The 53,997-nt window shown below is 40.8% G+C and carries 67 protein-coding genes, 3 tRNA genes and 6 pseudogenes (1 of these 76 only partly in view); 24 read left to right on the forward strand and 52 right to left on the reverse strand.

What is annotated here, in order from left to right; genetic code table 11:
- Nucleotides 1-124: 124 nt before the first annotated feature.
- Nucleotides 125-292, reverse strand: a pseudogene (locus F972_RS07580) (metal-dependent hydrolase); the annotation flags it as partial.
- Between the two features lie 30 nt (nucleotides 293-322).
- On the reverse strand, nucleotides 323-1,096 hold the full coding sequence (yaaA, locus tag F972_RS07585; protein WP_004682256.1) for a peroxide stress protein YaaA: 774 nt from the start codon (nucleotides 1,094-1,096) through the stop codon (nucleotides 323-325).
- Nucleotides 1,097-1,220: 124 nt separating this feature from the next.
- Between yaaA and F972_RS07590 the strand changes: the two genes are divergently transcribed.
- A complete protein-coding gene (locus F972_RS07590) occupies nucleotides 1,221-1,856 on the forward strand; it encodes an alpha/beta hydrolase (RefSeq protein ID WP_004682258.1) in 636 nt (211 codons plus the stop codon).
- A 203-nt stretch (nucleotides 1,857-2,059) separates the two neighbouring features.
- Here the strand turns inward: F972_RS07590 and F972_RS07595 are convergent, their stop codons facing one another.
- Nucleotides 2,060-2,737, reverse strand: coding sequence for a type 1 glutamine amidotransferase domain-containing protein (locus tag F972_RS07595; RefSeq protein ID WP_004682259.1), 678 nt, complete (start codon nucleotides 2,735-2,737; stop codon nucleotides 2,060-2,062).
- A gap of 75 nt (nucleotides 2,738-2,812) precedes the next feature.
- Nucleotides 2,813-3,463 (reverse strand): annotated as a pseudogene (locus F972_RS07600) (iron-containing alcohol dehydrogenase); the annotation flags it as partial.
- 103 nt (nucleotides 3,464-3,566) lie between these two features.
- On the opposite strand from F972_RS07600, the pseudogene F972_RS16580 reads away from it, so the two are divergent.
- Nucleotides 3,567-3,896 (forward strand): annotated as a pseudogene (locus F972_RS16580) (IS3 family transposase); the annotation flags it as partial.
- Nucleotides 3,897-3,981: 85 nt separating this feature from the next.
- On the opposite strand, the gene F972_RS07605 reads toward F972_RS16580, so the two are convergent.
- The 4 genes from F972_RS07605 to F972_RS07620 form a co-directional block, all read right to left on the reverse strand.
- A complete protein-coding gene (locus F972_RS07605) occupies nucleotides 3,982-4,284 on the reverse strand; it encodes a putative quinol monooxygenase (protein WP_000920558.1) in 303 nt (100 codons plus the stop codon).
- A gap of 241 nt (nucleotides 4,285-4,525) precedes the next feature.
- Nucleotides 4,526-5,356 (reverse strand): S-formylglutathione hydrolase, encoded by an 831-nt coding sequence (fghA, locus tag F972_RS07610; protein ID WP_004757900.1) that lies wholly within the window; start codon nucleotides 5,354-5,356, stop codon nucleotides 4,526-4,528.
- A 228-nt stretch (nucleotides 5,357-5,584) separates the two neighbouring features.
- Nucleotides 5,585-6,697, reverse strand: coding sequence for an S-(hydroxymethyl)glutathione dehydrogenase/class III alcohol dehydrogenase (locus F972_RS07615; protein ID WP_004757899.1), 1,113 nt, complete (start codon nucleotides 6,695-6,697; stop codon nucleotides 5,585-5,587).
- A gap of 21 nt (nucleotides 6,698-6,718) precedes the next feature.
- Nucleotides 6,719-6,994: a metal/formaldehyde-sensitive transcriptional repressor gene (locus F972_RS07620; protein ID WP_001133624.1), complete on the reverse strand. Its 276-nt coding sequence runs from the start codon at nucleotides 6,992-6,994 to the stop codon at nucleotides 6,719-6,721.
- Nucleotides 6,995-7,462: 468 nt separating this feature from the next.
- Between F972_RS07620 and F972_RS07625 the strand changes: the two genes are divergently transcribed.
- Together F972_RS07625 and F972_RS07630 are read left to right on the forward strand one after the other, a co-directional pair.
- Nucleotides 7,463-8,458, forward strand: a complete 996-nt coding sequence (locus F972_RS07625) for a zinc-dependent alcohol dehydrogenase family protein (RefSeq protein WP_004769408.1) — start codon at nucleotides 7,463-7,465, stop codon at nucleotides 8,456-8,458.
- A complete protein-coding gene (locus tag F972_RS07630; RefSeq protein ID WP_004769409.1) occupies nucleotides 8,448-9,464 on the forward strand; it encodes a zinc-dependent alcohol dehydrogenase family protein in 1,017 nt (338 codons plus the stop codon). Before F972_RS07625 ends, F972_RS07630 begins: the two co-directional genes overlap by 11 nt.
- A 50-nt stretch (nucleotides 9,465-9,514) precedes the next feature.
- Here the strand turns inward: F972_RS07630 and F972_RS07635 are convergent, their stop codons facing one another.
- Nucleotides 9,515-10,414, reverse strand: a complete 900-nt coding sequence (locus F972_RS07635; RefSeq protein WP_004769411.1) for a LysR family transcriptional regulator — start codon at nucleotides 10,412-10,414, stop codon at nucleotides 9,515-9,517.
- Between the two features lie 135 nt (nucleotides 10,415-10,549).
- On the opposite strand from F972_RS07635, the gene F972_RS07640 reads away from it, so the two are divergent.
- The 3 genes from F972_RS07640 (at nucleotide 10,550) to F972_RS07650 (ending at nucleotide 12,665) form a co-directional block, all read left to right on the forward strand.
- Complete coding sequence (locus F972_RS07640; RefSeq protein WP_004769413.1) at nucleotides 10,550-11,290, forward strand: SDR family oxidoreductase; 741 nt, start codon at nucleotides 10,550-10,552, stop codon at nucleotides 11,288-11,290.
- Nucleotides 11,291-11,361: 71 nt separating this feature from the next.
- Nucleotides 11,362-12,360, forward strand: coding sequence for a zinc-binding alcohol dehydrogenase family protein (locus F972_RS07645; protein WP_004682270.1), 999 nt, complete (start codon nucleotides 11,362-11,364; stop codon nucleotides 12,358-12,360).
- Nucleotides 12,361-12,380: 20 nt separating this feature from the next.
- Nucleotides 12,381-12,665: a putative quinol monooxygenase gene (locus F972_RS07650; protein WP_004769414.1), complete on the forward strand. Its 285-nt coding sequence runs from the start codon at nucleotides 12,381-12,383 to the stop codon at nucleotides 12,663-12,665.
- 136 nt (nucleotides 12,666-12,801) lie between these two features.
- On the opposite strand, the gene F972_RS07655 is transcribed toward F972_RS07650, so the two are convergent.
- From F972_RS07655 to F972_RS15310, 3 genes and pseudogenes are all read right to left on the reverse strand, one after another.
- Nucleotides 12,802-13,020, reverse strand: coding sequence for a cold-shock protein (locus tag F972_RS07655; protein ID WP_004679548.1), 219 nt, complete (start codon nucleotides 13,018-13,020; stop codon nucleotides 12,802-12,804).
- Nucleotides 13,021-13,234: 214 nt separating this feature from the next.
- A tRNA-Met gene (locus tag F972_RS07660) sits at nucleotides 13,235-13,311 on the reverse strand.
- Nucleotides 13,312-13,460: 149 nt separating this feature from the next.
- Nucleotides 13,461-13,751: pseudogene (locus tag F972_RS15310) on the reverse strand (lipocalin family protein); the annotation flags it as partial.
- A gap of 583 nt (nucleotides 13,752-14,334) precedes the next feature.
- Between F972_RS15310 and F972_RS07665 the strand changes: the two are divergent.
- The 4 genes and pseudogenes from F972_RS07665 (at nucleotide 14,335) to F972_RS15320 (ending at nucleotide 15,492) form a co-directional block, all read left to right on the forward strand.
- The gene (locus F972_RS07665; RefSeq protein WP_004679551.1) at nucleotides 14,335-14,550 is read left to right on the forward strand and encodes a cold-shock protein; all 216 of its coding nucleotides are present in this window, start codon (nucleotides 14,335-14,337) and stop codon (nucleotides 14,548-14,550) included.
- A gap of 102 nt (nucleotides 14,551-14,652) precedes the next feature.
- Nucleotides 14,653-14,880 (forward strand): hypothetical protein, encoded by a 228-nt coding sequence (locus F972_RS07670; RefSeq protein WP_004682274.1) that lies wholly within the window; start codon nucleotides 14,653-14,655, stop codon nucleotides 14,878-14,880.
- Nucleotides 14,881-15,089: 209 nt separating this feature from the next.
- Nucleotides 15,090-15,326: pseudogene (locus F972_RS16475) on the forward strand (cryptochrome/photolyase family protein); the annotation flags it as partial.
- 58 nt (nucleotides 15,327-15,384) lie between these two features.
- Nucleotides 15,385-15,492 carry a DUF2256 domain-containing protein gene (locus F972_RS15320; RefSeq protein WP_249399895.1) on the forward strand — a complete coding sequence of 36 codons (108 nt, stop codon included), beginning with the start codon at nucleotides 15,385-15,387 and terminating at the stop codon, nucleotides 15,490-15,492.
- Between the two features lie 11 nt (nucleotides 15,493-15,503).
- On the opposite strand, the pseudogene F972_RS07675 reads toward F972_RS15320, so the two are convergent.
- A pseudogene (locus tag F972_RS07675) lies at nucleotides 15,504-15,704 on the reverse strand (TIGR03643 family protein); the annotation flags it as partial.
- A 181-nt stretch (nucleotides 15,705-15,885) separates the two neighbouring features.
- Nucleotides 15,886-15,962, reverse strand: a tRNA-Ile gene (locus tag F972_RS07680).
- A gap of 283 nt (nucleotides 15,963-16,245) precedes the next feature.
- Here F972_RS07680 and F972_RS07685 point away from each other — a divergent pair.
- Both F972_RS07685 and F972_RS07690 read left to right on the forward strand, forming a co-directional pair.
- A complete protein-coding gene (locus F972_RS07685; RefSeq protein ID WP_004682304.1) occupies nucleotides 16,246-16,791 on the forward strand; it encodes a 1-acyl-sn-glycerol-3-phosphate acyltransferase in 546 nt (181 codons plus the stop codon).
- A gap of 134 nt (nucleotides 16,792-16,925) precedes the next feature.
- Nucleotides 16,926-17,675 (forward strand): YebC/PmpR family DNA-binding transcriptional regulator, encoded by a 750-nt coding sequence (locus tag F972_RS07690; protein WP_004682305.1) that lies wholly within the window; start codon nucleotides 16,926-16,928, stop codon nucleotides 17,673-17,675.
- 44 nt (nucleotides 17,676-17,719) lie between these two features.
- Here F972_RS07690 and F972_RS07695 read toward each other — a convergent pair whose 3' ends face one another.
- Nucleotides 17,720-18,190, reverse strand: a complete 471-nt coding sequence (locus tag F972_RS07695) for an Lrp/AsnC family transcriptional regulator (RefSeq protein ID WP_004661600.1) — start codon at nucleotides 18,188-18,190, stop codon at nucleotides 17,720-17,722.
- Between the two features lie 470 nt (nucleotides 18,191-18,660).
- On the reverse strand, nucleotides 18,661-19,431 hold the full coding sequence (locus F972_RS07700) for a glutathione S-transferase family protein (protein ID WP_004682306.1): 771 nt from the start codon (nucleotides 19,429-19,431) through the stop codon (nucleotides 18,661-18,663).
- 208 nt (nucleotides 19,432-19,639) lie between these two features.
- Between F972_RS07700 and ychF the strand changes: the two genes are divergently transcribed.
- The 8 genes from ychF (at nucleotide 19,640) to F972_RS07740 (ending at nucleotide 25,285) form a co-directional block, all read left to right on the forward strand.
- Nucleotides 19,640-20,731, forward strand: coding sequence for a redox-regulated ATPase YchF (gene ychF / locus F972_RS07705; protein WP_004679664.1), 1,092 nt, complete (start codon nucleotides 19,640-19,642; stop codon nucleotides 20,729-20,731).
- Nucleotides 20,732-20,802: 71 nt separating this feature from the next.
- Nucleotides 20,803-21,096: a nucleotidyl cyclase domain-containing protein gene (locus tag F972_RS07710; protein WP_228127135.1), complete on the forward strand. Its 294-nt coding sequence runs from the start codon at nucleotides 20,803-20,805 to the stop codon at nucleotides 21,094-21,096.
- Between the two features lie 88 nt (nucleotides 21,097-21,184).
- A complete protein-coding gene (locus tag F972_RS07715; protein ID WP_004682309.1) occupies nucleotides 21,185-21,868 on the forward strand; it encodes a 3'-5' exonuclease in 684 nt (227 codons plus the stop codon).
- 148 nt (nucleotides 21,869-22,016) lie between these two features.
- Nucleotides 22,017-22,598, forward strand: coding sequence for a hypothetical protein (locus F972_RS07720; RefSeq protein ID WP_004679669.1), 582 nt, complete (start codon nucleotides 22,017-22,019; stop codon nucleotides 22,596-22,598).
- A gap of 116 nt (nucleotides 22,599-22,714) precedes the next feature.
- Nucleotides 22,715-22,790, forward strand: a tRNA-Arg gene (locus F972_RS07725).
- Nucleotides 22,791-22,954: 164 nt separating this feature from the next.
- Entirely contained in the window at nucleotides 22,955-24,178 is a 1,224-nt protein-coding gene (locus F972_RS07730) for a tyrosine-type recombinase/integrase (protein ID WP_004769418.1), read from the forward strand.
- 263 nt (nucleotides 24,179-24,441) lie between these two features.
- Complete coding sequence (locus F972_RS07735; RefSeq protein ID WP_004757557.1) at nucleotides 24,442-24,666, forward strand: hypothetical protein; 225 nt, start codon at nucleotides 24,442-24,444, stop codon at nucleotides 24,664-24,666.
- A gap of 43 nt (nucleotides 24,667-24,709) precedes the next feature.
- The gene (locus F972_RS07740) at nucleotides 24,710-25,285 is read left to right on the forward strand and encodes a hypothetical protein (RefSeq protein WP_228127132.1); all 576 of its coding nucleotides are present in this window, start codon (nucleotides 24,710-24,712) and stop codon (nucleotides 25,283-25,285) included.
- Nucleotides 25,286-25,320: 35 nt separating this feature from the next.
- On the opposite strand, the gene F972_RS07745 is transcribed toward F972_RS07740, so the two are convergent.
- The 6 genes from F972_RS07745 to F972_RS07770 form a co-directional block, all read right to left on the reverse strand.
- Nucleotides 25,321-25,905, reverse strand: a complete 585-nt coding sequence (locus F972_RS07745; protein WP_004769419.1) for a glycoside hydrolase family 19 protein — start codon at nucleotides 25,903-25,905, stop codon at nucleotides 25,321-25,323.
- On the reverse strand, nucleotides 25,905-26,282 hold the full coding sequence (locus F972_RS07750; RefSeq protein ID WP_004769420.1) for a hypothetical protein: 378 nt from the start codon (nucleotides 26,280-26,282) through the stop codon (nucleotides 25,905-25,907). Before F972_RS07750 ends, F972_RS07745 begins: the two co-directional genes overlap by 1 nt.
- Before the next feature lie 76 nt (nucleotides 26,283-26,358).
- Nucleotides 26,359-28,398, reverse strand: coding sequence for a tail fiber domain-containing protein (locus F972_RS07755; RefSeq protein ID WP_004769421.1), 2,040 nt, complete (start codon nucleotides 28,396-28,398; stop codon nucleotides 26,359-26,361).
- Between the two features lie 5 nt (nucleotides 28,399-28,403).
- Entirely contained in the window at nucleotides 28,404-30,956 is a 2,553-nt protein-coding gene (locus F972_RS07760; protein WP_004769422.1) for a phage tail tip lysozyme, read from the reverse strand.
- A gap of 114 nt (nucleotides 30,957-31,070) precedes the next feature.
- Complete coding sequence (locus F972_RS15860; protein ID WP_004769423.1) at nucleotides 31,071-32,048, reverse strand: KilA-N domain-containing protein; 978 nt, start codon at nucleotides 32,046-32,048, stop codon at nucleotides 31,071-31,073.
- Nucleotides 32,049-32,124: 76 nt separating this feature from the next.
- Nucleotides 32,125-32,286, reverse strand: coding sequence for a hypothetical protein (locus F972_RS07770; RefSeq protein WP_004769424.1), 162 nt, complete (start codon nucleotides 32,284-32,286; stop codon nucleotides 32,125-32,127).
- 111 nt (nucleotides 32,287-32,397) lie between these two features.
- On the opposite strand from F972_RS07770, the gene F972_RS07775 reads away from it, so the two are divergent.
- A complete protein-coding gene (locus F972_RS07775) occupies nucleotides 32,398-32,685 on the forward strand; it encodes an Arc family DNA-binding protein (RefSeq protein WP_004769425.1) in 288 nt (95 codons plus the stop codon).
- 199 nt (nucleotides 32,686-32,884) lie between these two features.
- Here the strand turns inward: F972_RS07775 and F972_RS07780 are convergent, their stop codons facing one another.
- Genes F972_RS07780 through F972_RS07860 form a run of 17 tightly spaced genes read right to left on the reverse strand, consistent with a single transcriptional unit; the run spans nucleotide 32,885 to nucleotide 46,191 of the window.
- Nucleotides 32,885-33,307: a surface-adhesin E family protein gene (locus tag F972_RS07780; RefSeq protein ID WP_004769427.1), complete on the reverse strand. Its 423-nt coding sequence runs from the start codon at nucleotides 33,305-33,307 to the stop codon at nucleotides 32,885-32,887.
- Nucleotides 33,308-33,350: 43 nt separating this feature from the next.
- Nucleotides 33,351-34,637, reverse strand: a complete 1,287-nt coding sequence (locus tag F972_RS07785; RefSeq protein ID WP_004769428.1) for a hypothetical protein — start codon at nucleotides 34,635-34,637, stop codon at nucleotides 33,351-33,353.
- A 2-nt stretch (nucleotides 34,638-34,639) separates the two neighbouring features.
- Nucleotides 34,640-35,284, reverse strand: coding sequence for a hypothetical protein (locus tag F972_RS07790; RefSeq protein WP_004769430.1), 645 nt, complete (start codon nucleotides 35,282-35,284; stop codon nucleotides 34,640-34,642).
- Nucleotides 35,272-36,099, reverse strand: coding sequence for an SET domain-containing protein-lysine N-methyltransferase (locus F972_RS07795; protein WP_004769433.1), 828 nt, complete (start codon nucleotides 36,097-36,099; stop codon nucleotides 35,272-35,274). Before F972_RS07795 ends, F972_RS07790 begins: the two co-directional genes overlap by 13 nt.
- A 1-nt stretch (nucleotide 36,100) precedes the next feature.
- The gene (locus tag F972_RS07800) at nucleotides 36,101-36,433 is read right to left on the reverse strand and encodes a hypothetical protein (protein ID WP_004769434.1); all 333 of its coding nucleotides are present in this window, start codon (nucleotides 36,431-36,433) and stop codon (nucleotides 36,101-36,103) included.
- The gene (locus F972_RS07805) at nucleotides 36,433-36,789 is read right to left on the reverse strand and encodes a hypothetical protein (RefSeq protein WP_004769436.1); all 357 of its coding nucleotides are present in this window, start codon (nucleotides 36,787-36,789) and stop codon (nucleotides 36,433-36,435) included. Before F972_RS07805 ends, F972_RS07800 begins: the two co-directional genes overlap by 1 nt.
- Nucleotides 36,790-38,175, reverse strand: coding sequence for a packaged DNA stabilization protein (locus F972_RS07810; protein ID WP_004769437.1), 1,386 nt, complete (start codon nucleotides 38,173-38,175; stop codon nucleotides 36,790-36,792).
- Between the two features lie 2 nt (nucleotides 38,176-38,177).
- Nucleotides 38,178-38,630, reverse strand: a complete 453-nt coding sequence (locus F972_RS07815; protein ID WP_004769439.1) for a hypothetical protein — start codon at nucleotides 38,628-38,630, stop codon at nucleotides 38,178-38,180.
- The gene (locus tag F972_RS07820) at nucleotides 38,623-39,105 is read right to left on the reverse strand and encodes a packaged DNA stabilization gp4 family protein (RefSeq protein ID WP_004769440.1); all 483 of its coding nucleotides are present in this window, start codon (nucleotides 39,103-39,105) and stop codon (nucleotides 38,623-38,625) included. The genes F972_RS07815 and F972_RS07820 overlap by 8 nt, the downstream gene beginning before the upstream one ends.
- Nucleotides 39,106-39,300 (reverse strand): hypothetical protein, encoded by a 195-nt coding sequence (locus F972_RS07825; protein ID WP_004769442.1) that lies wholly within the window; start codon nucleotides 39,298-39,300, stop codon nucleotides 39,106-39,108. It abuts the gene before it with no gap.
- The gene (locus F972_RS07830; protein WP_004769443.1) at nucleotides 39,281-39,673 is read right to left on the reverse strand and encodes a hypothetical protein; all 393 of its coding nucleotides are present in this window, start codon (nucleotides 39,671-39,673) and stop codon (nucleotides 39,281-39,283) included. The genes F972_RS07825 and F972_RS07830 overlap by 20 nt, the downstream gene beginning before the upstream one ends.
- Nucleotides 39,674-39,679: 6 nt before the next feature.
- Nucleotides 39,680-40,252 carry a DUF2829 domain-containing protein gene (locus tag F972_RS07835; protein ID WP_004769445.1) on the reverse strand — a complete coding sequence of 191 codons (573 nt, stop codon included), beginning with the start codon at nucleotides 40,250-40,252 and terminating at the stop codon, nucleotides 39,680-39,682.
- A gap of 17 nt (nucleotides 40,253-40,269) precedes the next feature.
- Complete coding sequence (locus F972_RS07840; RefSeq protein WP_004769447.1) at nucleotides 40,270-41,532, reverse strand: P22 phage gp5 family major capsid protein; 1,263 nt, start codon at nucleotides 41,530-41,532, stop codon at nucleotides 40,270-40,272.
- A gap of 11 nt (nucleotides 41,533-41,543) precedes the next feature.
- Complete coding sequence (locus F972_RS07845; protein WP_004769449.1) at nucleotides 41,544-42,434, reverse strand: hypothetical protein; 891 nt, start codon at nucleotides 42,432-42,434, stop codon at nucleotides 41,544-41,546.
- Entirely contained in the window at nucleotides 42,424-44,505 is a 2,082-nt protein-coding gene (locus F972_RS07850; RefSeq protein WP_004769451.1) for a portal protein, read from the reverse strand. The genes F972_RS07845 and F972_RS07850 overlap by 11 nt, the downstream gene beginning before the upstream one ends.
- A 17-nt stretch (nucleotides 44,506-44,522) precedes the next feature.
- Nucleotides 44,523-45,803, reverse strand: a complete 1,281-nt coding sequence (locus F972_RS07855) for a PBSX family phage terminase large subunit (protein ID WP_004769453.1) — start codon at nucleotides 45,801-45,803, stop codon at nucleotides 44,523-44,525.
- On the reverse strand, nucleotides 45,778-46,191 hold the full coding sequence (locus F972_RS07860) for a terminase small subunit (RefSeq protein ID WP_034428232.1): 414 nt from the start codon (nucleotides 46,189-46,191) through the stop codon (nucleotides 45,778-45,780). The genes F972_RS07855 and F972_RS07860 overlap by 26 nt, the downstream gene beginning before the upstream one ends.
- A 95-nt stretch (nucleotides 46,192-46,286) precedes the next feature.
- On the opposite strand from F972_RS07860, the gene F972_RS07865 reads away from it, so the two are divergent.
- The gene (locus F972_RS07865; protein ID WP_004769458.1) at nucleotides 46,287-46,709 is read left to right on the forward strand and encodes an AcrIF11 family anti-CRISPR ADP-ribosyltransferase; all 423 of its coding nucleotides are present in this window, start codon (nucleotides 46,287-46,289) and stop codon (nucleotides 46,707-46,709) included.
- A 2-nt stretch (nucleotides 46,710-46,711) separates the two neighbouring features.
- On the forward strand, nucleotides 46,712-46,894 hold the full coding sequence (locus F972_RS07870) for a hypothetical protein (protein ID WP_004769459.1): 183 nt from the start codon (nucleotides 46,712-46,714) through the stop codon (nucleotides 46,892-46,894).
- A 24-nt stretch (nucleotides 46,895-46,918) separates the two neighbouring features.
- On the opposite strand, the gene F972_RS07875 is transcribed toward F972_RS07870, so the two are convergent.
- From F972_RS07875 to F972_RS07935, 13 genes are all read right to left on the reverse strand, one after another.
- A complete protein-coding gene (locus F972_RS07875) occupies nucleotides 46,919-47,404 on the reverse strand; it encodes a NinB/YbcN family protein (RefSeq protein WP_004769461.1) in 486 nt (161 codons plus the stop codon).
- 16 nt (nucleotides 47,405-47,420) lie between these two features.
- Complete coding sequence (locus tag F972_RS07880; RefSeq protein ID WP_004769463.1) at nucleotides 47,421-47,645, reverse strand: Acb2/Tad1 domain-containing protein; 225 nt, start codon at nucleotides 47,643-47,645, stop codon at nucleotides 47,421-47,423.
- 34 nt (nucleotides 47,646-47,679) lie between these two features.
- Nucleotides 47,680-47,955 carry a DUF968 domain-containing protein gene (locus F972_RS07885; protein WP_004769468.1) on the reverse strand — a complete coding sequence of 92 codons (276 nt, stop codon included), beginning with the start codon at nucleotides 47,953-47,955 and terminating at the stop codon, nucleotides 47,680-47,682.
- Nucleotides 47,942-48,121, reverse strand: coding sequence for a hypothetical protein (locus F972_RS07890; RefSeq protein ID WP_034428145.1), 180 nt, complete (start codon nucleotides 48,119-48,121; stop codon nucleotides 47,942-47,944). The genes F972_RS07885 and F972_RS07890 overlap by 14 nt, the downstream gene beginning before the upstream one ends.
- A gap of 450 nt (nucleotides 48,122-48,571) precedes the next feature.
- Entirely contained in the window at nucleotides 48,572-48,982 is a 411-nt protein-coding gene (locus F972_RS07895; protein ID WP_004769471.1) for an antiterminator Q family protein, read from the reverse strand.
- Complete coding sequence (locus F972_RS07900) at nucleotides 48,982-49,419, reverse strand: VRR-NUC domain-containing protein (RefSeq protein WP_004769473.1); 438 nt, start codon at nucleotides 49,417-49,419, stop codon at nucleotides 48,982-48,984. The genes F972_RS07895 and F972_RS07900 overlap by 1 nt, the downstream gene beginning before the upstream one ends.
- A complete protein-coding gene (locus F972_RS07905; RefSeq protein WP_004769476.1) occupies nucleotides 49,416-49,952 on the reverse strand; it encodes an HNH endonuclease in 537 nt (178 codons plus the stop codon). Before F972_RS07905 ends, F972_RS07900 begins: the two co-directional genes overlap by 4 nt.
- Nucleotides 49,936-50,415, reverse strand: a complete 480-nt coding sequence (locus F972_RS07910; RefSeq protein WP_004769478.1) for a hypothetical protein — start codon at nucleotides 50,413-50,415, stop codon at nucleotides 49,936-49,938. The genes F972_RS07905 and F972_RS07910 overlap by 17 nt, the downstream gene beginning before the upstream one ends.
- Nucleotides 50,415-50,792: a hypothetical protein gene (locus F972_RS07915; protein ID WP_004769479.1), complete on the reverse strand. Its 378-nt coding sequence runs from the start codon at nucleotides 50,790-50,792 to the stop codon at nucleotides 50,415-50,417. Before F972_RS07915 ends, F972_RS07910 begins: the two co-directional genes overlap by 1 nt.
- Nucleotides 50,789-51,142: a hypothetical protein gene (locus F972_RS07920; protein ID WP_228127553.1), complete on the reverse strand. Its 354-nt coding sequence runs from the start codon at nucleotides 51,140-51,142 to the stop codon at nucleotides 50,789-50,791. The genes F972_RS07915 and F972_RS07920 overlap by 4 nt, the downstream gene beginning before the upstream one ends.
- A gap of 101 nt (nucleotides 51,143-51,243) precedes the next feature.
- Entirely contained in the window at nucleotides 51,244-51,843 is a 600-nt protein-coding gene (locus tag F972_RS07925; RefSeq protein ID WP_004769482.1) for a hypothetical protein, read from the reverse strand.
- A 225-nt stretch (nucleotides 51,844-52,068) separates the two neighbouring features.
- Entirely contained in the window at nucleotides 52,069-53,427 is a 1,359-nt protein-coding gene (locus tag F972_RS07930) for a replicative DNA helicase (protein WP_004769483.1), read from the reverse strand.
- A protein-coding gene (locus F972_RS07935) for a hypothetical protein (protein ID WP_004769484.1) crosses the window boundary here: on the reverse strand, nucleotides 53,424-53,997 show its 3' portion. Its footprint extends 278 nt past the window's final position; only the last 574 of its 852 coding nucleotides appear in the window; the start codon falls outside the window, past its right edge; its stop codon occupies nucleotides 53,424-53,426. The genes F972_RS07930 and F972_RS07935 overlap by 4 nt, the downstream gene beginning before the upstream one ends.

Below are 53,997 nucleotides of genomic sequence, written 5' to 3' on the forward strand. Positions count from 1 at the left end.
CTGTCATGAGAAAGCCCATATAAATGGGTAATGTACAAGTTGCTGTAGAAGCATGTTTAGTTCGTCTGATCACAGATACTTTATAAACTATTTTAATACTTTTTTGAATCCGTCAATGCGTAAGTCCTAGTAAAATAAGACATTCATATAAATGCTGAATGGTATGATAAGCCCGTTGTTTTTCGCTATAGGCAGCGATGAGTTTATTCAATATTTTCTGTGGTTCAGAAAAATGATAGTGTTGATGCAACTCAAACCATGATTTTTCTAGGGCTGGTATATATTGCTGCATCGATAACACCTTTAAAAATTATTGATTTACTTATTGCTCATCCCGCTTAAAGACCAACTCTTTGTCTGATGAACTTTCAGTATCAAAATAATAGCCATCACTATTAAATGCTTTGAGCTGCTCTACCTGACTCAGTTTGTTTTTAATGATATATCGTGCCATTAGACCTCTTGCTTTTTTCGCATAGAAACTAATGACTTTATATTTTCCATTCTTTTGATCCAGGAACACAGGCTTGATAATCTCCACCTGAATTTTCTTTTCATTTACAGATTTATAATATTCGTCAGAGGCTAAATTTATCAATACTTTTGCATCAATATTTACCAAGTCTTGATTGATCTGATCGGTAATAATATCACCCCAAAACTCATACAGGTTATGGCCGCGTGTATTGTTTAGTTTTGTGCCCATTTCCAGACGGTATGGCATCATCAAGTCCAAAGGACGCAATAAACCATAGAGACCTGACAACATCCGCAAATGCTGTTGGGCGAAGTCGATTTCCTGATCATCGAGATCATAAGCATCCAAACCTGTATAGACATCCCCCTTAAATGCAAACATGGCTTGACGGGCATTGGAAAAATCAAAATCTGCATTCCAGTCACGGAAACGCCCAACGTTTAAATTTGCAATTTTCTCACTAACTGTCATCAGAGAAGCAATTTCAGTTGCCGAAAGTTTGCGGCACACGTCAATCAATTGTTGAGACTGTTGTAACAAACGAGGTTGTGTATAAGTATCTGTTGGTAAAGCTGTTTCGTAATCTAAAGTTTTTGCTGGAGAAATTAAGGCAAGCATAATCAATCAAAGTGAATCTAAATTCCCTAAACTATAACAGTTGATAATTTTTAATGCCAATTCGTGTTCTCGCTAAGTTTTATCGGTAAAATAGTGGATTCTTCCATTACCCATACCATGTCTTATGTCTGAGCAAATATTCATTCAAGGTCCTGTTGGTCAAATCGAAATATTTGTCGATCAACCTAAAGGTGAAGTGACAGGTTTTGCGGTGGTGTGCCATCCTCATCCTTTACAAGGTGGTACACCGCATCATAAGGTTCCTGTGTTGCTGGCTCAGATTTTTAATGAAATGGGTTGTGTGGTCTATCGTCCAAGTTTTCGGGGTCTGGGTGGCAGCGAGGGTACACATGATCAAGGTCATGGTGAAACGGATGATATTCTGACTGTGATTGAATATGCCCGTGAAAAACATGCTGGCTTAACATTCTACGCAGGTGGCTTTAGTTTTGGTTCGCATGTACTGGCAAAATGTCAGGCGCAACTCAGCGAAGAACTACGTCCGAAACAACTGGTTTTATGTGGATTACCCACAGGTTCAGTGATCGAGTTGCGTCATTACACCACTCCAGCAATTGACGGGGATATTTTATTTGTTCATGGGGAACAGGACGATATTACCCTGCTTTCAGATATGATTGCCTGGGCAAAGCCACAAAAGCATCCGATTACCATCTTGCCTGGCGCAAACCACTTCTTTACGGGCTATTTAAAACAGCTCAAACAAGTGATTAGCCGTTTTTTAAACGTGTCGATTTAACAAGATATCGAGGACTTACGCATTTCCCAATCAGCTTCTGCAATTGATAATTGACATACTTCACCCACTTTCGAGTAGCTCGAATAAAAGCTATTAACTCAGGCCTGTCACCATTAAGTGAGGGTTATTTTGCTTATTGCGCCAGTTGCTCAGAGTCAGAAGTTTATTCACTGCTAAGCACCACAACAGACACTAGCTACTCTTTATTTCAACAATTGAAGTAATGCTGTAGCGGTTGCAGCAGAAGAGGCTGGATTTTGTCCAGTAACCAGCAAGCCATCTACTTGAACATATACTTGCCAATCATCCACTTTAGAATAATGACCACCGTTTTCTTTAAGCATGTCTTCGACCAAAAATGGTACAATTTCAGTCAAACCTACAGCAGCCTCCTCAGTATTGGTAAAACCAGTCACTAATTTACCGCTGACTAAAGGTGCTCCATTACTCGCTTTCACATGTCGAAGAACACCTGGGGCATGACAGACTGCTGCAACAGGTTTGCCAGATTGAATCGCCTGTTCAATCAGAGAAATTGAAATCGGATCTTCTGCTAAATCCCACAATGGGCCATGCCCGCCTGGATAAAACACTGCATCATAATCAGCTAAAGAAATTTCGCTAAGTTTATGCGTCTGTGCCAATGCTTGCATTGCAATTGAATCAGCTTCAAAACGATGAGTAGTTTCAGTTTGCGCATCGGCTAAATTACTTTTCGGATCTAGTGGTGGCTGCCCACCTTGAGGCGACGCCAGCGTAACTTCAGCACCAGAGTCAATAAAGGTGTAATACGGTGCAGCAAGTTCTTCTAGCCAGAAACCTGTTTTCTTACCAGTATTGCCAAGTTGATCATGTGAGGTTAAAACGATTAAAATTTTCATGTTATTTCTCCGATAATTTTCAGGATTGAGGAGCATTGTTACAGGGTCAGAGCATGCCAGATACGCGCATTTAGCTTAGATGCTCGTCTCGAGAATTTGGCGACTGATCTCTAATGAAACATTTTTATGTTCGCCTAGCTGTGTCAGATTGTGTGATTTAAGTTGCGTAATGATGATCTCAATATCTGTCTCCCCCAGTTCATAATCGCTAAGACGAGTCGGCAATCCAAGTTGCTCAAAGAAGGCTCGAGTACGAGCAATAGCAGTATCAATACGTTGTTCTTCATCACCTTCGACAATCTGCCAGACTCGAGCTGCATACTGTAGTAATTTTTCTCGCTTCTCTTGACGACACACTTGTAAATTGGCAGGCAACACAATGGCCAAGGTACGAGCATGATCAATACCATATAAAGCCGTAAGCTCATGTCCAATCAAATGGGTTGACCAATCTTGTGGTACACCAGCTCCAATCAGCCCATTCAGTGCCATGCTAGCAGCCCACATCAAATTCGCACGCGTGTCATAATCTGCTGAATCTTCCAAGATTTTCGGTCCAATCTCAATCAGAGTTTGCAATAAACATTCGGCAAAACGATCTTGTACTTGTGCATTGACAGGGTAAGTTAAGTACTGTTCCATGACATGAACAAATGCATCGACCACGCCATTTGCTAACTGGCGCGTCGGCAAGCTAAAGGTTTTATTCGGATCAAGCACGGAAAATAATGCGGCTTTTGACTGCACCATGTGCTAACTATACATAAAATAGACCAGTCGTCTATTTTTATAAAAATTATCTCAGCTTGGCGATTTTAGTGATGGTTAAACAAATTCAGGCTTGTTCTATACCACTTTTATTATTGACGTATTTTCACGAGCGATTGTTGGATCGAAAGAATCAACACGTATGACTATTGACATGGTCGTGAACGCATTGGCTAAAACAGTGAATGGCTCATACAAAATAGCGATGATTAAATATTTTAAAAGTAGATTGGCACGGTTTAGCAGATGTACAAATGCGACACTAAATTAGAAAGATTGGTTCAATATAAAGCGTGTACCTGGGTGCATTCGTTTATTTACTCTGTTTTGGATATTGACCCATGTAAATGGTGAGATTAAGCCATTAAATAAAGTAGCCCAACTTGAATAAAAAGCCTCTGACAAACCTCACAGGGTTGAAGTGCTGCCTTTCATTCAAAATTTCAGGCAGCACACTCATACATTTAAGCGTCGGTTTAAGCTGGTAGTTTACTCGCCAAAACATCTACTTTTTCAATTGACGGTGGCTCTGAAAATAGCTCTTCGGCCTGAGCCATCAAAGCAGCTGCAACCTTGCCAGATAAATGTGCTTGGCGACCCGCCTCATCAGGAAATGCATCAAAAATACCAAATGTTGTAGGTCCAAGACGTAGGCCAAACCACGCAACTGTCGCAGGTTCTTCCATTACAATAGGTAAACCGGCTTTAAGGAAAGCTTCCACTTCGTCTTCTTTACCCGGTTTAGCTTCAAGACGGACATATAAAGCTGTTTTAAGCATGACTAAAACTCCACAATTGATTAAAATTAAAACTCATACTGACATTGATAATGTGTGCATGTCAGAAAGTTTTGTTGTACAAAGGTTAAAAACAATTTTCCATAGCAGAGCCAAAATTTGGATGTTTATTTCGGCATAATGCTATGAATTTATTCAAGTTAAGATCATTAACATTTGAATCAAAAAATATTGCTCAAGAAGCATTCAAGAACAACATTGTACATCCTCATATCTATGAAAGTTATTTTGCTAGGAATTTGCTGTGAAACTCTATATGTTTCTCTATAAAGCTCGCAATGAAGTAATAGCTATGGTCATACCCTTCTCTTAGGTTAAGTGTAAGAGGATATTCTTGTTCCAAACAAATATCACTAAGAAGCTTAGGTCTTAACTGTGCTTCAAGAAAATCATCAGCTGTTCCCTGATCGACTAAAATAGGTAAATGAACTTCAGCGTTTTTGATTAATTCAATCGCATCATAGCTTTTCCATAAAGTTTCGGTTTCACCTAGGTAGTGTGTGAAAGCCTTTTTCCCCCAAGGTACTTGGCTAGGTGCAACAATTGGTGCAAAAGCAGAAATACTTTTATACAGCTCAGGATTTTTTAAACCAATTACTAATGCACCATGACCCCCCATGCTATGCCCCATAATGCTTTGGACTTGGTTGGTCGGAAAATTCAGGTCAATCAGATTTCTGAGTTCTTCCACAATATAATCATACATTTTGAAATGCTGTGACCAGGGTGCTTGTGTTGCATTCACATAGAATCCTGCGCCTTGGCCTAAATCATAATCTGCATGATCTGGTACATCCTCTCCACGTGGGCTGGTATCTGGTGCAACAATAATGACTTTATGTTCAGCCGCATACTTTTGTGCTCCGGCTTTAGTAATAAAGTTCTGTTCGTTGCAAGTCAGTCCTGATAACCAATATAAAACTGGCAACCGCTCATCTTTATCATGAGGTGGCAGATATATTGAGAATTTCATTGAACAGTTTAATGCTATTGACTGATGGCGATACACTTCTTGCGATCCACCAAAAGAAGCATGTTTCTCAATTATTTCCATAATCAATTACCTATGTTGAGCAAGACTTCATGAGAAATCGAGTAAACAAAGAGTCTGACATTCTCCACAGAGAATACTGATAAAGATTTAAAATGTAGGCAGGTTTGTTGAACCTATACATGATGGATACATAGATAGATCTGTTTTACAGATGATGTGCCGTTTTAGAGGATTCCATGCATGTCAATCATGATTCACATGCATGGAAAAGTATAAGGTCTGACGGAATTATTCGTAATGAATTACAGTACGAATTGACTTACCTTCATGCATTAGATCAAAGGCTTCATTGATCTGATCCAAGCCCATGGTGTGTGTCACAAATGGTTCTAATTGAATTTTACCTTTCATGGCATCTTCAACCATTCCTGGAAGTTGCGTACGACCTTTTACCCCACCAAAGGCAGAACCTAACCATCTACGACCAGTAACCAGTTGGAATGGACGGGTAGAGATTTCTTGACCTGCGCCAGCTACACCAATAATTACGGATTGTCCCCAGCCACGGTGTGCACTTTCAAGGGCTGCACGCATCACATTCACGTTACCAATACACTCAAATGAATGATCTACACCCCAGCCAGTCATTTCGACAATGACTTGCTGGATTGGTTTATCGTAATCTTTAGGGTTCAAGAAGTCCGTTGCACCAAACTCTTTTGCCAGCGCAAATTTATCTGGATTCATGTCAACCACAATGATACGTCCTGCTTTAGCTTGACGTGCGGCTTGTACGACTGCTAGACCAATACCACCTAAACCAAAGACCGCAACACTATCACCTTCTTGTACTTTAGCCGTGTTATGTACTGCACCGATACCCGTTGTTACCCCACAACCCAGTAAGCAGACATGTTCGTGATTGGCTTCAGGATTGATTTTAGCCAATGATACTTCTGCCACTACCGTGTATTCACTGAACGTTGAGCAGCCCATATAGTGGTAAATCGGTTGACCATTGTAGGAAAAACGAGTGGTACCATCTGGCATTACGCCTCTACCTTGAGTTTCGCGAACGGAAATACACAAGTTCGATTTTCCAGATTTACAGAATAGGCACTCGCCACATTCAGCGGTGTAAAGTGGAATTACATGATCACCTGGTTTGACGCTAGTCACGCCTTCACCCACCTCAACTACAACACCAGCACCTTCATGCCCGAGAATAGCCGGAAAAACGCCTTCAGGATCATCGCCAGATAAAGTAAATGCGTCTGTATGACACACACCGGTATGGGAGATCTTAATTAATACTTCACCTTTCTTCGGTGGTGCAACATCAACTTCAACAATTTGAAGAGGTTGACCAGGACCAAACGCAACGGCAGCACGTGACTTCATGGAATAATTCCTTATACAGATCTATTTTAAATATGATTTTAGAATCTTGGCGATTTCAGCCAATTCTTCTTTTCGTTGTTGTTCTGTGGTTTCACCTGATACTAATGTGTCCTTTAAATGAACCTCCAACATTTCATTCATTAAACCATTAATAGCACCACGCACAGAGCATATTTGTTGCAGAATTGCACCACATTCCACATTATCTTCTAACGCTTTTTCAATCGCTTGTGTCTGACCTTTGATCTTTCTGACGCGTAGAAGAATCTTTTTTTTGTCTTCAACCTGATTAGGCATCAGACCTCCTTATTCGCTAGCATTAATACTATAGTACCCCATAGTATAAAAAAAGCAATAATTTTTATAAATCGAAAATCAAAAAGATCTTTAGCGAAAATTTTCTATGCCTGTTTTTAGTTTTTTTTTAAATTAACATCGTAGAGCTGATGCTAAAGTCACAAAGAATGGGACTTTAGCTCCCATTTTTTTTATTTTGGCTCATGTTCTTTGTGATGCTGTGACCTTTTAGAATTATGTTTCAAATTTTAGCCACTTTGTAGATATTTTGAACATTTCAAGCCTTGAAAATACTGCCGACAGTTTAGATTAAACTGCCTTTACAGACTGTACTAGAATATTTTTAGTGAGCGGATGATATTTATTATTCATTATTTAGGAATTATTAAATCCTATAAATATCATTTATTGGATTATTTTACTTTGGTACTGTGCACATCATCCCCCATTTAAGAATAAGGAACAACTATGAATAAGATGATGAATGCTCTTATCCTAGAAAATTTTGGTGATCATGAATTTAAACGTGTAGAACTCCCTATACCTCAACCAGAGGCTGGGCAAGTTCTAGTACGTATTCATGCTAGTGGTGTAAACCCTATTGATTATAAAATTCGTCTTGGTGAAGCACCATATGCTATGCCAGAGCTTCCTGCCGTGTTGGGAACAGATATGGCTGGGGTTGTAACTGCTGTTGGTGAAGGTGTCACCGACTTCAACGTCGGAGATGAAGTTTACGGTCTGATTGGTGGCGTTCGTGGTCTTCAAGGATCTTTAGCAGAATATGTTGTAGCAGATGCCGATCTGATCGCATTAAAGCCACGGAATATCTCTATGCGCGAGGCAGCAGTACTACCATTGACGTTCCTCACTGCTTGGGAAGGTTTAGTGGATCATGCGAAGGTCCAACCAGGTCAAACTGTACTGGTTCAGGGTGGTGCTGGTGGCGTTGGTTATATGGTGGTTCAGCTTGCAAAAGCACTTGATGCAAATGTTTGGGCGACTGGTCGTACAGCTGATCAATCACTAATTTCAGAACTCGGTGCAACACCTCTCGATTACACAAAAGCATCTTCCGATGACATTATTGCTGCAAGCCCTGAGGGTCAAGGTTTTAACATTGTTTACGACACTGTGGGTGGTCCAGTACTAGAAGCTTCACTTTCCATGACAACTCACTATGGCCACATTACCAGCTGTGCTGCATTTGGTAATCATAATTTAGCGAGTTCATCTCTACGGTGTGCCACACTGTCTGGCGTATTCGTCCTATTGCCGATGTTAACAGGCAATCGCCGTGCTCATCATGGTGATATCCTTAAGATCGCGACTCGTCTTGTTGAGGAAGGTAAACTGCGTCCTATTGTTGATCCTCGTCATTTTACTCTAGACCAAGCGATTGAGGCTCATGATGCTGTTCAAGATCGCTCTGCCAATATTAAGGTCGTGATTGATGTCATTTAACGCACTTCAGGCCAAGACTTGGCGCTTCAATAGTATTGGAGATACAGATGTTCTGACATTAGAAACACTTCCTGTGGCTTTACCAGCCGCAGGAGAAGTTCTAATCCAGATGAAAACGATCGGACTCAACCGGGCTGATGTAATGTTTCGGCGTGGTACTTATATTCAAAAGGCAGTATTCCCTTCTCGTCTGGGATATGAGGGAGCAGGCATAGTTCTGGCAATAGGTGAAGGTGTACGCCAATTTTCTCCAGGAGATGCAGTATCGATTCTTCCAACTGACAATCTAGCCAAATATGGGACATATGCGGACAAGCTTCTGATTCCAGAAACTTTTTTAGTTCACAAACCCGATAGTTTAAGCTGGGAAGAAGCTTCTTCAATCTGGATGCAGTATTTGACGGCTTGGGGTGGTGTAATCCATGCTGGTGGAGTTTCGAAAGGAAAAACGATCTTGATCACAGCAGCTTCAAGTAGCGTAGGACTAGCTGCGATACAGATAGCTGAAGCAGCGGGTGCTAAGGTCATTGCAAGTACACAGACGATAGAGAAAAAGCAACATTTACTGGATCTCGGTGTTAAAAATGTTATAGCCACTGAAGATGAACCAGATTTGTATGAGGCGCTTGTTTTACGTTTAGGTGGAGAACATCTTGATGTCGCCTTCGATGCTGTAGGAGGGCCTCATATTGAACAGATTGCAAAAGCGATGTCTGTAGGAGGAACGATGGTTATGCATGGTGCGCTTAGCCCGGAGATCACACCATTCCCCCTTAAAGTTGCATTACGCAAGAGCTTAACTATGCGAGGTTTTTTGTTCCTTGAGGTCCTCCATGATCCTGTTCTAAGGGAGCAAGCCAGACGATTTATTCTTAGCAGTATAGGTGCAGGATATCTTCGTCCAGTGATCGACCGTTGCTTTAACTTTGAGGACATGCATGACGCTCAGCGCTATCTTGAATCAAATCAGCAAATAGGAAAAATTGTAGTTACTCTAGATACATGATGGACTTATCTGATTTCTACTTTCTAGAAAAAAGGTTAGTTCCATCTGATTCAGGTTTCTATATGGCCCAACACTTCCGCTAAGTAATCAAACAATGCTCGGATTCGCAAAGGTGTTGGGCCCCGCTGTGGACGATATAAATACAGGCGCCAAACGGGAGAGGTTTCCTCATGAAGTATCTGAATGAGCTTACCACTCCTAAGCCACGGCAAAACTAGAAATCCAGGCATGTGTCCGAATCCAACTCCAGCGAGAATAGCTTGAAATTCAGCTTCTAGATCATCTGTAATAAAACGAGGCTTTGATGGCGTAAAGCTTCGACTTTCGGTGAATGTCCATGGCCAGTAACGTCCTGTTTTATGATCGACTAGTGCTGTTAGAGGGTATTTATCAAGGTCAATAATTTTTTTAGGCATTCCAACCTTATCAATTAACTCTGGCGTACCCACAGAATAAAAATTCACTTTAGCCAATTCCCTTGCCACATATCGATTGTCCGGCAAAAATCCAAATCTGATCCCGATATCTATCCGCTCATCGATCACATCCGAGTGTGAATCTGTGAGCACACAATCCACGACAATATCTGGATAACGTGTGGCAAATTCTGCTAGTGCAGGTACTACCAATTTACGCCCTAACACAGACGACACAGTAAGACGGACAGTCCCACGCATTTCATCTCGTTTTTCCTTGGTGTCTTTTACAAACAAAGCATCGATCGATCCCACCGCAAAACGTGCTTGCTTTGCCAGACGCTCACCATCAGCGGTAATTTTAATTTGTCGAGTACTCCTGTAAAACAGAATCTCTCCGCGCTGCTCTTCTAGCTCTTTTATTGCCCGTGTCACTGCCTGTGGGGAAATACCCAGCTGAGTTGCTGCCTCTTTAAAATTTCGAGACTCTGCTGCGACACAAAAGATACGCATCATTTCCAATTTGTTATGCATGTCCAATCCTGTGTTATGGCAATTATTCCGTAAATTGGAATTCTGAAAGATAATATTATTCATTTATTATACCTAACAAGGCTGTAATACTTAACCCATCAAATATGATTGACAGATAGGTTGAAGGTTACTTGTATGAATAATATAGAAAATAAAGTTGTTGTTATCACTGGTGCAAGTAGTGGTTTAGGTGAAGCTACTGCTCGCTTCCTTGCTAAAAAAGGTGCAAAGGTTGTACTTGGTGCTAGACGTACTGAAAAATTAGAGGCTATTGTTCACGATATTCGTGCTGAAGGTGGTCAAGCTGAATTTATTGGTATGGATATAACCAAACCACAGGAAGTACAAGCACTTATTGAAAAGGCATTAAGCGCATTTGGTCAAATCGATGTATTAGTAAACAATGCTGGATTAATGTCTATTGCACCATTAAGTGAGCTAAAAGTTGATGAATGGGATCGTATGATCGACATTAATATTAAAGGTGTTCTTTATGGTATAGCAGCTACCCTACCTGTTTTCCAAAAACAAAACTTTGGACACTTTATTAATCTCGCATCTGTTGCAGGGTTAAAAGTATTTAGTCCAGGAGGTACTGTTTATAGCGGTACTAAGTTTGCTGTAAGAGCCATCTCTGAAGGCCTTCGTCATGAAGTTGGGGGAACAATTAGAACGACGACTATTGAGCCTGGTGCAATTGAGTCAGAACTAAAATTCGGTTCTTCTCATAAAGAAAGTTCAGAGTTCGTTACGGATTTCTACAAACAAGCCATACCAGCTGACTCAGTCGCTCGAGCAATTGCTTATGCAATTGAACAGCCTGCGGATGTAGATATTAATGAAATTGTTTTACGCCCAACGAGCCAAGAGTTTTAATAATTGAATAACAAAAAATGGGAGCACCTCGCTCCCATTTTTACTATATTTTTAAAGTTAAGGACAAATCTATGAAAGCCGTATCGTATGTTATCAATAACCATGATGATTTTAAAAATTCATTGGTAGATATTGAAAAAGCGAAGCCTACGCTTAAGGAGCGTGATGTACTGGTAAAAGTTCAGGCAATCTCTGTGAATCCAGTTGATACCAAAGTGAGAAAAAATTCGTCTGAAGCAAATAATCGTATTTTAGGTTGGGATGCCGTTGGGGAAATTATTGAAGTTGGCTCAAAAGTTACCTCGTTTAAAGTAGGAGATTCTGTTTGGTATGCTGGCGATTTAACCCGAGATGGTAGTAATGCTGAGTTTCAAGCAGTCGATGAACGAATTATCAGTCTTAAACCCATTACAGTATCTAATGCAGAAGCAGCAGCATTGCCATTAACTGCAATAACCGCATGGGAAATGTTGTTTGATCGTTTTCAAATTTCAGAAACAGAAGTTGGCAGTATTTTAATTATTGGTGGTGCAGGTGGTGTAGGATCAATCGCGATTCAACTCCTAAAAGCAAAAACAAATCTGACCGTTATAGCAACAGCTTCACGTGAAGAAACGAAATCTTGGGTGGAATCACTGGGTGCCGACCATGTCATTGATCATAGCAAAGATTTAAATGCACAAATCGAGACACTAGGCATTGAAAAACCAAAATACGTATTCTCTACAAATCATACAGAAACATATATCAAGCAAATAGTTTCTCTGATTGCACCACAAGGCAAGCTTGGATTGATCGATGATCCACAAACATTTGATATTATGCCGTTTAAGACTAAATCTATTTCTATCCATTGGGAGTTGATGTTCACCCGTTCAATGTATGAAACCGATGATATTGAAAAGCAAGGTGATCTATTGCAACAGGTTGCCCAATTAGTTGACCAGCAAAAAATTAGAAGTACTCTCAACCAAAATCTAGGCAAAATTAACGCTGCAAACTTGGAGAAGGCGCATAAGTTGCTTGAATCAGGTAAGTCAAAAGGCAAAATTGTACTAGAAAACTTCTAAAACAAATTAAAGGTGAAATAATGACTATTTCAGTAATTGTAAACTTTAAGGCAAAGTCAGATCAAAAAGAGACGTTAGAAGCGCTTTTAAAAAGTGTAATAGAGCCTACGCTTCAAGAAGAAGGATGCTTGAAATATGAGCTTTATATTAGCGAAAATGACTCGAGTAGATATTTCTTCTTAGAAGAATGGCGTAGCAGAGAGGATTTAGATATCCATCTAGCCACTGATTATATTCAAAGTTTATTTGGTAATATCCAATCGCTCATTGAATCAAGTGATATTGTAGAAATCAAAAAAATATAGCTGTATTCGGACATTATGATGAAGGGCGAATTCGAGACTGTAAATAACAGTGTGTAAGTCCTATATTTTTATTCTATCCATTTAATTTTCAGATAAAAAAAGCTCACCAAGGTGAGCTTTTTTTCAAAAGATTTTATTAGTTCTGGGCAACTACAGTAATACCCGTCGCTTGAGGACCTTTTTTACCTTGAGCAACAGTAAATGATACACGTTGTCCTTCATGAAGAACCTTAAAACCATTGCTTTGGATTTCACTGAAATGAGCAAATACATCTTGCCCAGAATCGGCATGAATAAAACCAAAACCTTTAGTTTCATTGAACCACTTAACTGTACCAGTCACAGAATTAGACATAAATTAACCTATATACAAAAATACTTTGGATGCTTAGCAGCAATTAACTGGAAATAATAAACTCTGAAACTAAATCTGATGAAACGAAAGGTTTGGTTAAACTACGAAATCTAAGATTTGCTGAATCAACAGTATTATTCTTCTAGTTATTATTTACTATACACGCTTTCTCTTAACACGCAATCAATATCTGTTCATATTGATATACAAAATTTGGATGCGGGGGCTGGATTTGAACCAACGACCTTCGGGTTATGAGCCCGACGAGCTACCAGACTGCTCCACCCCGCATTAGGGAGTTAGCGTTATACGCCCATAGGCTGGACAATGCAAACTATTTTTAGAAATTTCACTTAATTAACGTGAATTCGGTTTAAGCGGATTTTAATTCAATCGGTTTTAAAATCTGCTGAATCCCAGACTTATATCCATTTAGCAGATTAATGAGGCAATTTGATAAGTTTTGTGACGTCGTAACCATAATGTTTTGCAGTTTCCAGATAGGACTTATACGTAGCTTCATCGAGTTGCTGTTCACGTGACAAAATCCATAGGTATTTATTACTTGGTCCCCCCACAAGCGCCACTTTGTATTCTGGATCTACTCGCAATACCCAGTAATCACCTTTGCTAAATGGTATCCATCTTAAGCCTTGAGGCAAAAAGCTGACTTTCAGTTTGTTGTTCCCCTGATTTTGCGAATACGCAACACTTTCAGAGCTAATTATCTCGCGATTGGCAATGAGGCGCAGCAGTTTCTGCTTGAGTCGTTTTACTTAAGCTGATGATAGACAGTGCTATAGCTGCAAAAGCAGACTTAAATCGCACCTTCATTTTTTAGCCTTGCTAGATCTCAAGATTAAGATAACCCAAGTCGATGTGAACAAAGTGTGAAGATTAAATGCAGGATGAATGTAGGCGAAATTTCAATCTTACAGCCTGAGAAAATGAGAAAAATGATTTTTTCTTGGATCCCCTTTTAACGCGGTAAATTGGTTTTTTCTGTTTCAATGTAGCAATGTTGTCGATAGACTTGTTAAAAAATTCAACTAGATCAACAGATTAATTACTAATTCAGTCATTTTGTATAAGGTAATTAAATATACATATAAAAAAACTTGATTAATTTTATTTTTAAGGTATAGTTAACTCAACTAGAAAAAAGTCTTGTTTCATTAAATCTCTCTTAACTATCGTCGTTTTATTCATAATTCTTCGTTTTTTTCAGATTTTAAGTTTCATTCTTTATTATTTTCAAAGTTATATGCAGTCAATAAAATGACTAAAATTATTAAAAAATCAGTAGGATTTATTATGTTAAACTCAAATGTTGTTAAAGGTACCGTTAAGTGGTTCAATGAAACTAAAGGTTTTGGTTTTATTCAACAAGAATCAGGTCCAGATGTTTTTGCGCACTTCAGTGAAATTGCCAGTTCAGGTTTTAAAACCTTATTTGAAGGTCAACAAGTTGAATTCAGCATCGCTCAAGGTCAAAAAGGACCGAATGCGGTCAATATTGTTGCTATATAAGCACTAAAATACGAGTTGAAAAAGCACTACTCAGTGCTTTTTTAATTTTAAAGAAAAAGTTGTTGTTCCATATTGGAAAAAATCATAAAAACAGGATATAAATTGTTAAAAGTTAATGAATTAATTGCAAAATCTAAAAATGGTACTGAAATTATCGTTTCTTTAATTCCCTTAAATAAAATGCAGAATACACGTCAAGGTTTTAAAGAAATTGAAGTGGGTAAAAGAGTTCTGCTGGAATCTGGAATTGAGGTAGATTTAAATTTAGATGGTCGTACATTTTATACGTCTTTAAATCAATTATTTAAGCTAAATCATAAAGTGATTTAAATAAAAAAACTTCTGAATGATGAAGCCATGTAATGGTTTCTCTTTCCTGCTGTTATTCAAGGTATATCTAAGTATTCCCTGCTTATTCAGGATGGTGTCTGTTTATAGTAGTCTGTAAAATACAGCGCATTCACATGATCGAGCCGATGACAACGTACTAAAAACCCTGCAGCACCATCATTGAAAGCCGTCATAATCTTTGATCAGGTCTGGAGTGGCTATGCGTTTTAGTTTATTTAATTTTGGGTGACCAGCTTCATTCTCAGCTTGCTACGCTTAAAGCGCTGGATCGCACCTAGGATGTCATCCTCATGGCCAAAGTTGTGGAGGAGGCCACGTATGTTGCCCATCATCCACAGAAAATTGCCCTGATTTTTAGCGCCATGCGTCATTTTGCCAAAGAACTCAAAGCAGAAGGCTGGCGTGTACGTTACCAAGCTTTTCAATTTAGCCAGATCAATGAGTTATAAACGATGAAAAAACAATATCTCCCTGAGAAAATCTGTGCGCATTATTTGCGATCTTTTACTTGGCGCAAAAAAATGGCACGGCTGCTGGGCAGAAGTACGATATTGTTCTGAACGATGTAAACGTGAGTCCAGACGCTTATAAAAATCAAATACTTAGAAACGCTTGTATTGGCCTGAACAATAGGCTCGTATCACATCAGTTGAACGCAGCTGCAGATGTTTGGTTTTTCGACCAGTCACGCGTGCACGCCACATTTTAAAGCTACTAATTTTCATATTTTGCCGCATCAAGCGGATCACCGCCGCTTCATTTAAGCTATACTCACATAAAATAGCTTCAAAAGGAGTTTGATCTGATTAAAAGCATAACAATACGATCATGAATTTTTTGTGATTTTTCTCTAGTTTACGGTTTCAGTGGCTTTGTTGCATAAATATTTTGCAAGATACTGATTTTTTGCTGAAAATCAATTGATTTTTACAGTCGATAATTTGGTTTTGATGAACATCAAATATAGTTACGAGGTTCGATATATGGTGGGCCCAGACAGACTTGAACTGTCGACCAACGGATTATGAGTCCGCTGCTCTAACCAACTGAGCTATAGGCCCTAAACTTTGATCATATACTTGATATGAAAAATGCGACTAGATCTTAATTAAATTTAACTTACAAGCAGATGATTTTATCAAGTCGCTAAAAAACGAAGTAAAACCAAAAACTGCGCTGATTCTATCTGATCTCTGCATCTTGAGTAAAGATAATATCTGCATATTTTGATTAATTAAGAAACATCCAAATTTCTTTTTAGTGTGGAATTTTAGGATATGTATTTTCTAAAAAACTCGCATTACACTGCTGCCATTCATCATTCATTTGTCATGTATTTCTGCCATGAAAAAATTCTTAGGAAAATCTATTTTTAAAGCAACGGGTTGGACATATAATGTCAATCCAGCCATTTTAGAAAACAAACAAGTTATTATTGGCTTTGAACACACCTCAAATCTGGACACCATCCTGTCACTTGCACTATTTGAAATTTTAGAGCTTAAAATCCATACGCTTATCAAAAAAGAACTGTTTAAAGGCCCTCTTAAAACGATTCTGGAAAAGCTTGGTGGCATCCCTGTTGACCGCAAGGCCAGCAAAGATATTGTCACACAAATGGTTGAGTTGTTTAATCAAAATGATCATTTCAACCTTGTGATTGCACCTGAGGCAACACGTGCCAAAGATGGCGAAGAACGCAAGCCAATTCGGACTGGTTTCTGGCATATTGCCAAGGCAGCCAATGTACCCATCATCCTGATGTACGCCAATGCAAAAACCAGGCAAGGCGGTATTTTAGGTAAAATTTATCCAACCGACTTGCAGCAGGATTTAGAAAAAATCAAAACCTTGTATGCCGAATATGGCATCGATGTGAAAATTCAATAGCGTTTGTTCTGTTCACGTTAAGATCATCAGGCCAATTTTAAATTTGGAATATCAAATACGGTTGTTTTCAACAAAACCATCGCTATGCTAATATTCCTGCACTTTTTTAAGTTTTAATTTTTGGAGTTATTTCCATGGCAGGTCATTCTAAATGGGCCAACACAAAGCATCGTAAAGCAAAACAAGATGCCAGCCGTGCTAAAGTCTTTACTAAATATATTCGTGAAATCGTTACAGCAGCGAAACTAGGCGGTGGCGATCCAGCCAGCAATCCCCGTCTGCGTGCAGTGATTGAAAAAGCACTTTCAGTGAATATGACGCGTGATGCAATCAACCGAGCTGTTCAGCGCGGTGCAGGTGGCGAAGACAATGAAGATTTAAACGAAGTCACTTATGAAGGTTATGGTGTGGGTGGTGTTGCCGTTCTGGTTGAAACCATGACAGATAACCTGAACCGTACTGTGCCAGACGTCCGTCATTGCTTCTCAAAAAATAATGGTAACCTAGGCACATCGGGTTCAGTGGCTTATTTGTTTACCAAACGCGGTGAAATTAGCTTTGAAGATGTGTCTTTAGAAGACAAAATCATGGATGTGGCGCTGGAAGCTGGTGCAGAAGACATCGAAGTTTCTGAAGATGGCATCCTGGTTATTACCACGCCAGAAAGTTTTGGTGATGTACAAGATGCCTTGAATGCTGCGGGTCTAAAGTCCGACAATGCAGAAGTGGTCATGAGCCCATCAACCAAAGCTGAAATCACAGATATTGATCAAGCCAAGCAAATCATGAAAATGATTGATATGTTTGAAGATCTAGATGATGTTCAAAACGTTTATACCAACGTTGAGTTCTCTGAAGATGTTTTAGCGCAGCTTGATGTCTAAACCACTCAGATGAATAAAAAATGCATCTTTTTGGATGCATTTTTTTATAGCTTATTCAAAAGCTTATAGCAGTTAAATACGTTATATTCCTTAATCACAAAGCTTGAATGTAGTGCAACCACGCTGTCAATCTTGCCAATACGGCGTAACAGGATTTCACTGTAGTCATCCATATTGCGAGCCACCAGTTCCAGAATAAAATCTGCACTCTGCCCTGTCACTAAAAAGGCATTGGTGACTTCTGGAATATCTTCAATTTCTTGCAGGAATTTATCAAAGGTTTCACTATCATGCTTGCTCAATGAAACTTGTAAAAGAATATGTAAGCTAAAGCCGAGCTTATTAAAATTAATTTCCCGTTTGAGCTGTCCCATCACCTGAGATTCAATCAGGTTCTTGATCCGACGGTGTACTGAACTCACTGAGAGATTAATACGCTCTGAAAGCTCATTTAGATTGACATCTTCATGGGTCAAAATTTCCAGAATCTGTTTATCAAAACGATCTAATTCCATTGTACAGTCCTCAGTCTAAAATTAGGTGGCATCGGAACTGTTCTCTTATGTGTAATTTTTGGGGGGATCAAGGGAAAAACATACGTTTAACTTTTGACCATACTACATAGATAATGTAGACACTATTCCGATAAACTTTTGGCTTATCTTTGTCTCAAGCTCGAAACCAAACTTTTTAAATCACGGTTCAACTGTCTCCCAAAAGTTGAACAACTGGTTTCGATTCCCTTGCGGAACTTATCGTTCCTCACCCTGAAACATAAGATAGCAAAGCTCTTTCATAATTATTTCCCTCTTTTCATTTTTTTTAAAGCAATTTTGGAAATAAATTCCAATTTTTAATTAAAAAAAGGAATTTTCTTTTAGATATTAAACTCATTAATCATTTTTTCTTATATCTTGTGAAAGATGTCTATTTTTTTCTCATAAAAAAGCCCTAAACATTTTAGGGCTGATGTATAGCGGAAAATTTACATCCCTCGCCAATCAACACGGGCATTACGCTCAGTGGCATAAATACGCTGTGCATATTGTCCAAGTGGTAAATCCAGTAAATAGTCGTGATACTGCTTTAATTCGTCTGAGAACTGTTCAATATCATCATTTTCCAGTTCCCACGGTGTTCCCTTGATCACCAGCAAGGGTGCAAGGACTGAACAGACCGAAATATCAGCCAAACCCAGACGATCCCCCACCAAGTAACGCCCCTGATTATCAACCAGACGCTGATTTAAATCGGCGATTATCTCTGTCATGCGAATTTTGGATTTAGCGACTTTTTCGGGATTAAGCTTATAGTTGGTTGAGACCAGACTTTTCAGAATTGGTTTAGAAATCTTCTCAAACTGGCGTAAATAGCCTTGTTCACCCATCATGATTTCAAGCGGATGATCACCCACTAAAAGTGCCTGTGCCAGTGACCAGCGGCGTACATGGATACCCAGCTCATTTGCCAGTTTATCAATTTGCAGCGCCTGATCACGCAATTGCTCATCCCGTCTTAACAGTGTATGTTCAGGATAGGTTGCATCCAGATATAAGGCGATTTGGGTCGAATCAGCAATCCAGCGTTTACCATCTTTCAGCATTGGCAATAGGTATTGCCCTGACTTGAAATAGGTAAACGCACGATGAAAACCAGGAATTAAATTATGTGCCACATAGTCCAATTCCTTATGATCCAACAACCAGCGAGCTTTTTCACAATAATGAGACAAAGGAAATTGGTATAAAACCCGCATAAATTCTCCAAATTTATTTTTCTATTCGTTCAAACCTAAGGTTTGCCATACTTTAGAAGTAAAAATGAATGATTACAATGTCATTTTTTTCCTATCTCCTGTAATTTGGGCGAGATCGACTTTTCATTCCAGCCATGACCTGACTTTGTCATGGCTTTCATGTAAAATCAGCAGCAATTTTTTAAATAACACATTTGTGAGTGGTTTCATGGGTTTTAATTGCGGTATTGTTGGTCTGCCAAACGTAGGTAAATCTACATTATTTAATGCATTAACAAAGGCAGCCATTGCTGCTGAAAACTTTCCGTTCTGTACCATTGAACCCAATACAGGGATTGTACCTGTACCAGATGCACGTCTGGACAAACTTGCGGCGATTGTAAAACCTCAGCGTATTCTGCCAACCACCATGGAATTTGTTGACATTGCAGGACTGGTTGCGGGCGCATCCAAAGGTGAAGGCCTCGGTAACCAGTTCCTTGCCAACATCCGTGAGACGGATGCGATTGCCCATGTGGTGCGTTGCTTTGAAGATGAAAACGTCATTCACGTGAATGGTAAAATTGACCCGTTGGATGACATTGCCACCATCAACACTGAACTTGCACTGGCTGACCTTGATACTGTTGCTAAAGCATTGTTACGCTTAACCAAAGCAGCAAAAGGTGGTGACAAAGATGCCATTGCAACCAAGGCAGCTTTGGAAAAAATCCAGCCTTTACTGGATGAAGGTAAGCCAGCACGTGCAGCAGACCTTTCTGATGATGAGCGTAAGGCAGTCCGTGGTTTTGGTTTAATGACACTCAAACCAACCATGTACATTGCCAATGTGGCGGAAGATGGTTTTGAAAACAATCCACATCTTGACGCCGTAAAAAAATTGGCTGCTGAGGAAAATGCGATTGTTGTTCCACTTTGCAACCAGATCGAAGCTGAAATTTCATTACTGGAAGATGAAGACCGTGCTGAATTTCTGGAAGCGATGGGAATGGAAGAGCCAGGCTTAAACGTGGTGATCCGTGCGGGTTATAAATTACTTGGTCTACAAACCTACTTTACTGCAGGTGTGCAGGAAGTTCGTGCATGGACCGTTAAAGTGGGTGCCACAGCGCCACAGGCGGCAGGTGTGATTCATACTGACTTTGAAAAAGGCTTTATCCGTGCTGAATGTATTGCATATGATGACTTCATTCAATACAACGGTGAAAACGGTGCGAAAGAAGCGGGTAAATGGCGTTTGGAAGGCAAAACCTATATTGTTCAGGATGGCGACGTATTGCACTTCCGTTTTAATGTGTAATCATTTATAACAATGTAATGGAAAAGACCTTAGAACGATTATTCGCATGAAATACCAACCTACGACGTTTATTGATTTTACTCATACTCGTCGTGTTGGGCATCATTGACCTTGATGGCGTCAAGGCAGTCAATGACACTCAGGCAAATCACTGTGACCAGCGTATTAGAGCATTATTTCAGGAAAGTGGTTTAAAACAACAATACCGCGTGGACTTTAGTATGGGTTTAGCAATCTTGACTGAACTACCTGAAAATCTTGAGGATGCGAGCAAAATCGCAGACCAGCTCATGTATGAGTCAAAGTCTTTGGGTAAATCTCAAACCACCATTCAAAGTTTTACGAATACTGAACCAGCATTTTAGGCTGGGCTCAAACAGCGATTATTTGACGGCACAATAAATAAATTTCTTGTAAGATAATAAAATTCTAGACTTCATATAGGACCACTTCATGCAAGCCATTATTCTGGATACTGAGACACATACACTGAATGGTTTGCCAATCGAAATCGCCTATGCGCCGATTAAAATTGAAAGTGGAAAATTAAGTCTGGATAAGAGCCAAATCTTTGATCAGCTTTATCAGGTCAATCAACCCATTTCCTATGCGGCAATGGCCGTACACCATATTCTGGAATCAGATTTGGTCGATCAGCCCAATTACCGTGAATTCCAGCTACCAGAACAGACGAGCTATATTATTGGACATAATGTGGATTATGATATTGCCGCAATCGCACGCTGCGGGGTTGATACATCCAAACTGAAACCAATCTGCACCCTTGCCCTGGCCCGCCATGTTTGGGAAGATGCGGAAGCACACAATATTTCAGCCCTGATTTATTTAATTTCAAAAGGCAGTGACAAGGCGCGGGAAATGCTTAAGGGTGCGCACCGAGCCGATGCCGATATTATCCTGACAGCCAATATCCTGATGCACATCATTCACCGCCTCAATATTCAGGATATTGAACAACTTTATATTGCTTCAGAAGAAGCTCGTATTCCAAAGAGCATCACTTTCGGCAAACATAAGGGTACTGCCATTCAGGACCTGCCTACCGACTATATTCAATGGTTACTACGTCAGGATGATCTTGACCCTTATTTACGCAAGGCACTGGAAACTCAGTGAGCCAAATACTCCATAACGTGTCGCACTGTTAGATTATTTTCCACTTACTCCAAACAAGACAATGATATTTAATAAATTGTTAACATTATTGTCATCTATTCACCGTATCTTAATCTCCATCTAGTTCTTGGCTGGGGGAGATTCAGAAATGTCACATTTTTTTAAAACGGAACTTGGGCAAAATGCGTTGCAGCAACGCAATATTGAGCTGACCGCACGTCAACGCCGTTTATTGTTACTGATTGATCACGAAGACTTTCAGGACCTAAACCATGACTATAAACAAAAAATTGCCCCGACAGAACTGGTGCAACAACTGATTGATATGGGTTTATTGGCGCAGCAAGCTACGCAACCCCCAGTAAAAAATGAAATAAAAGAAGATTTAAGTGTTCAAGTCAACGAAGTGAACAGTTCAGAAACATCCGCTATAAAAGAAGTATCTGAAATCAATACTGTTCCTGTCCAGCAGATTCAACCAGAAAATATTTCACTGGAAAAACTCGCTTTTGTTGAAATTCAGCAAGTGATGATTCAGACCTTAACCACCTATTGCGGCTTGATGGCTCGTCCACTGGTACAAAAAGTTCAGTCCATTAAAACGCTACAACAATTGAAAGCGTGTCAAATGCAATGGATTACCTCATTACAGGAATCCCGTATTCCACCAACCCAACTGAATCAAACGCTAAAACTGATTAATTATTCAGTTCAGCATTTATCATGCTGATTTTGTAAAAATGGCTGAATAAAAGCAGAAATCGTTGTTTTAATAAACAATAACGGCCTTAAGCGAAGTTATATACTTTACCTATGTGCTTTTTTTGCCTATGATGTGGCTCGCACGCGCTCATAGCTCAACTGGATAGAGTACAGGTCTCCGAAGCCTGCGGCGTGGGTTCGAGTCCCGCTGAGCGCACCAGATTCTTTTTTCATGGCTTCTCATAACTTCTCAAAAGCATTGCAATACAACAATTCTTAATTTAATTTATTATCAATTCTTCTCATGCTTTCTCAACTATTACCGCAATCAATACGGTAAGCCTTGCGGTAAGCAACAAATTACTCAAAAAAGTTACCGTAAAGATGCCAAAACAAGTTATCAGTCTTACAGATAGTCGAATTCGATCCGCGATAAGTTCTCATAAAAAAATGAGCGAAAAAGCAGCAATAAAACTTTCTGATGGTGATGGTTTGTATTTAATTATTGGTAAAAATGGCAGCTCATACTGGAGGTTCGACTACACCCGTCCAATAATTAAAAAAAGAAACAGTATGTCATTTGGCACCTATCCTGAATTGTCACTTGCTGATGCCAGAGATAAAAGAGCTGAGTGCAAAAAGCTTATTGCTCAGAATATTGATCCGTCAGTTGAGAAAAAGCGAGATCAGGAAAATTTACGCTTTTCCAAAAATAATACTTTTAAGGCAATTGCTGAAGAATTTAGAAAGACTGAAGAACTGGAAGAATCTACACAAAGAAGAAATAGTTTTGTTTGGGATAAGCTTTATATGTGCATAGGGAGCACCCCTATTACCGAAATTACAGCCACCCAGATACTTGATGCATGTCGTATATATGAAAGCCAAGGTAAGACTGATTCGGCTCGTAGAATGCGAAGCAAGGCTTCTCAGGTGTTCAGGTATGCAATTGCTCTGGGCTTGTGTCAATTCAATATTGCAGATCAAATATCAGGTATTTTAAAAACAGGTAAGACTAGGCATCGTTCTGCTATCACTGATGCTGAAAAGTTTGGAGCCCTACTAAATGATATTGATAAAACTTGGAACCGTGGCGACATTGTTGTTAATTATGCTCTAAAGATATTGCCCCATGTTTTTGTTCGACCTGGTGAATTGCGACATGCAAAATGGAGTGATGTAAACTTTGATAAAGCCGTCTGGACCTACACCCCACCTAAAACCGAAAATCAAACCGCTTTGGAGCATATTGTTCCGCTATCAACTCAAGTTTTAGCATTCTTTAAAGAATTGCATATTATTACTGGAAACCATAAATATTGTTTTGCTTCTCATCGAACAAAAAATAGTGTTATCAGCGACTCAACAATTAATAAACGTTTAAAGCAGTTTGGTTTTGAAAATGGCGAAACCACAGGCCATGGTATGAGAGCCACAGCACGAACATTGTTAGATGAGGTTCTGCGCTTCCCTATTGAGCGTATAGAGCAGCAATTGGCGCATCAGGTTAAAGACATGCATGGCAGGGCTTACAACCGCACAAAGTACCTAGAAGAGCGCACAGTGATGATGCAGGCATGGTCTGATTATTTAGATTCATTGAAATGATGCAAGACTGGGCTGATATTGTTGATAGTTGGAGAAACAAAAAATGAAAACATGGGTCTACTTCTATATTGAGCACACGATAAAGAACGGGGAGATTTTCAGGAGCTATCCTGGGTGGGCGGTGTGGCATAGTTGTTTTAATACCGTTCATCGACAGAATAAAAATAATCATAAATTTATATTGACGACTAATTATAGTTAGTCTAATATTAACTCATAGACAGAGACAAAGGGTCTCAGTCAAAAAGCAAAGGGCTTTAAAAATGAATACACTTACTCAAACAATGATTGCAAACCTAGAATCAGTTGATTTTCTTAGCAAAATTCAAGCTGCTGAACTCGCACAGCAAGCATTCAAAGATTACAGTAAACGCAGCAAAGCTGCAAAAGCCGTAATGCAGGCGATTTATGACATGACACTTGCAGGCGGTTGCCCGAATGCTGTCTTTAACAGGGTTGAAGAGTTGGTAGCTCACTACTCTAAATAATGAAAAAGGCTCAGAAATGAGCCTACTTTTTTGGAATTTTAAGATGATTAATCAAATCGAGTTACTTAAGAAACTGGGCATTGCTGCATTTGGAAAAACATGGAAAGCCGATCTAGCCGATAGCTTGCCAGTGGCAAGACCGACTATTACAGACTGGATGAGTGGTAAAAAGCCCATTCCAGTTGGTGTATGGTCTGATATTCAACGTATTCTCAATAGCAGATTGCTTGCAATAAAAGGCGGTATTCTTGAGTTGTCTGAACAAAAGCATGTGATTGTGGTTCAAGAGATGCAAAGAAAAGGCAAAGTTGTCATTAATGATGCTTTTGCAGAATACTTAAACGCAATGAGCGATGATCAGATTCAAGCTGCCGCAAAGTCTTATAAATCTGAATATGTGAAATTAAGCAAAGAATATCCAAACGATAGCTTTACAGACATGCGCACTATTAAAGATGCTTTGGATTTTCAAATTTGTGTACGTGACTTGAGCGGCAATCTCGACTTATCCATTGCTGAAGATTGTGCAATTTCATATCAAAACAACTTAAAACTCGCTAAATCTTTCGATCTTGATGAAGAATTTATGATTGAGCGCTTAAAGGAAATTACTGCATAATTTGAAGAACAGCCCTCACTTGAGGGCTGTTTTAATTACACCCAGCTTTTCAGTTTTGCTAATTGCGCTTTCCGATCTTCAAAGCCGTTATAGCCGCCATTAATGCGACGTGTAATCGCTCTTAAATCATCTTGATCTGCTAATGTGTTCAAGCCATTGTCAGACCAAAATTTGCAAGCGACCAATAAGCCGACACTTGGGATTGCTACAATCTCAGGATTGTTTTCAAAGTCTATGCCGAGCTGTTGACCGTATTTGCGATAGTTTGCTCGACCAGTTAATTGAATTGGTCCACGACCTTTATATCGCTTTCCATCCCCTGCCTGTGTATTACCTAAATCCTTTCGCCCCTCATACGCTGCACCAGATGCAATTTCTTCCATATATTTGAAGTTTCCGCTTTCATGTGCAAGTTGCGCTAAGAAGTGAATCAAGCGAAGTGAGTTATCAAGAATGCCATACGTGCGAAAATGAACGTTTGCAGCCAATCCTAATTCCTCAGCGCGTGACTGACTAGCACCAAGCTTTCTAAACACAGCAGTCAAGGTGCCACGCCCGATGATGCCATCGTCATGCACACCAACGGACTTTTGTAGTTTCTTAATATCATTAGTGTTCATTAATTTTCCCCACCTTTAACGCTAACAATCGCAACGAAAGCAGCTTTCACTTCTGCAATGACTTCTGCCAGCGACTTGCCGCGCATGAGCGCAATTGATTGATAAACAATACCGATGACCAGCAATCCGAATACAGCAAACATAAGCATCACAAAGCCTTGCGCCATGTGTGAGTAATTGTTTAATTCGTGGTATTCAATGAATGCAGCACCACCATAAAGGCTGACTGACACACTGAATAAGAACTTGCTAATCACGCCTAAGGAAACTTGTATCTTTCCCTCTTTATCAATATCCCCACTTAGCACAAGAGCAAGAATTGCCCCAACAGTGGCTGGAATCAATTTAATGACCCACGGTAACGTGTTTTCTTGCATGATGATTCCTCTAAATTTTGGTAATAAAACCCTGATCTAATTAAAGATCGGGGTTGTTTTGTTTTTGCTGTGTTACCTACATAGAGGCTAAAATAAACATCATTAATTCATCATATCGGACTGAATATATATTGCCATCCGAACTGGCGATGCTCGATTCACCTTTTTTCCATTCATCAAAGCAAAGGATTCCGTAATCAAAAGCATTCAAGTTAAATTCAGCAAATGCCGCTTCAACCTCTTGAGCAATAACGCCTATATGGTATCGAGCATTTTCCCCTTTATCTGCAACAGCATCTTTAAACTTAAACTTCTTAATTAAAGATTTAAGTTTAAGGGCAACTTTATTTTCCAACTCTGATATGTCTTGTATATTCGTTTTATGTCGAATATCTGATGTTTGAATAACACCGTTTACAGCAAAAATGGCACCCCATCTATTAGATGCTGCGCCTAAATCCAAGCCAGCATCTTGTCGGGGGTAGACAACAGGGGAATAAAAGGCACCGTTGTTTCGTTCAAAAGCAAAACCACCACCACGTGCATTTCTGAAGATCATGTCTCGTTCAAGGTAGTCAATAGCAACATAATCGGTGTTTTTATCAGCTTGTGTACCAAGTATAAGTGACCCAGAACTTGTCTTTAATCTATCAGGGATACCAAGAACATCTGGAACACAAGCAATTTTCGGAACATCGGAAGCAAATAACTCAATGGAGCGATTGCTCACTTTATCCCATGCCAAAAAAGATGGTACTGAGCCATTAGCTGTTACTGCATTAACACTACCCTCAAAAGAGGTAGATGTCTGACCTGCTGTCCCTATCGACGGTAAAGCTGGAGCAATAGGAACGCAATTAATTAACGAAAGTGCGTCACCCAAGTAGCCTTTATCGTCTACATGGTAGAAACGCGTTAAGCTTTCACCAGTCAGACCGAAGAAGTTACAGTTATTCGTGGCGTATGGTGAGTTTTCATTCTGACGACCACGTACTCGAATAACAGTAGGTTCTAGCAAAGGACTAGATTCATAATGTTCAATAAACTCATAAGAGCCGCCAAACACATTTAATCCAGCAATATTATCAAGTAAAAACATACAGTTTCCAACTACGTGCTGGGGATTGTATATATTCCAAATTGTGCTTTGATTGTCGTGAGTTACGCAATAGTCGAACCAAAAAGCAATATTCGTATGATGTATTCTAGGGTTGAATACATCGCCATAATATGAGCCACTTAGAGTGCCACCGTGCATTACACCATCAACCATAGTCCCGCCAATTGACGCAGAAGGTTTAACCCATTGGAAGCCGTAGAATCCGTAGCACAATGGGTTATAGATTTTAAATCTATTTGTTGAAATTCGTGCATTAGCGGGATCGCCTGCTATTTGGTCATTTTCAGCACCTATTCGGTAAGCCCAACAGTTCTGTTTATTTAACCTGTTATCAAATCTAGGGTTTTTAAAAACAACACCCTCGGCTAAAACTTTGAAACAAATTAAGTTGTCAACCTGCGGGACAATTGCAGCATTATTAAAATCTATCTCAAGCCAAACAATTGCGGGTAGTTCAACCCCAAAGTTAGGTATAACCGCACTTCTTGTCAACTTTAAGACGTCTGTTGGTCTAAATTTTATGGCTTTACCAACTTGATAAGCTTCTGATATTAATTGATCCAAAAGATCACTATCAATATCCATGCCATCTCGGTCTGTTCTATGGAAATATGGACTTAAGTTTTCATTTGCTAGAGATATTAAATTGCTATTTATAGTTTGCTGACTCAAGCCACTTTCATCAACAACAAGATGTGCAGACCACCCCTTGTTTTTAAAATCAACAAGAATGAAAGCGCTGTTTCTATTTTTAATCACAATAGAATGCTGTGCTGTTTTTAAATAAACCTTGGTCGGACTACCATTGCGCACAGGGTAACCATTACGTGTACGAATCGGCTGTGCTGCTGGAACTGTAAAATCAGCATCCCAAAACACCTCTATTGGAAATAGCTCTGGGTCTTTTCCATACTCCCCAAAAAACAAGAAACCCGCATCAAGCGGGCTTCCATCAATATCAGCAATGGCTGTGTAGGGTGCTAAAAACATGGTCATAACTATTAACTCCGTGGGTTTAATGCGTCTTCTACACGCTTGCGAATTTTCCGATTTTTAATATGTTTGGTTGAGAGGCGTAATGCACTGGCGACTGGCGCTGGAAAGCCTGACATACCAGATAAAACCAAATCCATTGCAGCTGATAGTGTTGCTGCTGTGTTACTGTGATTGATTGCTGCCGATGCTGGCACAGTGAAGATTGTCTTGGAAATCTCATTTAAGGACCTTAGTTTTTCCGCCCCCTGCTGACCAAAAATAAAATCAAGCTTTCCTGAGTCATCCAGCCTCTTGATTGCTTTATTTAAAGCAGCAGGACTAATCATTTGATTTCCTCTAGCATCTGGAGCAATTCCAGCTGTGGCAGCATTTTTGATTTCCTGAAGCGTTTGCCCCTGAATGTCTTTCCATGCTTGTTTGCCTTCTTCTCCAGAGGTTAATAATGCTCTTCTAGCTACACGCAAATCATCAAGTGAGCCATCATGAACAATCCGCTTCTGAACGTCCTCTAAAGCAACAATGCGGTCACTTGAATTGGCTTTTTTGTTGGTTAGATCATGCATAATTGCAGTATTCTCCCAACGTTTGGCGACTCTTACTCGTTCAGCTCTAGCTGCTCTATAAAGCGCACCTTCAGCTGGTCCAACATGCTCATCAATCATGCCTTTTAAAATTGCAGCTTGACGAATATTGGGAGCTTCCGCATTTACGTTTTGATTAATTTGACTTCGCCATTGCTCCATCTGCTTAATGGTTGGGTTTTTAGAAACAAGGTTGCCATTTGGACCTTTTTCAGCAATACCAAGACTGACTGCTGTCTTTTTGGCTGTTGCTAGAATTGGAGTGGTTGGTAGATCGGGTTGAGCGTTTAAATAATCTAAAACAGTTGTTGGATTACCACCATTGTTAATTGGCGTGGTTAAATCAACAGGGGTTTGCGCTTCAGCTGAATTATCCGCTTTATTGTATGCAACACGAACACGGTTCTTATCGGCTTTCATCTGTTTTTGAAGTGCAGTGTCAACCGCTATACCAGCTTCACGCATATTCGTTGCCAGGCCATCGGTAGACTCAATAAAGTGATCAATGTTTTGCTGAATCACTAAATGCTGATCTTCATAGCGCTGGCGAAGCGGTGCGCCCATCTCGGCATTTTTAGCGGTCTCAACTTCAAACTTTAACTGAGCAGGGTCACGGCTGATCTGACCTCTAGTGAGTTCGGGTGTGAAAGGCAGATCAGCTGCTAAAGCTTGCCGAATAGTCGCCTGATCTACTTGCGCGGCGCCAATGTTTGCAGGCGCTGGACCATTGTTTGCGCTCTCACGATTAAAGATATTTTTGGCTGCTTCCGTAACAGCATTAACTGGACGTTTAGCTTGCTCAACCGCTTGCGCTACAACAGGCTTTGCAGCTTGAGCCACTTCCCTTGCCGCTGTGGTCGCCACTGGTACAGATGCACGCCCTAGAGTTGCAGCAGCAGTACCGATACCACCACCCAAGACAGGCGGCAATGTATCAAGACCAGTATCGTCAATAAACTCACCAACTGCGCCTACAGCACGTTGACCGCCTGCCGTTTTTGGCTCATAGGTTAGAGCATTAGAAAACTGTGTGGCTCGATTCAAGGCATTCTGCGCACCTTGCTGTGTACCAAATGTGCCATCAACAACAGATTCAGCGATGCCATGAAAACCACCCGCAGCCTGACCAATCACACCACCGACTATGCCAGTTGCAACCGTCAAGCCTGCTTCTGTGCCGCCGATAATTTTATCCATTGTGCTTAAAGGCGCTTGTTGTTGTTTTGGTTGTGGTGGCTGATCTTCTCGAATCACGCCATTTCCATCAAAATCAGGTAATCCAGTTGGAGTTGCTTGACTCGCTGGATTTTGTTTATCAAAGGCAGCCAGTAAGCTATTCACACGATTCTGTTTTTGCTGTGGATTAACTTGATTTTTGGTTGTGCTAGACTTGACTTGCTTGTCGTAAGTAGCCACCAATTGATTGATTCTATTTTGCGCTGGCTTGCGATTAGGTGGCATGATTTCACCGACCATAGATTTAGTTTCATTCCATGTCTTTGGGTTGCCGCCTAATTGTCTGTAAAAATCATCTCGATTTTTGTGCCCAGATTTGTACTCAGGATCGTTGTAACGCCACTTGATAAAGTTTGTGCCTAACACCTTGGTTGCTGCGTTGTAATCAACCTCTGGATTAGATAGGAAAGTTTTCTTGGTTGCTGCGTATTCAGGCTTTGTATTGATCTCATGAACAGCATATTTCGCCATTTCATCAAGTGAGTCCTGACTTTGCTGTATCTTACCATCTACATACAAGCCCTTTGATTTAAGTCTTGCAAGTAATGGCGCTTCACGACCATTCTGCCAAGACAGCAAACCAACGTTTGTTTTTTTATTACTGTCGTCGGTGTGAGCGCCAAACACAACACTTGGATCGAAAGAGTTTTCACGCCCCACCTCGGCAGTCATGATGCGCGCCTGATTTTTGCTTAGTCCAGCCTTTTCAAAAGCCTTCATCACACTTTGTTGTAAAGCCATAACTTTTCCTTAGGCAATAAAAAACCTGCCATTGCTGACAGGTTCGGTTTAAACGTATTACGGTTTGTTGGGTAAATTAGGTATTAAAAAACCCGCACTTGGCGGGTTTCTTGGTTATTTTCTCAATCGGCTTGCAGCAGCTTGGATTATATCAGGAAGAACCTCTTTGTTAGGCCCTTCTCGATCACCAACTATCTTTGCAATATTTTCATCGCTTAAAATCCATGAATTATTTGGAATAAACTGAATATGAGGTTTATTTGTGAGGCTATCTATTGTTAATAACATACGATTCATTGATGTCATACGACTAACAACTGCTCTTGTAATAGTCTCTTTGTCAAATATTGGAAAATCTGGAATATTTCCTTTTAGGCGTTTAATCTCACCTTGCAGACTCCATATCCAGTCATGAATTCGGTTTGTAGTATCAGCAGCGAGTAATTCAAAAGCCTTTAGCTCAGGATCAATGTATTCAACTTTTGGCAGATATTCCCCCATTAGCTTATGTACATATTCAACAGCCACAGGAACCAAATCCATAGTTAGCTCATCAACATGGTTGATTCCAAACTTTTGGTGAACCAATTTGTAGGCATCTGAATAGGTCAGTGACTTAGATTTAGCAACCAACATATTCACTGCATCTTTGAGTGGTACTCGATCTTCCTTAGTGGTTTTATCCTCGATCAGGGTTTGCTTTGAGTTTTCAGTAAACAATCTAGCAACCATCGAGTCGTAAGCGCGAATCACCTGTAGATGGAATTTTGCAGAAATCCACATGGCGTAAGCGTAAACCAACTCTTTAGCTGCAAAAGTTCCTACACCATTAAGAGTTTTTAAGCAGCTTCTCATATGTGAGAAGCTAGTTTCCTCTCCCTGTAAATCTGCAGAACTGTCTATCTCTGCTATTAACTCTTGGGTTTGCTCTACGCGTAAGAAGTTAGCAGGCTTGTGTTTAGCCTGATTCCCGCTAGCCTTGTGCAGATCATTCAAGCAATAACGCCCATCTTCATCTTGGCGAATTGAAAAACCACCAATCGTTAAAGGTTTAGCGTTTGGTTTTACTAAATTTTGTGTTAAATTAGACATAGTTACTTCTCATTAGTAATGACATCAATTAAGCCCTTGTTTTCCAGACGGTGGGCTTTTTTGTTGTCTGTTAATTTCATGCTTTCGCACTCTCTTTTTCTCGCTTATCTAACCATTCTTCAATGATCATATTTAGCTGAGCTGTAATAGTTCTGCGATCTTTGATTGTTTCACTCTTAAATCGCTCTAAAGTTTTTTTAGGCATCCGAAAGTTTACCTGTGGGTCTTGTCTTGCCATATTTAACTCCCGCTTAAAGCACCGTGATCACATTAAAGCACAGTGATTTATTGATGTAAAGCACTGTGATGCAATATTATGTTTTTATACCAATACAGGATTCTTTCATACATGGCACGCAATGACCCGCAAATGAATCTCCGCGTACCAATGGAGCTTAAGGAAAGAATAGAAAAAGCCGCGCTAGACAATGGCAGAACTATTACTGCGGAGGCTGTCTATCGCCTAGAGCAATCCTTTGATTCTCCAATGGTATTCGATCCACAAAATGCAAATTTAATCACAACTATTGTTGCTCAAAGCATGCAAACCCTTATTAGTGAATTGAGGTCTGAGGGTGTGGAAAATGATAAGTTGGCTAAAGCTATTAATAATGTGGCCAATAAAAAAGCACCATAGGGTGCTTTTTTTATTGTGTGTATTTAGGCTCTTAATTATCAGTCCTTACATTTTTCATAAGCCCCAGTCTCACCTGTTTTAATGTTTTCCGAGTACTGGACTGCATCGCCATTGGCATTAACTCCAGATCTGCAAACCCAATCTTCGCTATTATTGCATGCGGACAGAGTGGTAAGAATTAACACAAAATAAAAGGTTTTCATTTAGACCTCTGTGTTTCATTATAAGCATCGATTAACCTACTTACTTTGCAGCTTTGCAACATAATGGCTTCGGTAATTGTTTCAGGGGCAATATGCCTAAAGTTATAATCTTCTTTTCCATAAGATGTCTTTACCTCCCCATCGGGACTATAGGAGTATGTTGTTAGTGATAAAAGCCTATATTTTCGGTTTCTGCAATCGTATTCAACTAAGGCTTTAGATTGCACTAATTCACTACCATTTCTTCTCTCAATAGCTTTTATCCAAGATTGCGCACTACCCTTTTGCTCATCTGTTTTAATGGTTTCTAAATCTACAAAATATTCCTCATGATCCCTTGAAGTTGCCACTAATTTCCAGTCTGCCGAGTGAGCCAACAATGGGGAAATAAGAAAAACCAATAGTATTATTTTTATCATGCCACCCTCCTTGCAAATAAGGAGATGGTAGCATGAATCCTGTTTAATCAATACCCAACTGATTAGCAATCTGCTGCATTTCCGCAGGTGAAACGCCACGAGCTTTTGCGGCTTCCACTACCTCAGCAGAATAACCTTTGCCTTTGGTTGCGTAGATTTGAGTTTTCTTGTTTGCTGTTTGAGCCGCTTTGGATAACTGCTTTGCGACTTCAGTCAAGCTTTGCTGCACAGCTTTTGGGTCTTGGTTTGGGTTAATGGATGCAATGGATGCTTTTAATGCATCACCTTCAGATACCGTCAATGCGCCCAATCCACGCATTTGATCAATTTGAGCCAAGAAAATTTTAGCCTTCATGGTTTCAAGTCCTTGATCAAAATTATATTCATCAGTACCAGGGACATTACGCATTGCTCTATTCCAATAGCCACCAGTTGATTCATAAATCGCCTTGGTGTCGTTTGCTAGTTGAGCTGCTAATTTTGCACCTTCCGATGCATTTCTAGCTGCGGTTGCAAGGTTTTCAGCTTTTTCTAATCGCTCTATTCGCTCAATAGGCTTTTCTTTCACATTAAATACGGTTTGTGTAAGCTTTCGCTCCTCCTGATTTAATTTTTCATAGAACTGCTGCTGATCTTGATCAAGCTTCGCATAAAACTGATCGTTTTGAATCTGCATTTTATTCTGTTCAAGAACACGCCCTGTTTGACGATCTTCAACTTGAGATTCAAGGTTGCCAATCTCAGCCTTAGCCTTGTCAGTCTGCGCTTTCTTAAGGTTGATTTCCTCTGGTAGCATCTGATTTTCACCTAATGCGCCTAGAGTCTCCTTAAACTTATCAGGGTTTGCTGATGCGAGGAATAAGCCAGTTGATGTTAAAAAACCATCTGGGTTTTGATCTGCCATTTTTGCAAGATTACGCATCTGGTCAGCAGTCGCCTCGTCCCCTGCATTTTCATAACCTAAAGCTTCATTTTCAAGAATGGATTTTGCTATATCCGATCTTCCACCCGCAGCCGCGGAGTAGGCTTGAGAGGCTGTTTTAAAGGATGCTTGCTGACGACCTGTATCTAGTACATTGTAGGATCGTTGAAAATCCTCCGCCAATGCTGGGTATTGCGCCATGATGTTGGCATAGTCATCATGGGTTTTATTTGGCTTAGATGCAAAAGCAGATAGCGCTTGCTGCATCTGCTGCTTTTGAATCGCTTCACGTTCAGCTTGCTCTTTAGCTTGCATGAACTGCCCGATCTGCATGCCTTGAGTAAGACCAGTCATAGCAGATTGAACAGGGTTTTGCACATCAAGCATGTAATTAATTGGCTGCACCATAGTTAAAACATCCCCATCATTTTCATGCCTGCAACTTGACCAATTGCACCAGTTACGCCATTCCACATATTCGCACTGGCTTGACCTTGCGCCAACGCCGCACCCGCTTGTGCTGCACCAGTTTGCTGGTAAAGGTTTGATATATTGCTAGCTGTTTGCATGCCAGCATTACCTGTCCCTGCTGCTGCGTTCTGACCCAGCGCAGTCATGCCTGCTAGGTTTTGATAACGCTGATTGATTAATTGGTTGAGCAACTGCGGTCTAAACTGCGCCAATGCTGCCTGAGTGTTGCCACCACGCAATCCACCAGTAGCAGATGCGTTTTGCAAAATGGCATTTTCGCCTTGCTGCAGGTAGGTCTGCATTTCTGCGCTATTGTTTATATTTCCAATCGCTGCTTGTTGGGCTGCATTGCCATTGATACCAAGCAAGTCTTGCTGACCAGTCAAACCACTAAGACCAGCATCAGAATAAGGTTTTAAGAGTTTTTGAACAGCATCAAATTGTCTGCGCTGTTCCTCAACTCCTTTTTCAGATGCGTCAATTTGGGCATTCGCTGCTGTTTTGGCTGCACTTTTTTGTGCCTTTGATGACATTACGCCACCAATAACCGCACTGCCGACTACTGCTGTTGCTATTCCTGACATTTAGATAACTCCTTGTTTAGTGTTAAAGCCTGTCTATAGTCAACAGTTAGCTCTTCACCCTTATTCCCACCCTTGCAGCCATCAATATCCCGTAAAGATACAAGGTATATGTCGCCTTTTTCATCGGCTGTATATTTACAGTTTGGGTTTATCGAGTGATTCACATAGCGACCTGCAGGTGTTCGCTTTCCAGAAACTCGTGCGGGAGCGATGATTTGCCCTGCAGCGATATGCCAACTCAAGAACAGGCCCTTGCCTTCAATATTAGAGTCACGGACTTGCACCACAGCTTTAAACGCATTAGGCATATCAATTTGGTCTGATTCTTCTTCTGCCTGCTGGCGGGCAGTATTGGCATCAAAACCAAATTCTTTTAGAGCTTGCGCATAATCATCGCGGTTGTGTTGGTTGAGTGCATGAGCGATTTCTGACTGTTCTTTATCGTAAGCCTTCCAGTTTTCGCTTTTATCCAGATAGTGCGCTTCTAGTGTGTCAATATCGGTTTCGTCTGTGGCGTAGACGTTCTGCCATACACACGTTTCAAGCACATAGCCAACCTTACGACCTGGCTTACCTGTGAAGATTAACGGAGCCTCAAGCACACGCACTTGATCACCGTCAACAATTGCCACCTTTCCTGTAAGCATAATGTTTAGGTGTTCATATCTTTGAGTATGCCCGACCGCAAAAATACCCGCTGGCAATGTGACTTCACGAATATAGATACCTGGTCCGAAGTGGTGAGCCACAGGACAATCAGCCTGTGGCATTTCCAGCATCTCTTTTTCAAGATCAGCGACAATAAGGTTTGACATATTAGGTCACCTCTCGTCCTGATGCTCGAATAGTAAGTGAAGCAGCCGCACTAGCAATCATACTAATTGCATCGCCTGTTTCTAACACATGACCGACCAATTCAGGGCAAACATAAGTTTCGTCAGCCGCAACAGCCTTGTCTTTAATGATTGCGTTGGCGTCATCTACAGCACCACCTGATGGCACCAGATTACAACTAAACGTCACTGCTGCCCCCGTGGTATTTGTTACTGTCACCTTATCAATCATGGTTTTAACCGATGCAATATGTTGATTGGTTTGAACATCTTCCAGTCGCTTTGATGGAATAATATTTTTTACTTTGACAGCCATTAGATCACCTCCAATGAGTTAATTTCCTGATATTGAATTTGAGTGGGTTCGATGTGGTCTGGTGTGGCATGCTCATAACGTGGTGTTAAGTCGTCATGTTGGCAATTGCATTGGCGCACTGGCTCCATCGCCTTAACTTCTGCCAAGGCTTCAACCGCCTGAATCAAGGCGATTGCTAACACAGCTTGAGCCGCTGCACTTTCAGCCAGCGCCTGAACATCATCAATACTTTCTTGCTGTATGTTTATTTCACCAGGTAATATTTCAAAAACCTGCTCAAAGGCTTTGAGTGTTCTAGGGTCTTTAAAAATCTTGGCGAGTTCTTCACGACTTGGTTTTTTAGGTCTAACTAGCATTTAAACCCCCAGTGGCTCTACTTTTGCTTCCAGTCGTGCAACTGACAAGCGTGCTGCTGATGTGCCTGTAAATCGCTGTATGCGCCAGTTTTGCATGTAGCCTTGCTGGAACCATACAAGACGCTTTGTACGCTCTCCACGCTTGCCCACACCAATAAACTTGGGCATGGACCACTCAACACCATCAACAGAATATTGCGTATAAATTCGGGATTCTTTACCAAACGCATTGCGACCAGTTAAGGCAACCAACTCAAGTTGATGAAAGATTGCACCGCTTGATTCGTTGTAAACTATCGCTGTGCCAAATTGCCATTCAACAACATCACCCCAGTGTTCGCCCGATTCATCAGTTAAGGTGCCTAGCTTTGGCTCGGTGGTGTGACCAACAAACCATTGGTTATGTGCATAAGTCATATTGCGAGCTTTATAGCCGCCACCGCTATTCAAAATAAACCAAGTTGGCTGACCTGTAGATTGTGATGCAACCGAGTCATAAACCAAAGTCTGATCTGGTAGATGGATGTATAACCACGAATGACCATCAATCTGACGCGACTCAAGCAAACAGTTCGACAATTGATCTTCGTCGTAATTTGAAAGAATTTGCTCAACTTCGCGGGTAGCAATCTTCTGTGACGAACCCGCTGCAGCAACATAAACCGTAATAGCTTCATTTCGCCCACCGCCAAGCATGGCGATTGCATCCATGTAAACACATGCAGTCTTTTTGCTTAGCGTTCCCTTTGTGGTTTGAGCGCCATCAATGCGCTGAAATGGGAAGAACTCACCGCCGACGTTATCAAATACCTCAATCGTGTGGCGGTTCAGCACATAGACTTCATTACGAAGTTTGATTAGACCAACAATAGGATCAGGGTCTGCTTCTGAAGAGCCATATTTAAGCGGATTCACCTCAAATGGATTATTTAACTCAGTGACAACAATGTTGTTGCTATCACTTGTCATGAAATAACCATCCACCCAAATCACATCATGCACAGCACCCAGATTGGAGTCAGTGACTTGTTTGAGTGTGCCATTGTATAGATACAAGGCATTTCCTGCATTTATGGCTAGATAATCAAATGAATAATCAAATGAACACAACCCACCTGATTGCACATTGCCAATTTCTGTAATTTGACCAGATGCTGTGATTTTTACAAACTTGGTGCCGCAAACTCGATAATGTTCACCGCGCCAAACAATTCCACCGCGATCTACACCAGGCAGATCTGCAACATGGTTAATGCCCTCGGCTGGTCTTAAATATCCAGCAGAAATCCCCTGTCCTTTTGGAACTGGAATCAGGTTGACAGGGTAGGCTGTGCGAAAATCAGAGTTATTGTCAGTATAGATTCCATCCAAAATAGGGATTTGCATATTTACCCCACTCGATACCAAGTATTTGAGAGCTTGTCGTACTTCAATTTAAAGAAACCATTTGCAGCCAAGGCATTAGGCGCACCGATGACAAGCGCATTATTCCCATCAACTGAGAAGTTATTCACCTGTTGAGCACAGGCAACCAATAACACTTGACCATCAGTCACACTGTAACGCTCAGGCAGTTTGATTGAGCCAGTCGCAATACTCACCGACGGATTGAGAATTAAGTATGTGCCAACTTCATGGTTTTCTATATCCAGCGTAAAATCTGCATTCGGGTTAAAGTGTTGAATATGGATTGGTGGATAATCAACTTTCTTAATGCTTTCCTGAATTTTCTCAACAAGCAACTCAACTGGCGCACCACGATAATCCTGATTATTTGCACTCCAAATCACCACTGAATCGCAATCGTTAATCTTGTCTGTGATATTTAATCGTTTATTCATTTGTGAAACTCACTGATGTGTCGGGAGCAAATACTGTTTTGGTAGGTGTCTTTTCAACAAAAGGTAGACAATCGCCTTTATGCCCAGCACCACGCGGTAATGACGGGTCAAGCTGCACACGTGGTGGATTACTGAGCATTGCCAATTGAATGGTTTCAAATGCATCTTTTGCCATTGCCTTTAATTCAATAGGAACAGCCTTGCCAAATGAGCTGGCAAGTCGGATAGCTAGATTTAAGCGAACTGCTTCAACTGCATAATCTGGAATATGGGTTTCCTCGTCCAGATCACCACTTTTGGCACTTGAACCTAATGGATAACCAAAGCGAATATCCTTGGCATCCCACAAGCCCATCATGGTGTCTAGCTTGCGTTTAGCGCTCTCAACTTGCTCTGGCTGCATATCGAACACATAAGATGCAAGTCCCAGTTCCTCAAGCGCCTGCTCAACAATTTGTCTTTTAGTCCAGGACATTTAGCACCTCGGTAAATTTTCAGTCAGTTCGCGCTCATCGTATGAATTATGGATATACACACCATTGTCATACTTCACTCCACATGCACAATCCGCATTAAAACAATGTGGTTTTAAGTCACCTTGAGGCATCACATGAACTGAATCATGGATTTCATGCACTTCCCATTGAGTATTATTCATCAGAACCGACATTGGACTCATGATCCAGCACCAACTGAGCTAATTCAGGCTTTCCAGCATTGGCTTTGTATTTAACTTCAGCTTTATCAAGAATGGCTTTAAGTTCATCCGCTGGCTTATCTTCCAGTTCTTTGAGTCGGATCTGTTTGCGTAGCTCTTGGTTTTCTTTTAGAGCTTCGAGAAGCTCTTTTTTAAGCTGTTTTACATCTGCTGAATCTGATTTAGTTTCAGTTTCGGTTGGTTCTTCATATTCAGGTAGGTCTTTATAATCAACATAACCATCTTCACGTAACTGATTTTCTGCGTCAGCATCAAAAGCAGTAGTAAAGTCATGGTTTTTCTTATCGCCCTTATATAGCGCTTTTGGATATTCAGTGTTTGGCAATTTTCATTACTCCAAAATCAACCAATCATTTGCGAATAGATCACCTGTAGATGGTGTCCAACCCATAGCTAAAGTGTCTTGCGCTGTTTTCAATGTGCAATATGGTGCAACATCAATTTGACCACCTAATTTTTCAGCATGTGCTTTATTGTGTGGATTCCATATTTTTGATGCTTCAGTGGTTGTGGTTTGAGCTTGAGCAACCACGTACTGATCCTTACCGTTCCATCCCGAACGAGTAACTTTTTGACCTTGTTTTAATGCAGAAAGTGCATCGCCAAAAGTTAAATTTCCATTTGGTCGATAAGCATCTTTAAATACACATGCAGGTGACCAAGAAATATAACCTGCGTGTCGTTCATCATTTGGTTTGCCACCATCCACATATTCAACCAAGTAACCTTGCTCGGCTGGATCTTCATTTTCAGGAATATTCCAACCACGATATTCGTTATATTCACCACGTGTCATGGTGGTTGCTAATACGGATTTAGTGCCAATAAAAGCCACCATTGATAAAGCTAGTAATTTTTTCAATTTCTTTACTCCAAAAATGACGACGCCCCAATTAAGGGGCATTTGTCGTCATGTTTTTATTAGGTTTGATTAAACAACTGAACACCAGCCATTTCTGGGTTAAGTAATGCAGTACCAAAGTCAATGTCCCAACGCGCTTTACATGAAAGGTCGTTAATATCGCCTTGACGGGTATACGTGATACCAATACCTAAATCGGTAGTTGCACGCATTACCTGCCAACCATCATCAGCATCAACCGCAAAAGTACCTGGAATTAAGATCAGGCTTTCTTTGCGGAAGAATGGGTTAAGCGGTGCAGCAGCAGTATTCAACCAAGTCAATGCCGCACCAGCTGCTGGAGCATTGGTCACGTTCGCATATTCTTTCGAAGCAATAGAGCCTTCGGTCAGGTCGATAATCGCAGGATAAATACGAAGTGTATTTGCCGCTGGCTTATCCACCACACGGAAAGTTTTAGGCGATCCAGTGTCTTGCTTGGTGATTAAGTGAACTTCATTTACGCCTGGCATAATGAAGGCATCACCAATTTTGATGTCGGCATAGTTCGCCGAAGTCACCACTAAATCTGTGTAGCGATTGTCTTTGTTTTCTTCAAGACCTGCTGATGTAGTGGTTGCGGCTGGAATAGTGCGTTGGTTTGCACCATTTACAGTTGTAGCACCACCAGCTGCCGCAGTTAAACGAACCTCTTGATCGTTTTTAAACACTTCGAAGCCAGCCACATCATGTCGAATCATGGCTTTTTCATAAGCATTTTTAGAACGAGCTGAGTCTTCAGAGCGGCTTGCTAAGTTGCCTGCCATTGCGTTCATAGCAGAAGGCGAATAGAACGCCATACGACCATCAGCAGGAACACCAATACGCGTCATGCGAGTATCAATGTCAGCAACATCATCATAACCAGTTGCTGCACTGGTACGCTTTGACACGATCGAGCCAAACAATGCTACGGTACGGAACAATGCAGTATTCACATCAGAAGCTAGTTTCTGCTTTGCCGCCTTACCGAATTGATCCATTGCATAAGCATTGCGTAGGTTTTTGGAGGAAAGTGTTTTAGGAACTGATTTGTGATAACCAATTGATGCTGGAACGTTCAACTGAGTTAGTCCGTTAAAATTGGCAGTCTGATCGAAACCATCGTAAGACGCACCGATCATTGGTGCAGGAATCCAAAACTTATCACGCGCATTCACTGCTTCCTGAGCAGTCATTGGGTCGTATAGTTCAGCCCCCTTTGCAATAACAAGTAGGTCTTCAAAGCCTTCGATCACATTATCAAACATGACCTGTTCTTGTTTAGTAAAGCTTGTAGCCATAAGTATTCACCTTATTTCTGTAAAGATTTTTTGTATTTAATCAGCTCGGTACGATCACCAGTTTTCGCTGCTTTCGCTTCGAGTTGCGCTAACTTCTGATCTACCACACCAGATAAGCCAGCCGACCCACTAGGTTTTCGTTCTGGTTGAGTTGATGGTTTACGAGATTGGATTTTCATTTGAGAGTCCAGTTTTGCCGCAGCAAAGGCGAATTGAATTGGGTCTGTAATTTCAGAAAGCTCTTGCGCTTTCTTTGGGTTTTTCCCCAAGTGATACAAAATCAATTCAGGATTTTCAGCAGCATGAATCAAAATGCCCTGCTGGGTTGCTGTGAGTTTGTCTTTTGCAGCTTCTTCTACTTCCTCAAAGTCACGAACTTTGGATGCTACATTTAGACGTCGCTCTTCATAGCTTTGCATTTTGGCCTGCCATGCTTGCTTAGCCTTTTCCTCTTCAGCCTGCTTTGCTGCCTGCTGCTGTTCAACTTGACGCTTGCGCTCATGCCATTGTTCAACTGCGCTTTCAAAGTCATCTTCGTCATAATCAAAGTCGGCAAGCTTTGGCTTTGATCCAACTTCAATTGGTTTGTCAGTAGGTTTAGCCTGTTGCACCTGAGCCTCTAGCTCTTTGATGCGTTTTCGTGCTTCCCGCTCTTTTTTGCGAAGGTCTTTTACCCATGTTGGCGCTGGTTTGCCGCTAAAGTCGTCCTCATCGGATGGCTCTGGCTCTTCATCGCCCACTGTAATAACAAACTCTTCATCTTCTGACATCTCATCATCAGACTGGCTTATTTCGTCTTGGGGTTCTTCTGAATTTTCCTGACTTTCGCCTTCCTGATTGTCTTCAATCGGGTCGATGCTGTCTTCTTCATCCAGTTCTGTACGCAGGTCTTCAATTGACATATTGCATTTCCTCGTTCTGTGTAGGCTGAACGGTTGCCTGTTGTGGTTGCATACCTAGCTGGCTAATTGCTTCAAGCACTGCTTGTCGCTCGTCCATGTCTAGGCGTGTCATTAAATCGATTGCTTTGGCTTTGGTTTCTTCTGCTCTTGCTATCGCAAGTTCAGTGTCTGCCTGTGCTTTAATTGCGAGTGATTTATTCTTTTCAGCTTCGGATTGCAGATACAGCGTATTTGCATCAGGCTGCTGATTCTGAGCTTCTTGTGCGAGTTGCTGAGCTTCTTCTTTGGTTGGCTCTACAACACCCATGCGCAGCAATTTCTTGCGGTAATATTCGCGGACTTCACTAACACCTTCCCCTTCCATGTTCATCATAATCATGGATGACAGCACTTGTTGATCCATTGGATCGGCCACCAAAGGCAGCATGTTTGTCAGTGAGCGTACCGTTGCATTGCGCTTACTTGTTGATGTTGGCCCAATGTCGATTGCGACATCAAACTTAGCTTTAGTTAAGTCGTTTGTATGTTCAACTTCACCAGAATTCGAGTTGTAAACAGGCTTAAATAACTCGATTGAGTCAATCTCGTCCTGGTCCCCTACTGTCTTCATTGTCCGACCGTCTTCAACATACAGTTCAGAAGCCATAGACAGCCAAATTTCACCAGATCGGCGTACCGCTTTAGCAAAGTTCGAAATGTAGATGAAAGACTGCATATCCAAACGGTTTTGAATCATCTCGATTGCAACACCGCTAGTATTTGAAACAATCTCATCACCTGATTCCTGATTACCCAGAATGTCCGATAAATCCTGCTCAGTGACTTGAAGCAAGGCAGCCATTGCAGGCGGTACGTTTGGCGGTTTGGTGTAAGCCACTGGACCTTGAGCAACAACATTACCCATCGCATCTTTAAGCGGGTGAGCCAACAGGAATGGATAGTTCTCAATATTGTCATTCGCCCACATGTGCTGAACGCCAGCGACCTGTTCAGGTGCTAGAATAGGCTTCTCAACGCTGGACATGGCACTAAGTTCGCCCAACTTAGACAGCTGCATGTTCTTGAGTCGCTGAGCGTCCTTGCAAAGCCGCACATGGCCCATGCAACGCTCTACGTTATCAACATACCAGCGCTTGCCATACACAGGCACGATTGGAATATGACGACCAGCGATATAACCGTAATCCTCAAGAACACCCAAACCTGACATGAGAAGTTTGCGAACACGCTTGCGCTCAAAATCTCGAACACGAACTTCTTGTGCACCTGTTGCATTTAATTCATCAAGAATGCTTGGATTGTCTTCAAGTTGTTCTGCTGTATATCGTTCTTCAGAGCCATCAATTAAGCGGAAAATGTGAATCTTCTCTTTAACCTTTTCGACCTTGTAGTATTCAGCGACATAAACAGAATCTTTGGTGGACCAATCAAAGTGACTATTGTTAATGCTCTTATCCCAAGAGGATGGGTCTTGATCTTCGCCATATTCTTCTTTGAATGCATCACATGACATTGATGTTAGAACAAAGCAGTATTTCGCATCTGCTTTATCTTGTCGTTTTGCATCAGGGTCAAAGAAAACACATGTATCAGCATCAAAAATAGGCTCTATTCTGATTCGCTGATGCTCGTTTTCTTCATCGTCCTCATCTTCATAATCAGCACGTAAACGCCAAGCACCAAAGCCACCGCCTACCGCTTCTTCAAATGCATTGTCATAGGCTTCATCCGCACCTGAGTCTTGCTCATCTGCACGATAAAGCTTTGCACAGGTATCAGCTAAATCATCATTGCTCACACCATCTTTGCTAATGAAGTTCACACCAATGCGGTTATTGCGATATTCGTTGATAATACGAATGACAGCCAAGTGAATCTTATTGACTTCAAATTTAGGCTTATTTTCAAACTGTTCGCCTAACTTGCCTTCCCATTGAGCACCAGCAATAGAATAAAAACGACGATCCTCTAAGCACTGTTGACGTTCATCAGCAACAGCGCATTGAGCTTTATCAAATTGTTTCTTTGCGGTTTCGTGGATTTTGGCAAGTCGATCTGCTTTATCAGTCACGACTTGACTCCATTTGATTACCAACGGTTAATTGTTGGGATTGGGTTAATTTCTACTTGCTGCGCTTGGCACATTTTATTGATATTAAGAGCGCCCTCACCAAACGCATCCGAGCTATGCGAAGCCCAGTCATGCACTGGCGTTGCCTTAAATTGCTCTAATTTGTCATTAAATTCACGACGATAGTTTTGCAATGCACGAATACCGTGTTTGCATTTTTCAGCATCAAACCAGCAGTTTTTCAAGAATTGGCGTGTTGCTTCAATACGATCTTCAACACCAAGCCTTGCGCCCTTATTCATTCGATAGCCAAGATTAGCCATCGTTTGCTCACGACTCACGCCACTCGATAAATCACGTGCTGCAATGTCATGCGGTGCAAAGTGTTTTTCGTAGTTGTAGCCATACTGCTGCTTTTTCTCATCAAGTATGCGAGCGTAATGCGCCAATGGCTCATTGTTTGCTTCATAATGATCTATTGCTCGGACTTCTTTGCCGTAAACCTGAAAGAACCAAATTGCGGTAGGATCAAGAATCCCTAAATCCCATGATGTGTAAACAGGCAAATTAGGATCATGTGGAACTTTACAAATACGGTTTTCACGCTTGATCTGCTCAAACTCTGCCTTGTAAATCGCACCATCTGCAATTTCTTTCGGCTTGCCTAAATATATGTGCTCATATTCATCGTAATCCGTGTCGCGCATTTGCTCTGCAAGCGTAATCAAGTCAGGCGGACAGTTCTTGTTTTCGTCATAATTGATCTGAACTGCGATTGTGTCATCACGCTCTATAAGCACATATTGCGCGTATGCAGGGTCACTCGGCAGCTTTGGATTCAGCGACATAATGACCATTGGACACGCTGTGCGCACAACAGTAGGAATCAGAATCTTTAATGAGTAAACACTTACTGTTTGAGCTTCCTCAATCCATGTGATAGTCGCACCCTCGAATGACTTCACCGATTCAACTGTGTGATTCAGCAAGCCCGCAAAGCTAAACTCAGTGCCATTAATGCCACGGATTTCTGTTTCTAAGATTTGATAGAAGTGACCTAAGCCTAGTGCTGCGATGCGATCTGATAAGAGCTTATGCACAGACTGCTTGATTGACTTTTGCACTTCACGACAGCAAAGAATACGATGCTTTTGTTTTGCACCCTCGATCAATAGAAAGTCTGCAATCTCCCATGATTTACCACCACCACGACCACCGTGATACACATAGAACAACTTATTGTTCTGTAAATGCGTATAAAGCGGCTTAAATTTACTCGGTACTCGTTTCTCCATCATTTTCGAATACCACCTTTAAACTTAAATCAATTGCACCACCGTTAGGACCTGTGTGCTCAATTTTGTCTTTGAACATGCCCAAGTGCTTGCCAAGATGCGCCCATGCAGAAACACGTGCTGATTGGGTAGAACCTTCGGAAAGGTCTTTAGCTTCATTCAGTAAACCTTGAACAACCATTTCAACAGTGACTTGCGCTTTGTTTGATAATTTTTCTTGAGCTTCTTCGATTGCTTCTTGAACGTTAAGTTTAGATAAGTTTTGAGCTGCAATTACTTTTGCCGTCTTTTCGCTATAACCCGCACGAATCGCTGCTTTCGTTGCATTTAGGTCTATCAGATATTCTTCGACAAATCGCTGTTGTTTTGCAGTAAGTTTTAAGTCTTTCATGCTCACCCCAAAATAAAGTAAAAAATAATTGTAAATAATGCTTGACTGTGAGAACTCACAATGTAATAATAAGAACATACAGAGGAGTTAAGCCCATGAAACTATTCCACACAAGCCCAAAAGAAATCACAAAAATTAATCGCTTTGGAACTTTTGATGATTGTTTATTCTTCTCAGTAGAACCTTATTCAATGTCAGTTGGTGAGGTAATCACTTATTCGGTTGATGCTGAAAATATGAGCTTTGTAGAAGCTTGTGATTTACATGATGATGAAATTGTTGCAGAGATTGCAGAGCGTTTCGATATTGATGAAGATTTAGCTGAATCTCTTTTAGATGGCTCTGACAGCGTTTGGAACCATGACTTTGCTGATGCAGATAATGATTGGTACATTCAAGCTAAACGTGGCGAATGTGCTAAAAAAATGGGTTTTGATGGTTGCTTAGATCAAGACGAACAAGGTGGCGTTTACATCATCCCAATGTTCGGGCGTGAATCAATTTTAGTTAAGGAATAATTATGGCAAGCACAGCAGCAGAGCGCAAAGCAGCAGAAACACAAAGAAAGGCTGAAATGGGTTTGAAGCGCAAGTCGTTTTGGCTCTCAGAAGATGAGTTTAAAGTCATTGAAAACTTTAAACAGAGCAATAATCTGAAAACAAATGACGAAGCCTTACAACAAATATTAAAAGCCCTCAAATGAGGGTCTGTCAGGTTCGCCATATCTTTACTCCATCACATATTTAAGATCATCTGGACAAGTCAACTTCACACCATCTTTCAAGCACCACACTTCAATATCATTCAAATATTCAGCCATCTGTTTTGTTGTGGCTTCTGTGATGCTCATTCGATTCGATACAAACTGCCTGAGTGGCTCATAGCCTGAACTACCCGACTCTTTAAGCTCTCGCATGACTCTAAATGTTTCGGGATATTCACCAACATTGTCACGGTTATAAATAATCGAAAGGTATTTGTATTTAAAAAATGCAGACGCTTCTTCTTTATCTAGTCCACGCTGTTTGCCGTACTCAGTCATCCATAGCCAGTACAATCTTCTTTGTGCGCTAGATAATGTTTCCTGCTTCTGATCTATGCGAACAACTAAAGGCTTATTTTCTTCTAATGCCCTCATGTAATTGGTATGCATAAAGCTAATGGCTTTGGTGATGTCGGCATGACTCTGGATAGGAAACACGGCTTTTTGCATTTCCTATCCCCTGGTATTAAAAAATTGTTGGTTGAGCCACACCACGCGTCAAGGCCATTAAGCCTGTTTGTAAATCAGTGGCACCAATACTTACCCATCGCTGATCTAAGCCATCAGTAGAGCGTAGTTTGGCCACCAATTCACCAAGCTCGGCACCTTTCGACTTAATCTCATCAATTAGCTGAGTTTCTTCTGGTGATAGTGTCCGATATCCTTGAAATTGCTTATTTGGATTGTTCATTTTCTTCTCACAAAAAAAGAGCCATCTGGCTCAGTTAAAAAATCTCTTTGTCTGTTTGGTTCAACATCCGCTCAACTCTTACCAACCACTTCTCAAACATGGCTTCACTTTTTGCTCGATTACCTAATTCAAAACGATCAAATGCAGCATGGCATTTAAAACAAAGGGGAATTACAAATAGGTCAGAACTTTTGATTCCACGCCCTTTACCATGCTTGGCACTATTTGAATGAGCAGCCTGGCTACTGGGATTGCCACACCGCACACACGGAAGCTTACGAATCTCTGCCAGCCGCTTAGGACTGCGCATTGAGTTGCTTCTCTATGTTGTAAATCTGCCTGCCAATCTCTCTCAACTCAGCAGCGCAATTCTGTTTAAATGCATAGGTTGAAAAGAGATGGTTGTAGTTCAATAAGCGGATTTGGTTTGCTTTAAGTATTTCTAAGTTTTTAGATGCTTCTACACGATCAACCATGACTACCACCAATAAGAAAACAAAAACCCCGCCAATATCTAGTATGTAGCGAGGTCTTATGTGCCGTAATACGTTCGGCAAAATGCCACCGAAGTGGCTAGGGTCTTAAACTTCTTTCATACAATCACGACACACTTTGATTTCTTCATCATCAACCGTGTAGTCGATCTCAGTCGCACCATGCAGGCCGAATAAACACATTAAGAGTTTTAGCATCTTGATTACCTCAGCAGGGTAAATGTCTTTTTATGACTATAAGTACACGTTTAGTTACCCAAAATCGAGTCCGAAAATTGTAGTTTTATAGAATCTGGGTGCCCTGATATTGCTTACACAGGCATTTCTCAGGGCATTAAAAAAGCCCACCTTTCGATGAGCTTTTAAATACTTAGTGACCTACATGCAACTTACGCCACTCTAACATTAATTTAAACGAAGTGTGCTGCACTGTCAATAGGGCAAATTCTCAATCACACCATCAAGGTATGACAACCCTTTGTCGATCTCTGCACGGACCTTTGCTTTACTGCAACCGTGAGCATTTGCAATACTCAAATAGGACCAATTGTTTTCATAAAAAAGGATTAAAAACCAAGCTCTTTCCTGCATAAATTCCCGACTATCATTATGCATTTTTGCTAACAGCTTACTAACTCGCACTGCTTCATGGTCCTCAATATCAACTGGAATAGACACCTTGCTCGCATGTATTCTAGTTTTGTCATTTCGGTCAATCAATATAGCAAGTGGATTCGCTGATACTTGTGTTTTTGTGGTCCTCACCCATGCCCCGTACTGCTCAAGCCATTGGTGAGCTGAACGCTTAACCCAATTCATTTTTAACTCTGTCGCTGCATTCATCACTCACCACCGCTCAAACACAAATACTTTTTAATTTCGTTTATTGCTTCATCTGCACCGAAACAGACTTTGCACAAATAACCCTGTTCTTCTAAACGCTGAATCATCAATCTTTGGCTGGGTTGCAACTTCCCTGTCTTTGATTTGAGTTCAATCCACAGCCCATGAATCAGGCCATTTGGAACTAACAATTGCAGATCAGGCACACCTGCTTTCACGCCCATCTTTTTAAACTTTGCAGCTTCGATGATGTTTCTTGAACCACCATTTGGGATATGAATCAAGTAATCACTTAATCGACCACTCCCAAATTTCACATGATGCGCCCATGACATAAGCATGATTTGCTCTTGGTCCTCTGTTGGTACCTTTAGGACACGTTTAGAACGTGCCACTGGTTTTGATCTAATGCGCTGGGCATCTTTAAATGTGGTCATACACTTACTCCATCAAAGTTCGCATACTCTCCATGATGCAATTTCGTTGCATCTATTCTTGCTTTAACTGCATCCTCAAATCTTTTGAAAGTTCCGAGATAAATCACTTTCCCGTTTTTGGTGATCTGCGCCATCCATTTGTTTTCATTTTTCCGCTTAACAACACCTTTGCATCCAGAACTATTGCTAATAGGTCTTTTGCTATTCATGGCATTTTGGCTTTGGCTGGCCTCTCGCAAATTCTCAATTCGGTTGTTTGTTGTATTGCCATCAATATGATCAATTAGTTTTGGCAAATACCCATGATGCATAAAGAAAATAATCCTGTGTTCTAGATACTTTTCTCCCCATATTCCAATATCACGATAACCCCGCTTGTTAAGTCGACCTGCTCTAGTTCCAAAGAACCTAGAATTCAACCTATTAAGCACATTCCATTCGGCGTAGTAATCAGGAAGCATCTTCCAAATGAGTTGCCCATCTTTGTATTCAAAAAAGGCATGCACATCGATATTCTCAAGTTGAACTTTCATTAGATTCCCCCTTGAGCGCTTGCTCTCCCAAACCAGTTAGCTTGTAAATATTTTCAATTGTTTGTCGTGCTGATTGATTCCAGCCTTTATCAAAAAGATCATGCTCAAACGAGATTGATTCATTCTCCATTTCGATCAGTTGTTTGAACGCTGTCTGAAGTTCATCCACCCTCTTTTGCAGTTCTGCATTCAGCTTTGCGGTTGCCATTGCATCTAAAGCATATTTAGTTGCACGATTATCTAAATCAGTAACTTGTTTTTGCAGCTCATCCACTTTGGTTTGTCTAGCTGCATACATTGCGCTTTGCCCATCGGTGTACGCATCATTCAGTCTCGACTTCATTTCAGCGACTTGAAGCTTTAATTCATCCACTTTGGTTTGTTGGTAATCCCATGCATCTTCTGCAATCTCCATTGCATATACATCCCCATGCTCATTCCAATATTCTTTAAAACTTCTCATCACTTCACCCCCACTTTGCAAAGCGGACTAACATGATTCTCAATGTGGGTGTCGTCGCCCATGTCGTTTGAATAAATCAACTCGTAGTCTGCGATGGCTTTTTCAAAGAAAGGATTAAAACCATGAGAACCCATTTCTTTGTCATAAGCCTTTGCTAGACCAATTCCACCAAACTTGTTAATAAAATCCACGCTCTCAACGAGACGTTTTAGGTCGGAAAGTAAAATATACGCACCTGTTGCGTTTTCACATATTCCATACATGAAGTGTTTAAAATCTAAAGATGGTTTAACTGTTGTAGCCCTATCAGGCGCACCATCAATAACTTCCCTGGCCTTATCAACACCGTGCTGCTTTATAAAATCAGTTGCATTCATTGGCTTTGCTCCTTGCCACGGTTTGTCACGCCTTCTAAGCTCATGCGTGCTGTGTTTATCTTGTTGTACATGTCTAGTGTGAATGAGTGCCTGGTTCCTGATTTAATTAGAGAGAGTGTTGAATGCGCACATCCTGCAATCCTTGCAACATCAACCAAACGCCCGCCATAACTTCTTATCCAATCAACTATGTCTTTCGCCTGTTCTGCTGTTGGATAAACACGGTGTTTTACCAATCTTGCGTGTGATACTCGATGTGTACGCACAACTTCATCAACTACAGGTTTAAACTCAATCAACCCCCTCAACTCCTCAATCAATGGATGATCTAAACCTAGCTCAAAAGCCATCTTCACCTCCTTCGCAGTACACACCTCATAACTCGGTCTATTCTTCTGTTCAGCTAATTTGTGAAGTGCTTGCTTCACTTGCGTTATTGTTAGGATTTGTTTCATGCTGCACCCCACTGCATAGCCATAGCATCCGCAATTCCTTGATATGTTCGGCTGCGCTCTTTCCAGCGGTTAGGACCAGGTGGCAAGTAGTGCAATCTTTCACGCTGATTTTTTGGTAAAAGCATCATTTCTTTCTTGACGTTATTGGTCGGTTCCAATGGCTCAAGCCCCTCAAGCCATAGACAAGTCGCCTTTTGTTCTGGATGCCCGAACATCCATGGCTGAATTACCTGTGTCTGCTTAACATCGCCAATAAGTGTTTTGGCGTACTTGTGCATGATTGGATTTTCGATTGCGCGCCTTGGAATATGTTTTGCATTCAGCAATTCTTTAAAAAATGCTGCTGCATCGAAAAGCTTTATCCAGCGGCTCGGATCAGTATGTAAATGCTTAACGCCAGCATTGGTTAAATACGTGCACGATGGATGAGCAATCATCATGTCCCAATTTTCATACAACACATCTCGCACATCGCCTTGATAGTGGTTTCCAGGTGCTTCACTTGGCAGGAAATCACAGGACATAGCATCATGACCAAGCGCAGCAAATGCATCACGGACACGGCCTGAATATTCACAAGCAATTAGAATCTTCACACCCCACCTCCTAACTTCGCAGAGATAGCAAGCACCTCAACAAGGATCAAACTCAGAATGATTGCAATAAAACTCTGAAAGGTCGTCCAGTCAGAAAGATTTGTGTTAATTAAAACCAATCCACAAATAAATACCTGAAGTAGAAATTTCACACCCCACCCCACTTAACCAACGCAGCACCAATCACCATAAATACAAACATCAAAACTTTGTTTAGGTCTTTCATCACAAGCCTTCCATGTGTGAGTAATACTCTGGACTTAAATCTGCAAATGTTGATCTTGCTAAATCAGTAGCTAAACGAACTGTGCCTATTGACCCATTTCGAGCTTTACCGATAATGATTTCAGCAGTTCCAATGTCTTTTGATTCTTTGTTGTAAACCTCATCGCGGTAAATAAACATGATGATGTCTGCATCCTGCTCAAGATCACCCGACTCTTTTAAATCAGCATTCACAGGACGTTTGTTTGGTCGATTTTCAAGGTTGCGGTTAAGTTGCGCCAATGCGAATACTGGGCAATCAAAATCACGAGCTATGCGCTTTAAATCACCCGAAATCTCTCCAATATCTTTGTCACCACGACCAAAATTATTTTTAGTTAGTGGTGTCACCTTTTGGACATAATCAACAAAGATTGCGCCAACTTTCCCATATTGAGCTTTGAGCTTTCGAGCAGACCTGCGAATAGATGCGGTTGTTGAACGAGCACTGTCATCAATCATGAGTGGTGCTTTTTCGATTAAACGAGATGCACGATCAATTTTTCCAACATCATCAATCTGCGCTCTTCCTGACAAAACTTTGCTTAATTCAATTTGACCCAAGCCGCTAATTAAACGTTGTGCAATCTGCATTCCTGACATTTCAATTGAAACGAACAACACTGGTAATGACTGATTGATCATCATGTCTACAGCAAGGTTTTGAGCGAAAGTTGTTTTACCCATTGATGGACGGGCACCAATTAAAACTAGATCACCTTTTGATACCTCACCAAGCTTGTTATCTAGCTCAATAAAACCAGTCTTAACACCACCGTAATACGGCTTGTTTTCATGGATTGCTTGATGGCGTGCTAAAAACTCAGTTACAGCAGCTTTTGAGAACTCATGTGCATGTTTTAGTGTGTTTTCAACTGTTCCAGACTCAAGATTGTTTGTAAGCTGTTGAACCTTTTGAATTGCGGTTTCTGCATCATAGCTAACGGTGTCAACAGCAATTGTTCCGATATGTTTTGAGAGGTCTTGAATCTTTCTGCGAACTGAAAACTCTTTGAGTTTTTTTAGATGCGTATTAAGCAAAGTCGCTGATCTAACAGCACTCATTAAATTAACCATGAATTGCTCATTAATCTCTTTTGCTTCAAGTGAATTCGCTTTGATTAGCTCAAAGATTGTTACCTCATCAAAAGCCTCGCCTTTTGCTTGTTGTGCTTTGACATGAGTAAAAATGATTTGATGTTTCACAGCATAGAAATCAGTTGCATCGAGTTCAGATATAATTTCATCTGCTGCCTGATCAATCGTCATGAGTGTTGATAAAACACTTTGCTCAACTGGGATAGAAAATAACTCAATCATTCGTCCATCCCCTTAAATTTCTTAGCAACGCCCTTGAATTGGGTTTGCCGAGGTTGTTCAGAGATGGCTTGTTGTGGTTGCTGCATGAGTTTTTCAGTAAGTTTGAAATCACGCTTAATCCACTTCACAAAATTTGAATACATCTGAGTGTTGGTTACTGCACCAGTGTGAATTTTGCTTTCGTAGTGAGGATTGATTTCAAGCAAAATTTCTTCAGCTTGGTCTTGAGTGATTTTTGGTAATCCAGAACGCTGTAACCAAGAATTTAGAGAATGTAAATCTGGTTGCCAAATTTTTAAAACTTCATCGACTGGATTTTGTTGAGCGTCACTCTCTCTATAAATATTTCTATAAGTATTATCTATTGTGTCTTTACTAGGTAAAGTGCTAGTACTTTCCTTAGTAAAGTGGTCGTGCTTTACTAGGTAAAGTGCTGTACTAGGTGAAGTGCTTTCCTTAGTAAAGTGGTCAGCTAGTGAAACTTCATTAATTTTGTACTGATTTCCTAATTTCGGATGTGTAGAAATAACACTGATAACACCTAATGAAATTAATTCCTCAAGCCCTTTA

It is taken from the genome of Acinetobacter sp. CIP 102529 (assembly GCF_000368325.1).
Lineage (GTDB): Bacteria > Pseudomonadota > Gammaproteobacteria > Pseudomonadales > Moraxellaceae > Acinetobacter > Acinetobacter parvus.

Coding starts and splice junctions, on each gene's coding strand:
- yaaA (WP_004682256.1), bottom strand. CDS start 1,096: ATGCTTGCCTTAATTTCTCCAGCAAAAACTTTAGATTACGAAACAGCT.
- F972_RS07590 (WP_004682258.1), top strand. CDS start 1,221: ATGTCTGAGCAAATATTCATTCAAGGTCCTGTTGGTCAAATCGAAATA.
- F972_RS07595 (WP_004682259.1), bottom strand. CDS start 2,737: ATGAAAATTTTAATCGTTTTAACCTCACATGATCAACTTGGCAATACT.
- F972_RS07605 (WP_000920558.1), bottom strand. CDS start 4,284: ATGCTTAAAACAGCTTTATATGTCCGTCTTGAAGCTAAACCGGGTAAA.
- fghA (WP_004757900.1), bottom strand. CDS start 5,356: ATGGAAATAATTGAGAAACATGCTTCTTTTGGTGGATCGCAAGAAGTG.
- F972_RS07615 (WP_004757899.1), bottom strand. CDS start 6,697: ATGAAGTCACGTGCTGCCGTTGCGTTTGGTCCTGGTCAACCTCTTCAA.
- F972_RS07620 (WP_001133624.1), bottom strand. CDS start 6,994: ATGCCTAATCAGGTTGAAGACAAAAAAAAGATTCTTCTACGCGTCAGA.
- F972_RS07625 (WP_004769408.1), top strand. CDS start 7,463: ATGAATAAGATGATGAATGCTCTTATCCTAGAAAATTTTGGTGATCAT.
- F972_RS07630 (WP_004769409.1), top strand. CDS start 8,448: ATGTCATTTAACGCACTTCAGGCCAAGACTTGGCGCTTCAATAGTATT.
- F972_RS07635 (WP_004769411.1), bottom strand. CDS start 10,414: ATGCATAACAAATTGGAAATGATGCGTATCTTTTGTGTCGCAGCAGAG.
- F972_RS07640 (WP_004769413.1), top strand. CDS start 10,550: ATGAATAATATAGAAAATAAAGTTGTTGTTATCACTGGTGCAAGTAGT.
- F972_RS07645 (WP_004682270.1), top strand. CDS start 11,362: ATGAAAGCCGTATCGTATGTTATCAATAACCATGATGATTTTAAAAAT.
- F972_RS07650 (WP_004769414.1), top strand. CDS start 12,381: ATGACTATTTCAGTAATTGTAAACTTTAAGGCAAAGTCAGATCAAAAA.
- F972_RS07655 (WP_004679548.1), bottom strand. CDS start 13,020: ATGTCTAATTCTGTGACTGGTACAGTTAAGTGGTTCAATGAAACTAAA.
- F972_RS07665 (WP_004679551.1), top strand. CDS start 14,335: ATGTTAAACTCAAATGTTGTTAAAGGTACCGTTAAGTGGTTCAATGAA.
- F972_RS07685 (WP_004682304.1), top strand. CDS start 16,246: ATGAAAAAATTCTTAGGAAAATCTATTTTTAAAGCAACGGGTTGGACA.
- F972_RS07690 (WP_004682305.1), top strand. CDS start 16,926: ATGGCAGGTCATTCTAAATGGGCCAACACAAAGCATCGTAAAGCAAAA.
- F972_RS07695 (WP_004661600.1), bottom strand. CDS start 18,190: ATGGAATTAGATCGTTTTGATAAACAGATTCTGGAAATTTTGACCCAT.
- F972_RS07700 (WP_004682306.1), bottom strand. CDS start 19,431: ATGCGGGTTTTATACCAATTTCCTTTGTCTCATTATTGTGAAAAAGCT.
- ychF (WP_004679664.1), top strand. CDS start 19,640: ATGGGTTTTAATTGCGGTATTGTTGGTCTGCCAAACGTAGGTAAATCT.
- F972_RS07715 (WP_004682309.1), top strand. CDS start 21,185: ATGCAAGCCATTATTCTGGATACTGAGACACATACACTGAATGGTTTG.
- F972_RS07720 (WP_004679669.1), top strand. CDS start 22,017: ATGTCACATTTTTTTAAAACGGAACTTGGGCAAAATGCGTTGCAGCAA.
- F972_RS07730 (WP_004769418.1), top strand. CDS start 22,955: ATGCCAAAACAAGTTATCAGTCTTACAGATAGTCGAATTCGATCCGCG.
- F972_RS07735 (WP_004757557.1), top strand. CDS start 24,442: ATGAATACACTTACTCAAACAATGATTGCAAACCTAGAATCAGTTGAT.
- F972_RS07740 (WP_228127132.1), top strand. CDS start 24,710: ATGATTAATCAAATCGAGTTACTTAAGAAACTGGGCATTGCTGCATTT.
- F972_RS07745 (WP_004769419.1), bottom strand. CDS start 25,905: ATGAACACTAATGATATTAAGAAACTACAAAAGTCCGTTGGTGTGCAT.
- F972_RS07750 (WP_004769420.1), bottom strand. CDS start 26,282: ATGCAAGAAAACACGTTACCGTGGGTCATTAAATTGATTCCAGCCACT.
- F972_RS07755 (WP_004769421.1), bottom strand. CDS start 28,398: ATGACCATGTTTTTAGCACCCTACACAGCCATTGCTGATATTGATGGA.
- F972_RS07760 (WP_004769422.1), bottom strand. CDS start 30,956: ATGGCTTTACAACAAAGTGTGATGAAGGCTTTTGAAAAGGCTGGACTA.
- F972_RS15860 (WP_004769423.1), bottom strand. CDS start 32,048: ATGTCTAATTTAACACAAAATTTAGTAAAACCAAACGCTAAACCTTTA.
- F972_RS07770 (WP_004769424.1), bottom strand. CDS start 32,286: ATGGCAAGACAAGACCCACAGGTAAACTTTCGGATGCCTAAAAAAACT.
- F972_RS07775 (WP_004769425.1), top strand. CDS start 32,398: ATGGCACGCAATGACCCGCAAATGAATCTCCGCGTACCAATGGAGCTT.
- F972_RS07780 (WP_004769427.1), bottom strand. CDS start 33,307: ATGATAAAAATAATACTATTGGTTTTTCTTATTTCCCCATTGTTGGCT.
- F972_RS07785 (WP_004769428.1), bottom strand. CDS start 34,637: ATGGTGCAGCCAATTAATTACATGCTTGATGTGCAAAACCCTGTTCAA.
- F972_RS07790 (WP_004769430.1), bottom strand. CDS start 35,284: ATGTCAGGAATAGCAACAGCAGTAGTCGGCAGTGCGGTTATTGGTGGC.
- F972_RS07795 (WP_004769433.1), bottom strand. CDS start 36,099: ATGTCAAACCTTATTGTCGCTGATCTTGAAAAAGAGATGCTGGAAATG.
- F972_RS07800 (WP_004769434.1), bottom strand. CDS start 36,433: ATGGCTGTCAAAGTAAAAAATATTATTCCATCAAAGCGACTGGAAGAT.
- F972_RS07805 (WP_004769436.1), bottom strand. CDS start 36,789: ATGCTAGTTAGACCTAAAAAACCAAGTCGTGAAGAACTCGCCAAGATT.
- F972_RS07810 (WP_004769437.1), bottom strand. CDS start 38,175: ATGCAAATCCCTATTTTGGATGGAATCTATACTGACAATAACTCTGAT.
- F972_RS07815 (WP_004769439.1), bottom strand. CDS start 38,630: ATGAATAAACGATTAAATATCACAGACAAGATTAACGATTGCGATTCA.
- F972_RS07820 (WP_004769440.1), bottom strand. CDS start 39,105: ATGTCCTGGACTAAAAGACAAATTGTTGAGCAGGCGCTTGAGGAACTG.
- F972_RS07825 (WP_004769442.1), bottom strand. CDS start 39,300: ATGTCGGTTCTGATGAATAATACTCAATGGGAAGTGCATGAAATCCAT.
- F972_RS07835 (WP_004769445.1), bottom strand. CDS start 40,252: ATGCCCCTTAATTGGGGCGTCGTCATTTTTGGAGTAAAGAAATTGAAA.
- F972_RS07840 (WP_004769447.1), bottom strand. CDS start 41,532: ATGGCTACAAGCTTTACTAAACAAGAACAGGTCATGTTTGATAATGTG.
- F972_RS07845 (WP_004769449.1), bottom strand. CDS start 42,434: ATGTCAATTGAAGACCTGCGTACAGAACTGGATGAAGAAGACAGCATC.
- F972_RS07855 (WP_004769453.1), bottom strand. CDS start 45,803: ATGATGGAGAAACGAGTACCGAGTAAATTTAAGCCGCTTTATACGCAT.
- F972_RS07860 (WP_034428232.1), bottom strand. CDS start 46,191: ATGAAAGACTTAAAACTTACTGCAAAACAACAGCGATTTGTCGAAGAA.
- F972_RS07865 (WP_004769458.1), top strand. CDS start 46,287: ATGAAACTATTCCACACAAGCCCAAAAGAAATCACAAAAATTAATCGC.
- F972_RS07870 (WP_004769459.1), top strand. CDS start 46,712: ATGGCAAGCACAGCAGCAGAGCGCAAAGCAGCAGAAACACAAAGAAAG.
- F972_RS07875 (WP_004769461.1), bottom strand. CDS start 47,404: ATGCAAAAAGCCGTGTTTCCTATCCAGAGTCATGCCGACATCACCAAA.
- F972_RS07880 (WP_004769463.1), bottom strand. CDS start 47,645: ATGAACAATCCAAATAAGCAATTTCAAGGATATCGGACACTATCACCA.
- F972_RS07885 (WP_004769468.1), bottom strand. CDS start 47,955: ATGCGCAGTCCTAAGCGGCTGGCAGAGATTCGTAAGCTTCCGTGTGTG.
- F972_RS07890 (WP_034428145.1), bottom strand. CDS start 48,121: ATGGTTGATCGTGTAGAAGCATCTAAAAACTTAGAAATACTTAAAGCA.
- F972_RS07895 (WP_004769471.1), bottom strand. CDS start 48,982: ATGAATGCAGCGACAGAGTTAAAAATGAATTGGGTTAAGCGTTCAGCT.
- F972_RS07900 (WP_004769473.1), bottom strand. CDS start 49,419: ATGACCACATTTAAAGATGCCCAGCGCATTAGATCAAAACCAGTGGCA.
- F972_RS07905 (WP_004769476.1), bottom strand. CDS start 49,952: ATGAAAGTTCAACTTGAGAATATCGATGTGCATGCCTTTTTTGAATAC.
- F972_RS07910 (WP_004769478.1), bottom strand. CDS start 50,415: ATGAGAAGTTTTAAAGAATATTGGAATGAGCATGGGGATGTATATGCA.
- F972_RS07915 (WP_004769479.1), bottom strand. CDS start 50,792: ATGAATGCAACTGATTTTATAAAGCAGCACGGTGTTGATAAGGCCAGG.
- F972_RS07920 (WP_228127553.1), bottom strand. CDS start 51,142: ATGGCTTTTGAGCTAGGTTTAGATCATCCATTGATTGAGGAGTTGAGG.
- F972_RS07930 (WP_004769483.1), bottom strand. CDS start 53,427: ATGATTGAGTTATTTTCTATCCCAGTTGAGCAAAGTGTTTTATCAACA.